This window comes from Terribacillus saccharophilus, from assembly GCF_002272075.1.
In the GTDB taxonomy this organism is placed as follows: Bacteria; Bacillota; Bacilli; order Bacillales; family Amphibacillaceae; genus Terribacillus; species Terribacillus saccharophilus_A.
Map to the genome: position 1 here is coordinate 1 of NZ_NPBJ01000041.1, position 54368 is coordinate 54368.

The following is a 54368-nucleotide window of genomic DNA, read 5'->3' on the forward strand; positions in this document are numbered from 1 at the left end:
AAGAATCAAGTTGTTGCCGCTTGTTTCAGCGACTAGAACATCTTATCATGTCTCGATTGTTTCTGTCAACAACCTTTTTTAAAAAACTTGATAATCTGTTTGGCGTGTTTTTTCGTCTTATCTTAGCGCCGTTTAACAGTATACGATCTATTTCAATATACGTCAACACCTTTTTTCTATTAAAATTCAAAAGCTACCGAGAGGCCCTTCTACGGGGCTCTCAGGCAATGGGTTCGCAGCCTTAGACAACGTACTTATTACCCCATTTTATCATAAAGAAAAGCCCCGTTTAGAACGGAGCTTCCTAGTTATTATCTTCTATTACGTATAGCTTTGATAATCTCCATCAAGATGACCGCTGCTAGAGCAAGCCCTGTTGCGATGGACCAATCTCTCCAACCAAATGCATCGGGAATGGAAAAGATCCTGCGTACTCCCGGCAATACTGTGACCCCGTAAAGCAGAAAGCAAATTGCCACTGCACCGAGCACATACTTGTTAGTAAGAAACCCAACTTTGAAAATGGTCTGCGTATTGGACCTTGCAGAAAACGTTTGGAGTGTCCTGGCCAAAATAAGTGTCGTAAAGGCCATCGCTATTCCCATTTCGGTAGAATGCTGCAATCCAATATAGAAGGAAACAATGACTGCCGCTCCTATCAGCACTCCTCGAACGATTACACTTTGCAGCGTCCCGCCAGAGAATATTCCCTCGTTTATATCACGAGGTTTTCGTTTCATTACGTCCGGCTCTTCCTTCTCCATACCAAGAGCCAACGCCGGCAAGGAGTCATTGATTAAGTTAATGAACAGCAGCTGCAATGCTGTAAATGGATTTGGCATATTCAGAAAGACAGCGAACAGGATAGCAATAATCGCACCCAGGTTCCCAGCAAACAAATAACCTATCGCCTTTTTGATATTATCAAACACCGTGCGTCCTACTCCGACAGCGTTGACAATGGAGACAAAATTATCGTCCGCGAGTACCATGGCAGATGAATCTTTAGCTACATCCGTTCCGCTCCCCATAGCTATTCCTATATCTGCTTGCTTCAGTGCAGGTGCATCATTCACACCGTCTCCGGTCATCGCAGTAATAGATCCTTTGTTCTGCCACGCTCGGATAATTCTGATTTTGTTTTCCGGTGATACGCGGGCATAGACAGAGATTCGACCAAGCTTCTCATCCAATTCTTCTTCAGATAATTTATCCAGTTCCTTACCTGTCAGAGCAAGATCTCCTTCTTCCATCAACCCGATTTCTTTCCCGATTGCCTGAGCTGTAGTATTATGATCTCCGGTGATCATAATACTGCGTATCCCAGCACTTCTTGCTTCCGCAATGGAAGCAGGAACAGCTTCGCGCGGAGGATCAATCATAGCTGTAAGACCCACTAATACAAGATCTTGTTCATCCTGTTCCTCCAACGAACGCTTATCCTCCGGTATCTTTTTGTAACCATAAGCCAGTACACGAAGGGCATTATCGGAGAATGTTTCGTTCTGATCCATTACTTCTTTAAGAAGCATTTCATCCAATGTTTGTTCTTCTCCATCAATTAAGATATGCGTGCATCTTTCGAACATCACATCGGGTCCGCCCTTAGTCAGCATCAGTCTCTCTCCATCCAAGCGATAGACAGTGGACATCATCTTTCGATCCGAGTCGAAGGGTAGCTCCATTTCCCGTTCCTTCTCTTTTCGGAGCCGAGCTGGATCCAGTCCCATCTTGTTTCCGAAATGAATCAGTGCTGTTTCTGTTGGATCTCCGATTTCCGCGCCTTCTTCACTAACACTAGAGTCATTGCAGAGAACAGCGATATTTAGAAGTAACTGCTCCGATTTGCTCCGTGCTGATTCATCTTCCGATATCCCTTCGCTTTTCCCAGGGACGAATGTATCTGTCACAGTCATCTTGTTTTGTGTCAAAGTTCCTGTCTTATCTGTACAAATTACACGAGTAGATCCTAGTGTCTCCACTGCTGGCAGCCTGCGAATGATTGCTTGTTGCTTAGCCATCTTGGTCGTACCTACTGCCATGACGATCGTAACAATAGAAGATAATGCTTCCGGAATTGCGGCCACCGCTACTGCTACAGAGAAAGTGAAGGCATTAAGAAAGCCTTGGGTCATATCTGCCTGACCATCTCCAAACCAAAGTCGCGCGGCTTGAGCAGCGAAGATCAAAATACACAGCACCAAGACACCAATTCCAAGTCTTTTACTGAATTCATCCAGCTTTTTCTGTAAAGGTGTCTGCTTGGATTCTGCTGTCTCAATCATATTGGCAATTTGCCCAATTTCAGTATCCTGGGCAATCGCTGTCACGATAAAGCTTCCCCGACCGTTCACTACTAGCGATCCACTATGTACCATATTGATACGATCCCCAATAGAAGCATCTTCCTCAATCACTTCTGTCTTCTTATCCGCAGCCTCTGACTCTCCTGTCAGCATCCCCTCATTGATTTTCAGTGATTCGCTGCTGATTAGTCTACCGTCAGCCGGTACATAATCCCCAGCATCCAGCTGCACGATATCTCCTTTTGTCAGTTCCTTGGCCGGCACCGTCTTGCTCTCTCCATCACGCATCACTTTAGCTGATGGAGCTGACATCTCCTGCAATGCCTCTAATGAGCTTTCCGCTTTCTTTGTCTGAACAACACTGATAACACTATTGAGCAAAATGACCAGAAAAATGATGATGGATTCTACCACTTCTCCCAATGCAAGCTGCACAGCTGCTGCTACAAGCAGAACAATGACCATAGCATCCTTGAAAGTGGCAAGGAATAGCTTCCATACTGGATCCTTTTCCTTACTCTTTAATTCATTGTATCCATCCGCGTCCAGCCTCCGTTGGGCTTCTTCCTGCGATATACCTGCTCTTTGAGTCCCCAGTTCCTTTAAAACCTCTTCTGCATCCATGCGGTATGCCTTCACTCCATGCGCCCCTTTCCAGATTCTCTCCTAATTGGTTTCCCCCAAATAAGCACAATGGAATCAGCTTTTTTGTAAAAATGTTGTCATCTCTATTAATAGTTAGCAGACAAGCATCATGTTCACGGACAGGCATGCATAGAATGGAACTACATTACGGAGACAGCGAAGGGAATGATAGGCATGCAGCACTTTTATGTATTCCGTTTCAACAAATGGAAAAGGTGGGCATTTGTCGTAGCAGCAGCAATGTTCACGGCGTTGATTATCTGGATGGAAACGAGCAGTTCGCTTTCCGTCTTTTCCTCTAAGGAAAAACCAGCAGCTTTGACACAAGGGAGTAAGGAAGCTCCTAATATTGCACTCACCTTCAATATAAGCTGGGGAGATACACAAGCTATCCCTATACTGGATGAATTGAAGGAACAGAATGTAAAAGCAACCTTCTTCGTCAGTGGCGAATGGGCCGAGCGCCATCCGCAAATCATCGACCGGATTGTCGAGGATAAGCATGAATTGGGAATGATGGGTTACCGATATAAGAGCTATATCGATCAAGAGCCTGCTCAGATAAGGAAAGACCTTTCCTATGCAAAAGAGATATTCCGTAAACTCGGTCATGAAGATATCGAACTGCTCCGGGCACCAACAGGAGATTTCAACACTGAAATCATCCAATTGTCCGAAACACTCGGTTTGAAAGTCATTCAATACAGTGTTAATCCGCAGGACTGGCGTAATCCAGGAACGCAGCTTATCGTGGATGAGGTCATGGAAGAAGCAAGCAATGGCGATATCATCCAGCTGCACGCTTCCGATTCAGTCAAACAGACTGAAAAAGCTCTGGAGACTATCCTGCCGGCACTGAAAAACAAAGGATATCACTATGTAACGGTCAGTGAACTGATTGCTGGAGGAACTCCTGAATTGAAAGAAGTAAATTAATGCATAAACACTGCTCCTTCTGCGCAAATTAAGCGTACTTACTACAGTGGAAGGAGCACACGTTTATGTTTGTACGGTTAGTGCCAATCTTGTTATTATCCCTATTCGTGCTTACTTCATGCACGGGCGGGCAAGCCGCAGAAAGCAGTCAGCCGGATTATGATACGACCAAGCAAATGGTCGCCGATATATTAAAAACAGATGAAGGCAAAAAAGCCATCTCGGAAGTAATGGCTGATGAGACAATGCAGGATTTGGTCTCCTTAGATGCCAGCAAGGTGGAAGATGCTATCAATAAATCATGGACCTCGGAAGAAGGACAGAAATTCTGGAAAGAACGTTTCGAAGATCCGGAATTCGTCGCAGCCTTCGCGAAAAACATTGGACCAGAGCAGAAGAAGCTCGTCAAAGATCTGATGAACGATTCCGATTTCCAAAAGCAGATGCTGCAGCTCTTACAGGATCCAAAAGTACAAGAACAGATGCTCAATGTCATGAAAAGTCAGGATTTCCGCAAAGAGCTGGAGAAAACAATCCAGGAATCTTCGGAAACGCCAATGTTTGAGCAAAAACTAATGCAGACTGTTCAAAAAGCATTGGAAGAAGCGCAGTCCAAACAAAAGGAAAAGTAAACCCATAAGACCTAGGCAGATTACTTCTGTCTGGGTCTTTTTTATCATCTTCTCTCAAAAGCGTTTCTACCTTTTTTACGGTGGGTAAAAGAAGAACGCTTTCATGAAACTAATCGGAGGGACTAAATTATGAAAAGATTCAGTCTGCTAGCACTTGCATTACTCCTCTTTCTGACAGGTTGTGCTGGATTTACCGGCGGATCAGAGGGAACTCAAGCTTCTGAAGGAAAAACCGAAGATGGCAAAGTAAAGATTGATTTCTGGACATTTTGGGGCTCGGAGATCCGCCGTCCTGTAATAGACAAAATCATCGAAGATTTTAATAACTCGCAAGATGAAATTGTAGTAGAACATACATATATACCATTCGGCGATATCTGGACAAAGGAATTAGCTGCTATCGCGGCAAATAATCCCCCAGATGTTGTCATCAATGACATTAATGCCACTGCCCTCCGCGGACAAGAAGGACAAGCTGAGAACCTGGCGCCCTATTTGGAAAAAGACGATATTTCCGGACGATTCTATGAGAATCTTTGGGACGCAACCTTGTATGAAGGCGATTCCTACGGGATTCCATTCAATACAGACACACGATTGTTGTTCTATAACAAAGATGCATTCAAAGAAGCTGGATTAGATCCGAACAAGCCCCCTGAAACTTGGGAAGAGCTTGAAGAGTATGCTGAAAAACTCGACAAGAAGTCCGGCGATACGTATGAACGAATCGGCTTCTATCCACTTTATGGTGTAGGATCTGACGTGTGGCTATTGAATGGATCTGGAATGAATTATTTCAACGAGGATGATGAACCGGTCATCAATAGTGAAACAAACGTTGATACGATGGAATGGATTAAGAGCTGGAAAGATAAATACGGCGAAGACACCATCAATCGTTACCAATCTCAAATCGACAGTCAGCAGAGCAATCCTTTCTTCAACGGATCGCTGGGTATGATGGCGAACGCTGCAACCTTCTACACACAAATTCGTGACTATGCACCTGACCTTGACTTTGGTGTGGCTCCCTTACCGGAGAAAACATCTGGCAGCGGCAACACAAGCTGGGGCGGCGGATTTGTAGCTGAGATTCCGAAAGGCTCTTCTCACCCAGATGAAGCATGGGAATTCATCAAATATCTAACAGACAAAGAAGCACAGGAATACTGGGCAGTAAAGAACTTCGATAATGTAGCCAACATCGAAGCATCAGAAAGTGCAGCAACATCTGATGAACTATCAGAAAAGGATCAAATGGTCTATGAAATGGCAGCTCAAAACCTGAACGATACATTGCTTACTCCAATGCCTGCTTATGCTCCGGATTATGTGAATCTGATCAACCCGCAGCTCGATGCTATTTTGATAGAAAATAAACCAGCACAGGAAGCATTGGATAAAGCACAGCAGGATGTCGAAGAACTTGTAGAAAAAACAGCACAATAGGGTTTCTTTGTGGGGGGATTCGATGAAAAAGAAAAAATGGTGGACGATGGGAAGACGTGAAAGTCTCCAAGGGTATATTTTCATTGCCCCTTGGGTTATCGGTTTCCTCGCATTCACACTAGGTCCGCTGGCGTTCTCTTTGTACGCCAGCTTTACCGATTACAACATTACATCCCGCATGGACTTTGTGGGTTTACAGAATTATGATCAGCTATTTACAGGGGATGACCTATTTTGGACATCCCTTTATAACACGTTATATTTTGTTATTTTCTCTGTTCCGCTCACAACTATAGGGGCTATCTTCATCTCGATGCTGATGAATCAAAGTCTGCCAGGCATGCGGATTTTCAGAACAATCTTCTATCTTCCAGCAGTTTTATCTGGTGTCGGCGTCTACCTGCTTTGGATGCAGCTTCTGGATCCTGGAACTGGTCTTGTTAACACCATTCTTTCCTGGTTCGGTATCAATGGACCGAACTGGCTGTTCGATCCCGATTGGACGAAACCGTCTCTTATCTTTATGAAGCTATGGAGTGTCGGCGGCAGCATGCTGCTTTATCTTGCGAGCATGCAAGGTATAAGCAAAAATCTGTATGAAGCAGCAGATATCGACGGGGCTGGGACTTGGAAGAAGTTTCTGCATATCACGTTACCACTGATCACCCCGGTCATTTTCTTTGATATCATTACAAGTACAATAGGCAGCTTCCAAATCTTCCAAGAAGCATATGTTATGAGTCAGAACGGCTCTGGAGGCCCAGCAAGTTCCATGCTGTTTTATAACCTTTATATGTGGATCAAAGCATTCCAATCGTTTGATATGGGCTATGCCATGGCAATGTCGTGGATCTTGTTCGTAGTTGTCTTGATCATTACGATCATCAACCTGAAGCTTGCACCAAAATGGGTGCATTATGAGGGGGATGATAAGTGATGGATATTACACAACGAAAACAACTTGCCCAAAAACGAGATCGAAGGAAGCCTGTCCTAAGCAATAATCTGCTGCGGTCGCTGAACTGGATCCTGCTCGTAGTCGGAAGCCTATTCCTGTTATCACCAATCTGGTGGATGATCAGCACCTCTCTCAAACCGATGGAGGAAATCATGCAGTTTCCGCCTACCCTGCTGCCGCAGGAATGGCATTGGGAGAACTATGTACATACATGGCAGGCTGCTCCTTTCACGACGTATGCTGTGAACACAATTACCATCACACTCATTTGTGTGGTAGCCAATGTATTTGTAAATGCTTTTATTGCTTACGGGTTCGCTAAGATTCCATTCCCGGGCAAGAATATCCTATTTACAATCGTCCTATCTACTATGATGATTCCTGGCTTTGTAACGCTCATACCACAGTATGTACTGTTTGCTAAGCTAGAATGGCTGAATACATATTATCCGCTCGTAGTGCCTGCCCTGTTTGGCAGTGCGTTCAATATCTTCCTGCTTCGACAGTTCTTCCGGACGATTCCGAACGAAATGATCGAAGCCGCGAAAATGGAAGGCGCAAATCACTTCTATATCTGGAGAAAGATTGCCCTGCCCCTTGTAAAGCCGGCATTGGCAACCGTGGCAATATTCTCGTTCAACGGCGCGTGGAATGACTTCCTTGGTCCCTTGCTATATGTGAACGATGAGAGTCTCTATACATTGCAAATTGGACTGCAAGTATTCAAGGAGCAGGCTAGCACGCAATGGAATTACCTGATGGCAGGTTCGTTGCTTGTCTTGCTGCCTGTGATCATCCTGTTCTTCGTCTTCCAGAAGTACTTTATCAAAGGTGCGAATATCACAGGTTCAAGCAGCTTCGACAAATAGAAAAAGCTGAGAGCAAAAATGCTCTCAGCTTTTTTATTGCATATATTTCTCTAAAATCGCCCTTGCCAAATCATCATACGCATCTCCAAGCGGATGATTTTCTTGATAAACAGCCGGTGCAAAGACGCCTTCTTCCTTGTATGGCTGCGCCAGCGGCAAGCGTCCGATCACTTCTGTTTCAAGTGCATCTGCAAGCTTGTCTCCGCCGCCTTGGCCGAAGACGTATTCTTTCTCACCTGTTGCCTGTACCTCATAGTACGCCATGTTTTCTACAACACCAAGGATTTCATGCTCTGTGCGAAGCGCCATTTGACCAGCACGTGCAGCAACGAAAGCAGCGTTAGGATGCGGCGTTGTGACGATGATTTCCTTGGAGGACGGCAGCATTGTGTGGATGTCTAATGCCACATCTCCTGTTCCTGGTGGAAGGTCGACAAGCAAGTAATCCAAATCTTCGCCCCATTGCACTTCTTTGAAGAAGCTTGTCAGCATTTTACCAAGCATTGGTCCGCGCCAGATGACTGGTCCGTTATCTTCCACGAAGAAGCCCATCGAGATAATCTTCACGCCGAAACGCTCCACTGGTGTAATTTTGTCTTCAACCACTTCCGGCCGTTTCTCGATACCCATCATTTCGGGAACACTGAAGCCGTAAATATCTGCATCAATGATACCGACTTTAAAGCCGATACGCGCAAGTGCTACTGCCAAATTGACAGTAACCGTAGATTTACCGACACCGCCTTTACCGCTGGCGATGTTGATAAACTTCGTCTTTGTATCCTTGTCCAGCAAAGATTTCTGCTTACCGGAAGATTGCGACTGGCTGTAGCGGTCCACTACATCCTGTGGCAGCTGATCGAAGCGCAAACCTACTGTTGCAGCTCCTGCATTCTTCAGGACGTTAACAATTTCCTGCTGCAGCTGCATTTGTTCTGCAGTATTCGCCTTGCCAACCAAAATCTTCACGCTGACATGCCGTTTTTCTTCTTTGATCCGGATATCCGCGATAGCGCCAGTTTCTCCTAGCGTCGTATGTAGAAAAGGATCTTCGATATCATTCAGAAGCTCCCGTACTTTTTCTTCTGTTACCATGTGAACGCCCCCTACCTAGCTTGTTCCGGAAAACGTTTTCCAGATTGCTTTTACCGCTAGTATAACACATTCTCAAGACAGCTAGGCAAGCGGCGCTCGGTCATTCATCTTCCGGCATCTTCTCGGTTGTATAACGGAGGATTCCCTCATAAATACTGAAAGCCATCTGTTCCTGATAAGGGGAATCCTTCAAGAGTTCAAGCTCCCGCGGATTTGACATGAATCCAATTTCGACAAGCGCGCCGGTCGGCTTCGTATGCTTCAGCAGATACATCGTATTCAATGCCAGCGGCACCCGCGTCGTGTTTTCCAAGTTACGTTTGATTTCATCCTGGATAAAAGTTGCTAATGCTTTACTGCCTGCGTTATCTTCATTGAAAAACGTCTGGGCTCCTGACCATTGGGAAGAAAGCAATGCGTTCGTATGAATGCTGATATAAAAGTCTGCTTCCTTTTCTTCGATGAAGGCTACCCGATTCCTTATATCCTCTGATTTCCGGCGAGATAGCCCTTTTGTATCTTCATCCGCCAGATCCACATCATCTTCTCTTGTTAGATAGACCAGCGCACCTGCCTGCTGCAAATAGTCTCGCAGCATTTTTGAGACTGCTAATGTAATTCCCGCTTCCTGTGTTCCATCTGAACCTTCCGCCCCGCCGTCGACACCACCATGCCCCGGATCTATTACAATCGTCTTGCCAGCTAACGGCAAGGACCAGGAATGAGAAGATTCCTCTGTCGTGACAATCTTCGGTACGTAGTAAGCGAGCAGCATGATAAACAGCGCAGCTGCTACGGCTCCTGCAATCCATCTTCTAGTCATTCGTGCTTCCTCCCATACCGCGCATTTGTACACTATATGGGACAACCATACTGGATATACGCTCTTCTTTGGAATTTATGCGGGCACTGGTATAATGAAGCTAGTATTAATAAGAATGACAGAAAAGGACGTACAAAATGAATTTCGATAATCAGACGAAACGCTTATATTTGAATGTTGGTATTTATATCGTGCTGGGCGGATTGAGCTTTTTGCTTTACTTACTTCATGATAACTTGATCATTGTGGGAATCTGTTTGCTCGTCAGCTACTTGATCAGTTATGGTATCTCCAATTCTCTTTTTCCTCGCAGCAAAGATACCTTCTACCCGAAGGATGAAAGGAAGTAATAACGTTGGCCAACTATATCATGGACTTACGTGAAACAGTCGGCAGCCGGCCGCTAGTCATGGCCGGTGCCGGTGTAATCGTCCGGAATGAATTCGGAAATCTGCTCTTACAGCTCAGAGCGGATACAAAGGATTGGGGACTTCCCGGCGGCGCTTTGGAGCTCGGAGAATCACTGGAAGACACAGCTAGACGAGAGCTTTTTGAGGAAACAGGACTGCATGCAGAGCGATTCAGCTTTCTGCGTATGTGTTCAGGGCCTGAGTTCTATGCCAAGTATCCAAACGGTGACGAAGTGTACAACGTCATATCTGTTTATGAGGCTTACGACGTTTCAGGCGAATTCACTATGCTTGATGGAGAAAGCCTTGATTTACGGTATTTCCCTCTAGATGACCTGCCCGAACTCAACCATATCACCCAGAAGATGCTTTCTGGCCTACTCATTCCATAAAGGGGCACGATTATGACAAGAAAAACCTGGATGTACTTATTCATCATGCTAGCCGGCTTATCCATGGGCTTGTATAATAACTTCACCAACATAGGAACGTTGCTGGTCATGATCCTGCTTAGTGCCGCTGCCGTGATCATGATCATCTTTAACATCAGTGTAGGGCTCAAAAACCGGCGACAAAAAAAACAATAGGAGTGTTTGCCGAAATGAACCAGATCAACTTGATTTGCTTAGGTGTTAATGACATGCAAGCTTCACTTGCTTTCTACCGTGATGGCCTGGATTTCAAGACAAGCGTGAAAGAGAACTCACCGAATATCGTCTTCTTCAATAACAGAGGAACGAAGCTGGAATTGTTTCCGCTTGATGCATTACGCAAGGATATCAATCCGGATAATCCTCCTGAAACAGGAACTGGATTTCCTGGGTTCACACTTGCTTATAATGCCAAGACGGCACAGGAAGTCGACTATGTAATTGAAAAAGCGGCACGTGCTGGTGCTACAATCGTCAAACAGCCGCAACGTGTGGATTGGGGTGGCTACAGTGGTTATTTCACTGACCCTAACGGCTATTATTGGGAAGTAGCGTTTAGTGAGCATTGGAAGTTCGACGAAAACAATATGCTGATCATTGATTAAAGCAAAAAGCCAGAAGCATGTTCGCTTCTGGCTTTTTATTGTGGTTCAACATGAACATTTACCCAATAGACGTCATGCTCTCGCTTCAACGTCTTCTCAACTGTTGTTGCTACATCATGGGCTTGCCGGATGTCCAGCGTGGAATTGACCAAGATCTCTGTATCAACGATGGCATTATTGCCGTAGCTTCTTGCTTTCATCGTCTTTATGCCCTTTACACCTTGGATTTTCATTATTGTCTCCGTATACGAAACCATTAGTGTTTCATCGAATCCATCGGTCAGCTGATGAGAAGAAGAAGTGAAGATATCCCAAGCCGTCTTACAGATGATCAAACCAACAATAATTGCTGCCAGAGGGTCGAGCCAAGGCAACCCGAGCTGCGAGCCAACGATACCAACTACAGTACCTACACTTACAAGTGCATCCGATAGATTATCTTTTGCTGCTGCCTTTACAGATTGACTGTTTATTTTCGAACCCAGCCGCATATTATAGCGATAGACAAAAAACATAACGATTGCCCCGAATACGCCTGTCCAGGCTGCCATCATATCTGGTGCCTCGTTCGACCCATCAAATACATTCAGCACAGCTGTATATAGTACTTGCAGACCGACCGTCATCATGATAAAGGAAGCAATAAGACTTGCGACCGTCTCCGCCTTCCAATGACCGTAAGGATGATCTGCATCAGGTGGCTTCCTCGCCAGTTTTAGCCCGATCAATACAGCAACAGAAGCGACAATATCTGTAGCATTATTTAAACCGTCCGCCCGCAAAGCAGCCGATCCACTTAAAAATCCAACAATTAGTTTCAAAGAGGACAAGACAAGATAAGCACCGATACTAATATAAACTCCGCGCTCTCCCATCTTCAGTTCTTTGTATTTTTCATTCTCCAACGCCTCGTCAGCCCTTTCATTCCAGTTCCATCATCATATCAGCCCAACATTGGGTGGGTCTACAGCAACGTTTTTTCTAGATGCCATATGAATAGCCACAAGCTAATAGTTTTTCCCTTAGCAAAAGCGCTGACAATTCACAAAAGGAGAGCTAGTCAAACGATTGATCAAGATAGGCACCAACCGCCCATAGGTGCATAAGCTAGCGTGAGGAAGGAGCGATGATAAGTTGAATAACAATAACAACGATACTGTCATTGTCGAAGAGGAAAGATATGAGTTCATCGCCACGGTGATATCTTATATAGGCCTAATCCTGTCCCTGATCGGAGCAACAATTGCACTTTACATTTCCTATGCCTCTTACAAAAGATCTGTACAGAATAAAGGAAGCGGAAACGGGTATGGCGCCGTCACAACTGCTGTTATTGCATAAGCATGAAATAGCCTCTTGTTTACTAGAATGGTACAGAGGCTCTTTTATTAAGAGTTCTGAAGACAAGCCTAAGGAGGATGAAGGATGAAAGAAGATCTGGAACAGCGCATCCGTCTGCTCGAGCTGGAATTAGATAAAATGAAAGAGGAAAACAAGCACCCCCGACACAGCTGGATATGGGCTTTTGTTCCGATACTAGCATTGCTTATCCCGATAGCGGCCATCCTCCGCGATACATTCAATTAAAAAAGCCGAATTATTTGGGCTGCTGTCCTGCGCCTTCCGCTCTTGCCCGTCATACACTGGCACAGAAAGGAAGGTGTTTTTCATGCAAGAACAAAATCAAGATTTTGTACCTTATCACACTGACGAGCAAGTTCAATATTCTTATCCCGTTTATACGGATGAATACCGACGCCGTCCTGGATATGGCTTCGGTGGCTTCGGTCGTCCTGGATTCGGTTATGGCCGCCCTGGGTTCGGCTACGGAGGCGGACCATTTCTAGGTGGTGTCGTCGGCGGACTTATCGGCAGCAGCTTGCTTTATCCGCCTTATTATAACCGGCCACGGCCTTACCCATACTATCCTTATCCATACCCTTACTATAACTATCCTTACTATGGTTACGGATACGGATATTAATATACGAAGAGGGATAACAGTCCCTCTTTTTGTTATGTTTTCATCACGCATAGGAAAGCTTATGTCGTCAGACAAAGGTGACGGAAGTTGCGTGTTATCATATTACTGATAATATTAATTAGAAATTTAGCGCATTAGGTAGATGGAGGAGAAAAGATGAAGGAGGAGCAAGATGACGAAACAATATAACCAAGTGAAAGAATTCCATAAAGCATTCGATCTTTTACACAATGATAATCCAACTCCTATGAGTAAGGAGATAGCTTTAAAACGTGCCGTATGGTCAGGTGAGGAATTAATTGAATTTCTATATGCTACCGTAGGCGGAAACATCTCTGAGTCCGAAAATCTCTATGAACAATTCATGGCAGGGTTAGACAATGCTAAATCCAAAATACGCGAAGAGCAAAAACCAGTAGAAGACATTCTTGTTGCACAAGCAGACGCACTGATCGACGAAGCCTACTTTAACAATGGTTCCTTTACTATTCTAGGTGTTAAGCCTGAACCACTATTTGATATTGTACATGAAGCTAATATGGGCAAGTTGCACAATGGTGTTGCTAAGTATCGAGAAAGTGATGGCAAAATAATCAAACCGGAAAACTGGGAAAGAGATTTTGCTCCTGAAAAAAGATTGAAAGTTGAAATTGATCGTCAAGCAAGTACATAACAGTACACTAACATTTCCACAAAAAAGCATACCCTTATTGGTATGCTTTTTTCAGTATCGGCTTCCTTTACGGGTCATTTTGACAAATGCGGCGATGAGCATCAGTACACCAGGTAAGAGGAAGTATAATAGCACAGCATAGACACCTACTGCTGCCGCTACAATAAGGAGAACACCACCAAGAACCGATTTCCGATCAAGCAAGAATGCGGCGATGATGCCTAGGACACCAGCTGCAATTCCAAGTAATCCGAAGTTTCCGACTGTATACGTATTTTCAATTAAGGTAAAGAACATAGCTAGAAGTGAGGCAATGATACCAAAAATGCCTCCTACAATTGCGACTGTTTTCATAGTTAATACTCCCTTCATTGCTGCATTAACTTCCTATCTCTATATCACTCCAGCGTGAAGCTAAACATTTGGACGCAAAAAAGGGAGTAAATCACTAGTAGTGATTTACTCCTTTATCTCCATCTTATTTGCCAAAAAGGCCGGATCATCCGAGAAAATTCCATCTACTTCGTATTGAAGCATCTTCTCTGTCCATTCCTTTTCATCTCCTCGGTAATAGGCATGAATCTCGAGCTTATGATTCTGTATTAAATCAACTACTGATTCTTCTAGAATGCCGGCATAGATACCCACACCAATTGCAATATCTTTTATTGCTTGAAGATCTTCCCTATCCAACTGCTCCACATCTTTTTTCTTCAGCAGCTGAACCAACGTAAGCTCAGGATCGAGTTCGTGCAGTGCATTGATGCTGTCTTTGCTGAATGATTGCAGAATGACTTGATCCTGTGGGATAGCATACTGCTTTAGCAATTGCAGTAGTTGCTTCTCCATGACAAGCTTTCCCTTATCATCTTCGCGTGTCTCAATATAATAATGTACTTCGCTGCCATATCGTTTCAGAATCTCTTCCATAGTCGGTACTGTCTGCCCTTCTCCCGCATCAAGTGCCTTTACCTTTTTCAAAGTAAGCTCTTCGACCAATCCCTTTCCGTCAGTTGTCCGATCAACTGTTTCATCATGCATTGCAACCAATTCTCCATCCGCTGTCCTGCGCAAATCGATTTCGATATAATCCGCTTCATCATCTATGGCCTGATCATAAGAAAGAAACGTATGCTCAGGCTCAACGGCAGATGCTCCGCGATGTGCAATGATTAGTGGACTATAGTCAGAACCACCATTGGCAGCTTCTGTATGGATTGAGGAGCAGCCCGACAGCAAAAGCACACATATTAATAAGAATGTAATAGATTGTCTCATACAGCTAACTTAAAGGAGCTTGATATAGATTACCATGCAGCTAGTGTTAAGAATGAAAGCACAGGTCGATTTCTATTTACATTGTCTTTATATTTGGATAATAGGTATCAATCCATGGATAGAATTTCGTACATAGATTCGATAATTGTCGCTCGTCTGTCATTACCAAATCAAACACATCCGCACTGATCTGAAACACCCGGTCTTCTGTATAAAATATAAGAGATGAACACTTCCGGCCCTGGGCAGTTTGTTTGCATAAAGCATACACGTTTTGTGTTGTAATACCCTCAACCGTCATCCAGAAAAATCTTTCTCCCTCACCATCATACACGTAGGTCTCCTTCCAATTGGAAAGCTCGATGATATTCTTAAGGTATTGTTTATCCCATATCCGCTTTGGACCTATATAATATCCGCTAAATCCCATCATGGAAATAAGTGTATGCACGGAGAAGATAGAGTGAACAAAATCTCGGAGAATAGGTAAGTTAGAATGATCTTCAAAATGAGAAGTGGCTATCCGCAGGCGATGGGAAGCTGGTGCTTGAAAATAAATTGTTGAATCTGTTTCGTAAAGGTTGAGCTGTTCCGTCGAAAAGTGCATACATAACTCCTTCTCTTTTATATATGATATTTTTCAAATATAAGGGATGGACAAACATGACATTCAGTATAGAGTGATAGACTACTTTAAGATTTTACTTCATAATGCAGTTCCGCAAACTGATTAAATGTTCTTGTCCCTTTTAAAGTAAATTCAGCTTGATACTGCCCTTCCTTGAAAAGAGGTATACCGCTGCCAATAATCACAGGTGCAATAGTAAGTATCATTTCATCTATCAGTTGCTCCTCCATGAACGAAGACAACAGCTCTCCTCCACCGACTATCCAGATATTCCTGCCTTCTTGTTGTTTTAGCTGATTTGTGAAACTCACAATATCATCCTTAATAAACTGTACGTGCTCTGTATCCTTCACATCTGAACGCGTAAAGACATAACATGCTTTATTTTGGTAAGGAAAATCTTCTATATGGTTTATCACCCAGTCATACGTCTTCTTGCCCATAATAACCGTATCAACTGTATCGTAGAATTCCGAATACCCGTTATCTCCTTCACCTTCCACCGAAAAGAGCCATTCCAGTGATTCCTCTTTGGTTGCGATATAACCATCCAGACTTGCGGCAATAAACAGTACGAGCTTACGTTTCTGCATCTGCATCCTCCTATTAGATTTAAATATGTACTTCTGATCAAATGCCAAACTTATATATACCATACACTATTAGCTAAAATAAAAAAGACTCTAATCAAGTGAGAGTCTTTAGAAGACGAATTAGCCACCTATTCAAATCTTAATTGTTAGGATTTGTTATGAAGTTCTACGTTTATAATGACATTCCCTTTCTTGTGTCCCTTCTCGACATAACGATGTGCTTCCACTATCTCTTCAAAGTCAAAAGACCTATCAATTATCACTTTCAATTTTCCCATCTCTACTAGTTCTCCGAGGAAGTTTAGTGCTTCTGGTGTTTCAGGTGCGTTTCGACTTAATATTAATTTCTTTCCAGTTGTCAATGTCGTCCATAGCATAAGAAAACTCGGCAGCGGCTCTGTGATATTTATATAAGTGCCATCCTTTTTTAGCACTTTTATGCAATCGGTAAAGGAGCTTTTGTTAACTGCTTCAAAAATAACGTCATATAACTCAGCACCCGTAGAAAAGTCTTCGCTGGTATAATCTATTACCTTGTCAGCTCCTAATGATTTCACCCATTCCAAATTTGACGTGCTACAAACTCCTGTTACGTTTGCTCCGAAATGCTTGGCAATCTGAACTGCATAGCTGCCCACACTTCCTGATGCTCCATAGATCAGTACCTTTTGACCACTTTGAATCTTAGCTTTTCGCAAAAAGTACAATGCTGTTCGTGCTCCTATTGGAATGGCAGCCGCTTCTGCATAAGAGATATTCGAAGGTTTGATGGATACAGGACCATCTTCCGATAAACACTTATACTCTGCATAAGCACCGAACTCTTCCAGAGATGCCGCAAAAACTTGGTCACCTTCCTTAAACCGCTTAACATCTTTCCCTACTGACACAATCTCTCCAGCTAACTCAACTCCCAACACCTCTTTTTTGGGTTGTCTAAAACCAAGTGTAATTCGGGCAGGCAGCCAAAAGAACGGTGGAACGGTGAAACTTCGAGCTCGAATATCTGCTGCTGTTACAGTTGTCGCTTTTACTTTTACTAATATTTCATGATCTTTAGGAATCGGTTCTGCTGTCTTTTTCAGTTGAAGAACGTCTGGGGGTCCGTACTTTTTGTATACAATGGTTTTCATGTCCCACCTCTGATTCGTTATATTCGTAATATAATACGAATACTGAGGGCAAATAGACCAATAGGTTCAGTCTTTCAGTACTTTTCTTAAATCTCAGCTCGGCATAGGGTATAAAAGTACAAAAAAAGACCCCCAACCAATAGGTTGAGAGTCTGTTGTAAGTGCCCAAAAATTAACGTTTTGAGAACTGTGGAGCGCGACGTGCACCTTTAAGACCGTATTTTTTACGTTCTTTCATACGTGCGTCACGAGTTAGGAAGCCAGCTTTTTTAAGTGTTCCGCGGTATTCTGGATCCGCTTCAAGAAGCGCACGAGAGATACCGTGACGGATAGCACCTGCTTGTCCTGTGAATCCACCACCCTGTACAGTTACAAGAACGTCGTAGTTGCCAGCAGTTTCTGTTGCAACTAGAGGTTGGTTGATGATTGTACGAAGTGTTTCGTATGGGAAGTAATCTTCCGCACTACGGTTGTTTACTGTTACTTGACCTGTGCCTGGTACTAGACGTACGCGGGCAGTAGAGCTTTTACGGCGACCGGTGCCGTAGTATTGTACTTGTGCCACGATTGTTTACCTCCTTTTTATTAACCGCGAAGTGTATAAGCTTCTGGTTGTTGTGCTTGGTGTTTGTGCTCAGCGCCACGGTATACGTGAAGCTTTTTGATCATTTTACGTGCAAGTGGACCCTTAGGAAGCATGCCTTTGATAGCAAGCTCAAGCATTTGCTCAGGGTATTTTGTACGCATTTCGTCAGCTGTACGCTGTTTCAAACCACCTGGGTGGTTAGAGTGACGGTAGTAGATCTTGTCAGCAAGTTTGTTACCAGTAAGTTCGATTTTCTCAGCGTTGATGATGATTACGTTATCACCAGTGTCGGCATGTGGAGTGTAAGTTGGTTTGTGCTTACCACGTAGGATAGCAGCAACTTCACTTGCAAGACGACCAAGAGTTTGGCCTTCTGCATCCACAACAAGCCATTTGCGTTCGATATTGCTTTCGTTCGCCATGAATGTTGTACGCATGTCATTTCCTCCATTTTTTCGATTGAATCGTTCATTTATTATTCTACACAATTAGTCTTCCGGGGCTAATCGTGGTATAGAAATAAAATGCCATAAACCATAGTATATCATCATAGACCCTCATGTCAAGAGCATGTAACACCCGAATGCGTTGTTTTACAAAAAAGTTTTCAGTAGTCCACTTTCCAGAGGCAAAGTCCGCTCGCAGCAGCGGTTTTACTCGCCAAGTGCCGATCCTTCGATTCTAGTATTCTTGCCATGTCTTCCGGCTCCTTGCGTGCGTTTGCGATGTCGATTAGTGTACCTACTAGGATACGTACCATATTGTATAGGAAGCCGCTTCCTGTGAAGGTAAAGACGAGCATGTCGTCCTGCTTTTCACATACAGCTTCATAGACAGTCCGGACCTTGTCACCTTTGACTCCTGTACTCGCGGAACAAAAAGCACTGAAGTCATGCGTTCCCTCGATAGCTGTGATAGCTTGCTGAATCCTATCTAGCTCGAGCTTATAAGGTACATGATGCACATAATGACGCTTGAACACATCCTGTTCAGGAGCATTGAGGACAAAGTACTTATACTGCTTCTGCTTTACACTGTAGCGTGCATGGAAATCTTCATCAGCTTTTGCTATGTCTATTATCCGCACATCATCCGGCAGCAAGGCATTGAGCGCCTTACGCCAATTATAGTCTCCCATACGAATCTCCGTATCAAAATGAATAACCTGCCCCCTGGCATGCACACCTGCGTCCGTACGACCCGAGGCTTGAATCCTTATTGTCTGTCCTTTATGAATCATCATAAGTGCCTTCTGCAGCTCTCCTTGGACCGTTCGTTGGTTGTCCTGGACCTGGAAGCCGGAAAAGCGTGTACCGTCATAGCTGACAGTCGCCTTTATACGTTGCGTCATCTTTGTAACTCCTAACTATAATCTCTCGTTATCAAGGCTGCAGCAACCACTATAATGAAGATGATGAGTGCCGCAACATCCCGCTTCATCACTTGCAGCTCTCGAAGCTTCGTACGTCCTTCTCCTCCTCGATAGCCTCTTGCTTCCATCGCCATAGCAAGCTCCTCCGCCCGCTTAAAGGCACTGACAAACAAAGGCACCAGCAAAGGAATTACAGCCCGTACCCGCTCCCTGAATGGCCCTGTACGGAAATCTACACCTCTGGAAGCCTGAGCGTTGGAAATCTTCTCGGTTTCCTGAAGCAAAGTTGGAATAAATCGTAATGATATAGACATCATCAGCGCCAGTTCGTGTACAGGGAACTTGAATCGGCGCAGTGGTCCGAGTAGGGATTCAACTCCGTCTGTGATTTCTATCGGCGTAGTCGTTAACGTCAGCAGGGATGTCAAAAGGATAAGCAAAAAGAAACGCAGCGAGATGACAGCTCCTTGTTCCAATGCTCCGCTATAGATCGGCAATCCGAATACATTCACCAATACAGTGCCTTCCTTTGTAACGAATAAGTGCAGGATAAACGTGAAGACAATCAGAAACCATACTGGTGTCAGCCCCTTGGCGATAAACCGCCATGGCACCTTCGTCAGAAGTGTCCCTCCGACCGCAAACACAGTGAACAGCGCATAGCTGACGACGTTATTGGCAAAGAAAATAAAAATTACATAAAAGAAGATGATAAGCATCTTGATTCTCGGATCCATCCGGTGAACGATGCTATTGGTCGGAACATACTGACCAACAATCAGAAGATTGTTCATTTTTTATCACCTGCCAAATCTGCCAGCTGCTCAGCGAGCCTGTCAAAATTCTCTCCCTCATAAGCTAACTGTTTGCCAAAGCGTTCCGATGTCTTCTGAAGAAACTGGAATATCTCCGGCACATCAAGCTGAACCTGCTGAAGAGCTTGCCGATCTTGAAAGACATCTACAGGAGTTCCTTCCATATACTTTTCTCCTTTATCGAGTACAAGCATATGATCGGCGTAAGTCAGCGCGTCCTCCATGCTGTGTGTTACCAGTATCGTTGTCAGCTGCTGTTCTTTATGAAGCCGGTAAAACATATCCATGATTTCTCGCTGACCGCGTGGATCTAATCCTGCTGTCGGTTCATCCAGAACGAGTACTCGAGGTCGCACAGCAAGCACACCTGCAATTGCAACACGCCGCATTTGCCCGCCGCTTAACTCAAAGGGGGAACGACTCAGTAAAGATAGATCCAATCCTACAGCCTCTGCACTTTCTTTAACACGCCTTGAGATCTCATTCTCAGCTACTCCGAAGTTCCGCGGGCCAAAGGCGATATCCTTCTCTACTGTTTCTTCAAATAACTGATGCTCCGGGTATTGGAACACTATACCTACTTGTTTGCGTAGCTCTTTCGCTTGCTTAGGCTTCTTCTTCGGCTCCAGCGTATGCTCACCAATCTGCACGCTTCCGCTGGTAGGTCTGACTAGTCCGTTCAAATGCTGCAATAAAGTAGATTTACCACTGCCAGTATGCCCAACTATAGCCGTGAAGCTCCCCCCTGGCAGATGGAAGGTAAGATCCTTTAGCGCTTTATGCTCAAACGGGGAGTTTGCCTGATACGTATAATCTACTTGTTTGAATGTAATGTCCATAATGCATCTAACAACTCCTCGTGATCAATCGGCTGCTCGGCCAGGTTAATACCTTGTCTTACCAAAGCATGAGCAAGCTGCGTAACAAACGGCACGTCCAAACCGATCTGCTGCAGTTCAGTCTGTCTTTTTACTAGTTCCCTTGGTACAGTAGTCGTCCATATTTCTCCATCGTTCATAACCAAGACCCGATGCGCCTGCATTACTTCATTTAAGTCGTGAGTAATCGTAATTAGACCGAGCTGCTGCGCTGCTTGAACACGATGAACAGTATCAAGGATTTCCTTCCTGCCAAGTGGGTCCAGCATCGCTGTTGCCTCATCCAGGATAATGACACTAGGAGATATAGCAAGTACACCTGCAATAGCCACACGCTGCTTCTGACCGCCAGATAATCGGTATGGTTCATGCAGCAGGTAGTCCTGCATGCGTACCTGCTCCAATGAAGAAGTGATCCGATCCATCATTTCAGCACGAGGCACACCACGGTTCTCCAAGCCAAAAGCTACATCATCACGAACAGTTGTACCAACGAATTGATTATCTGGATTTTGGAATACCATACCTACCTGGCGTCGTATCTCCCATATATTCTCTTCGTTTAATGGTATGCCATTAATAATGATTTCCCCCTCAGTCGGAAACAGCAGTCCATTCATTAGCTTGGCAATCGTTGACTTGCCTGAACCGTTGTGACCGATGATCGCCAGCCATTCCCCAGCTTCTACTTGAAAACTGACATTGCGAAGTACATAGGGCTGCTCTTCCTCGTATCGGAAAGAAACATTCTTAAATTCAATCGCGTGCATGCTATTCGAGCTCCTTCGTCATTACCCGACTATTTCCGGGGAAATACTAAACGTGTTTGTCCGTTCCTGTCATTTCTATAGCTAGTATAAAGAATCCAGACAAAAAAGAAAAGCAAGCGCTAATGTTGGCGCTTGCTTTGTCTGCAAAAGAAAAAGGGCCGGAATACACCTCGTGGTAGAGATTTTCCTGCCCTTGTTATTACATTATACTAGTTCAATGATTGCCATAGCGGCACCGTCACCACGACGCTGTCCAAGTTTCAACACGCGTGTGTAACCTCCTTGACGTTCTTCATAACGTCCGGCGATATCGCTGAATAGTTTTTGTACTGCATCTTGGTTCTCGTCCGCTTTCGTACCGTACAAGAAAGAAGCAGCTTGACGACGAGCGTGAAGATCTCCACGTTTGCCAAGAGTGATCATTTTTTCTACTACAGAACGAAGCTCCTTAGCTTTCGCCTCCGTTGTTTCCAATCTTTCGTGAACGATAAGATCAGTCGCAAGGTTACGCAAAAGCGCCATACGAGCATCCGTAGTACGTCCTAACTTTCTAGCCATAGGTTATCCCTCCCTTTCCTGGTGTCAAATGCTCCGCTAGGCGGGATCAGTCTTCTTTACGAAGACCAAGTCCTAAATCGATTAGTTTCTTTTTAACTTCTTCTAATGATTTACGTCCTAGGTTACGCACTTTCATCATGTCTTCTTCAGATTTATTAGCAAGTTCTTGTACCGTGTTGATACCAGCACGTTTCAGACAGTTGTAAGAACGAACAGACAAGTCCAATTCTTCAATTGTCATCTCAAGAACTTTCTCTTTTTGGTCTTCTTCTTTTTCAACCATGATTTCGGCATTTTGCGCTTCATCAGTAAGACCTACGAAGATATTCAAATGCTCCGTATAGATCTTTGCACCAAGAGAAACTGCCTCTTCAGGTCGGATACTGCCGTCAGTGAATACATCCAACGTCAGCTTGTCGAAGTTAGCCAACTGGCCAACACGCGTATTTTCCACTTGATACGTCACTTTTGAAACTGGCGTAAAGATGGAGTCAATTGGAATGACACCAATCGGCTGATCTTCATGGTTATTCTGATCAGCTGGACGGTAGCCGCGGCCGCGTTCTGCCGTAAGCTTCATGTGCAAGTGAGCATTCTTGCCCAAAGTTGCAATATGAAGATCCGGATTCAGTACTTCTACATCGCTATCGAAAGTGATGTCAGCAGCAGTTACTTTCCCTTCACCTTGTACATCGATCTCTAATGTTTTTTCTTCATCAGAGTAGATTTTAAGAGCCAGTTTTTTCAAGTTCAAAATGATGGTTGTCACGTCTTCTACTACGCCTTCAATCGTAGAGAATTCATGGAGCACGCCATCAATTTGAATGGAAGTTACAGCAGCGCCAGGAAGTGAGGATAATAGGATACGACGCAAGGAGTTTCCTAGTGTAGTACCATATCCACGCTCAAGCGGTTCTACAACGAACTTTCCAAATGTAGCATCATCGCTGATCTCAACCGTTTCAATCTTTGGTTTTTCAATTTCGATCATTATAAAGCCCTCCTTTAAAACGTCGAAACCCCGGTTAGAATTGCTCCTAACCGAAATTCCCCATATTGCGGTTCCCGTTTCTGCATCTTGACGATACGTTCCTTACTGTATGACCTGATCGCTTTTAAGCTATCATAACCCATTATAGACAGGGATACAAATTCTATACAGCAAGTAGGAAAAACTTATACGCGACGACGTTTAGGCGGACGGCAGCCGTTATGTGGAACTGGAGTGACGTCACGGATCGCTGTCACTTCAATACCTGCAGCCTGAAGTGAACGGATCGCAGCTTCACGACCAGCACCAGGGCCTTTAACTGTTACTTCCAAAGTCTTCATGCCGTTTTCTACAGCAACTTTAGCAGCAGCTTCAGCAGCCATCTGTGAAGCGAATGGAGTAGATTTACGGGAACCTCTGAAACCAAGGGAACCTGAGCTGCTCCAGCTGATTACGTTACCTTGTACATCAGTAATCGTAACGATTGTGTTGTTGAAAGTAGAACGGATGTGAGCAATACCAGTCTCGATATTCTTTTTCACACGACGTTTACGAGTTTGTTGTTTACGAGCCATGTTTGTTTACCTCCTTACTTATTTTTTCTTGTTAGCGATTGTACGGCGTGGGCCTTTACGAGTACGAGAGTTGTTCTTCGTTTTCTGACCACGAACCGGCAATCCACGACGGTGGCGAAGACCACGATAAGAACCGATTTCAATTAGACGCTTGATGTTAAGAGATACTTCACGGCGAAGATCCCCTTCAGTAGTGTAGCTGTCAATTGTTTGACGAATTCTGGATAGTTCGTCTTCTGTAAGATCACGAACACGTGTATCTTCAGAAACGCCAGCTTCTTTTAGTACCTTTTGCGCTGTGTTTTTTCCAATTCCATAGATGTATGTTAGGGAAATAACAACGCGTTTGTCACGCGGAATATCAATACCTGCTATACGTGCCATTAGCTACGTGCACCTCCTTGTATTATCCTTGTTTTTGCTTATGCTTAGGATTTTCACAGATTACCATTACTTTGCCTTTACGACGAATGACTTTACATTTTTCGCAAATCGGCTTTACAGATGGTCTTACCTTCATCATCTATTCCTCCTTTAGTATCGGAGCTAGTCAAATTATTTATAACGGTACGTAATACGTCCTTTAGTTAAGTCATAAGGGGAAAGCTCTACCGTTACTTTATCTCCAGGAAGAATTCGAATAAAGTGCATACGAATTTTACCGGAAACATGTGCTAAAACGGTGTGGCCATTCTCTAACTCCACCTTAAATTGCGCATTAGGCAATGTATCGGTGACAGTTCCTTCTACTTCAATTGCATCATCTTTCGCCATCGGTCTATCTCCCTTCTTCAAATCTCTTCACGGTATGATTGACATAAGTAGATATCGCAAATCGCAGTTTACCATTGGTTACGCGACCAGCTTCTAGAAGGCTGCGGCGGACTTCCGGTGATACATACGGCAGTGGATCCACATGACGCAAAGCTTTGCGCTTCGGTGAATCATACTTTCGTTTCTCTCCGTCAGCAAGCAACACAAAACGACTGTCAATTTTTCGAATGACAATCGCAAGCTGACCTGCTTCTCGCCCATGTGCGATACGAACAACCTGACCAATCCGTGGACTTGTATCCGTTTCGCTCAAACATGATCACCTTCATCATAGCTTATTTCGAAGCTGTGCGTAAGTTAGCATTCTATGCTGCAAACAAGGAGCATATTCTACCACTTTTCTGTCTGAAAGTCCAGGTTAGAAAAGCTGCATGTTAGGGAATCTATATTAAGTCCACAAATTGAGTCACAATTTGTTTCATGATTGTTCATATTCAGCCTTGTCAATTAGCGTCAGGATATCAGTAAGGCACGGTTCCGATGATGGAAGCTTGAACGAATTGCGAGTCGCAAATCGTTTCAACTCTACCACGAGGTCTATTATACTCTATCAAGGGATAGAATGCATCCTTACGCTATCTCGAGCCTAAAGAGCAATTCCACCCGTACTAAAAGAGTATAGCTTGCACACCTGTATCAGCGAAGATTATTCAAGCGCTGATCGATGTCGTGGAAGACCTGATCGATTGCTTGGTCACCGTTCACTGTTACAAGATAGCCCTTATCGTTGTAGAAGTCCAATATCGGTTTCTGCTGCTCGATATTGACTTCCAAACGTTTTTTCACCGTTTCCGGCTTATCGTCGTCTCGCTGGATCAGCGCAGTACCATCCTTGTCACATACCCCTTCTTCTTTCGGAGGGTTATAGACGGTATGGTACGTAGTGCCGCATGTCGGACAAACCCATCTGCCAGATAAACGCTCCACCAAATTCTCCTGAGGAACCTCTACATGTAAGACGTAATCTACATTAGCATTCAAATCGTCCAGCAATACGTCAAGCGCTTCTGCCTGAGCAAGCGTACGAGGAAAACCGTCAAGTAAAAATCCGTTGTTGGTGTCATCCTTACCTAAACGATCTCGGACTATACCAATCGTTACTTCATCCGGAACTAGTTTACCCTGGTCCATGTAAGCTTTCGCTTCACGGCCAAGCTCCGTTCCTTCTTTTATTGCAGCTCGGAACATATCTCCTGTTGAGATATGAGGGATGCTATATTTATCTACAATCTTCTCTGCCTGTGTACCTTTACCAGCACCCGGCAGACCCATAAGAATTAAATTCAACGAAATTCCCCTCGCTCTCGTCTGTTTGTAGACTGTTCTCTATTTCATGAAGCCTCGATAATGACGCTTCACTAACTGGCTTTCTAGCTGTTTCATCGTCTGCAACGCTACCCCTACCACGATCAGCAGGCTCGTTCCTCCGATTTGGACAGAAGTCGGCAAGTTGGCAATAGAGCCTAAGATAATAGGCAATACAGCTACAGCAGCCAAGAAGAGAGACCCAACGAAGGTTAAACGATACATCACACTGGTGAGGTACGTTTCCGTGCTTTTCCCTGGGCGAATACCCGGGATGTAGCCACCTTGCTTGTTTAAGTTCTCTGCCATTTGTTCCGGGTTGACCTGAACAAATGTATAGAAATAACTAAATGCAAGAATCAGGACTACATAGATTACCATCCCAATTGGTTGCGTATAATCGAATACGTTCTCGATCGTAGTTGCTACATTTCCTTCAAAGAAACTCGCGATAGTACGCGGAGCATAGATAAAGGAAACTGCGAAAATTACAGGGATTACTCCAGCAGCGTTTACTTTAATCGGCAAGTGGGTGGACTGACCGCCTACTTGTGAGCGACTAGTGGTACGCTTCGAATACTGGATTGGAATTTTACGAAGTGCTTGCGTGATATAAATCACACCAACAATTACGGCAATGATCACGATAGCGATAATTGCAACAATCACGACATTTAGGAATAAATCATCACCAGGATTGCTGAAGTACTGTTCCCAAAGCTGGTTTAAACCATTTGGAATTGCAGCAGCGATACCGGCGAAGATAATAATGGAGATACCATTACCTACACCATGAGCTGTGATCTGTTCTCCTAACCACATCAAGAATGCTGTTCCTGCAGTCAATACGATTGTAATGACAGCGAACTTATAAAAACTTGGATCGGAAATGAGCATACCGCCGGATAACTGATTGAATCCGATGGACATACCTACCGCCTGAATTAACGCTAGCACGATAGTGGCATAACGAGTCACTTGTGCCAACTTACGACGTCCCATCTCTCCTTGCTTTTTCCACTCACTGAATGTCGGGATGACATCCATTTGCAGAAGCTGCATGATGATCGAGGCAGTGATGTAAGGCATGATACCCATCGCAAGGATGGAGAAGTTCTGCAATGCACCGCCGCCAAAAGTATTCAGAAATCCGAATACGTTCTGCTGATTCATAAAGTCGATCGCGGAACGATCGGTAAATGGAACAGGAATGAACGTACCGAGTCTGAAAATGATCAGCATTAGCAATGTAAAGATGATTTTATTTCGTATATCTTTTACACGCATAAAATTGGAGATTGTACGAAACATTAGATCACCTCTGTTTGACCGCCCGCTGCCTCAATGGCTTCTTTAGCAGAAGCTGAGAACTTGTGAGCTTTAACAGTAAGTTTCTTTTCGATGTTTCCGTTTCCTAGAACTTTAATACCGGCTCTCAATTTGCTAACAACTCCGCTTTCAAGTAGAAGCTCTGGAGTTACCTCTGTACCCTCTTCAAAACGGTTAAGGGTTTCAAGGTTAACAATTGAGTACTCAGTACGGTGGATGTTTGTAAATCCACGTTTAGGAAGACGTTGGAATAGTGGCATTTGGCCACCTTCGAAACCTAGACGTACACCGCCGCCAGAGCGTGCATTTTGTCCTTTATGTCCACGGCCGGATGTTTTACCGTTACCTGAAGACATACCACGACCTACACGATTGCGAGTTTTACGTGTTCCTTCTGCTGACTTCAATTCATGAAGTTTCATAATGGCACCTCCTCTTTTACATTTAAATCATTATACTTCTTTAACTGATACTAGATGAGAAACTCTGTTGATCATGCCGCGAACAGTTGGATTGTCTTCCAAAACAACTGACTGACGGATCTTTCTAAGGCCTAGAGCAGCAACAGTTTTGCGCTGTTTTTCTAGTCTTCCGATCGTACTGCGCGTGAGGGTGATTTCTAATTTGTTAGCCATGTGCTTTCCCTCCTTATCCTAACAGTTCTTCTACAGACTTTCCACGAAGTTTCGCAACTTCTTCTGCACGTTTCAATCTGCTAAGTCCGTTAAGTGTTGCACGAACCATGTTGATTGGAGTGTTAGAACCAAGTGATTTAGAAAGGATGTCTCCGATACCACCAAGCTCAAGTACCGCACGTACAGGTCCACCGGCGATAACTCCAGTACCTTCTGCTGCTGGCTTCATCAAGATGTTGCCGGCGCCGAATTCACCGATGATTTCATGTGGAATAGTTGTACCAACGATAGGTATAGTAATTAGATTTTTCTTCGCGTCTTCAATAGCTTTACGGATCGCTTCTGGTACTTCTTGTGCTTTACCAGTACCGAAACCTACATGGCCGTTTTTGTCGCCTACTACTACAAGAGCAGCGAAACGGAAACGACGACCACCTTTTACTACTTTAGCAACACGGTTAACCGTTACTACGCGTTCTTCAAGATCAAGTTTGTTCGGGTCAATTGTTGTACGCAAGTTGTGTCCCTCCTTTTTAGATTAGAATTTAAGACCAGCTTCACGAGCTGCTTCAGCCAATGCTTTAACACGTCCGTGGTAAAGGTAGCCTCCACGGTCAAATACGATTGTTGTTACGCCAGCTTCTTTCGCACGGTTAGCAACTGCTTCTCCGACCTTTTGAGCTGCTTCAACATTGCTTGTAGATTCTAGGCTAAGGCTAGCATCCTTAGTAGAAGCACTTGCAAGTGTTTTACCAGTTGTATCATCGATCAACTGTGCGTAAATGTGCTTGTTAGAACGGAAAACGTTCAAACGAGGACGCTCAGATGTTCCTGAAATGCTTTTACGAACACGATTATGTCTTCTCTTACGCGATTCGTTTTTTGCAACTTTTGTAATCATTCAGGTCACTCCTTTCTGGTTTAACGAAAACCTTATTTCGCTGTTTTACCTTCTTTACGACGTACGAATTCGCCTTCGTAACGGATTCCTTTACCTTTATAAGGCTCTGGAGGACGGATTGCACGGATGTTAGCAGCTACTGCGCCAACAGCTTCCTTATCGATACCTTTAACAACTACACGAGTGTTAGAAGGAACTTCGATTTCAATACCATCACGGTGTTCAACTTCAACTGGATGTGAATAACCAGCGTTGACCACGACTTTGTTGCCTTGTTTAGTAGCACGATAACCTACACCGATGATTTCAAGAGCTTTCTCATAACCAGCGTGTACGCCTTGTACCATGTTTCCAAGGATAGAACGAGTAGTTCCGTGAAGAGCACGGTGTTCCTTGCTGTCAGTTGGGCGTTCAACAGTAAGAACGTTCTCTTCAACTTTGATCACCATATCTTGGTGGAATGTACGAGTCAATTCACCTTTAGGACCTTTTACAGTCACAGTGTTGTTTTCATTTTTGAATTCAACGCCTGCAGGGATTTCAAGAATCTTTTTACCTACGCGGGACATATGTGCACCTCCTTACTAATTGTTGGGAATTACCAAACGTATGCTAGCACTTCGCCGCCGACAGCTTGCTCACGTGCTTCTTTATCAGACAATACGCCTTTAGAAGTAGAAACAACTGCGATACCAAGTCCGTTAAGGACACGTGGAATTTCAGTAGATTTCGCGTAAACACGAAGACCAGGTTTACTGATACGTTTAATACCAGTGATAACACGCTCGTCGTTTTTACCATATTTCAAAAAGATGCGTAGAACACCTTGTTTGTCATCTTCTACGAATTCGTAATCACGAATAAAGCCTTCACGTTTAAGGATATCAGCAACATCCTTTTTCAACTTAGAAGCAGGAAGCTCCAGTTTTTCATGACGAACAGTGTTTGCATTACGAATACGAGTTAGCATATCTGCGATAGGATCTGTCATAACCATTAATCATTACCTCCTTCCCTGATTTAGGGGATTACCAGCTTGCTTTTTTAACGCCAGGAATTTGACCTTTATAGGCTAGTTCGCGGAAACAAATACGGCATAGCTTGAATTTACGTAGTACAGAGTGTGGACGTCCGCAACGTTCGCAGCGTGTGTACTCTTGTACTTTAAATTTCTGTGGGCGTTGTTGTTTCACGATCATAGATTTTTTAGCCACAATATTCCCTCCTTTTTACCTTTATTTTTGGAAAGGCATGCCTAGCTGAGTAAGTAGCTCACGAGCTTCTTCGTCAGTGTTGGCTGTAGTTACGATAACGATGTCCATTCCACGTACTTTGCTTACTTTATCGTAATTGATTTCTGGGAAGATTAGCTGTTCTTTAACACCTAGTGTATAGTTACCACGACCATCAAACGCTTTGTTTGAGATACCACGGAAGTCACGTACACGTGGAAGGGAAACTGCGACTAGTTTTTGAAGGAATTCGTACATACGCTCTCCGCGCAATGTAACTTTCGCTCCGATTGGCATACCTTCACGAAGACGGAAACCTGCGATAGATTTCTTAGCTTTCGTGATGATTGGCTGCTGACCAGCAAGCAAAGACAATTCCTCTACTGCAGAATCAAGTGCTTTAGAGTTTTGAACGGCGTCACCGACACCCATATTAATAACGATCTTTTCGATCTTTGGTACTTGCATTACAGATTTATAGCTGAATTTTTCCATTAGAGATGGAGAAATCTCGCCTTGATATCTTTGTTTCAATTCATTCATCGAGTAGCCCTCCTTTCAGAAGAAATTATTTATCGATAGCTTGACCGGATTTCTTAGCGATACGGACTTTTTTGCCGTCTTTCACTTCGTAGCCTACGCGAGTTGGCTCTCCAGTTTTAGGATCGATCAGCATTACGTTAGAAACGTGAATCGCTGCTTCGATTTCAAGGATTCCGCCCTGCGGGTTATCCTGAGAAGGTTTCGCGTGTTTTTTGACGATGTTTATTCCTTCGACAAGAACACGGTCTTTCTTCGGATAAGCTTCAAGGATGGTACCTTCTTTACCACGATCTTTACCAGTGATTACTTTAACTTTGTCACCTTTTTTAACATGCATGTGTACTGCACCTCCTTAACAAGGCATTAAGAGTTTTTACAATACTTCAGGAGCAAGGGAAACGATCTTCATGAACTTAGCATCACGCAATTCACGTGCAACTGGTCCGAAGATACGAGTTCCTCTTGGGCTCTTGTCATCTCTTACGATAACAGCTGCGTTTTCGTCGAATTTGATGTAAGAACCATCTTTACGACGAACACCGCTTTTCGTACGTACGATTACAGCTTTAACAACTTCACCTTTTTTGACAACGCCACCAGGTGTTGCTTGTTTCACCGTACAAACGATTACGTCACCAATGTTAGCTGTTTTACGACCAGATCCGCCTAGCACTTTAATTGTTAGGACTTCACGAGCACCAGAGTTATCAGCGACTTTCAAACGAGTCTCTTGTTGAATCATACGAGTGTTACCTCCCTTCGGAATCCTTCCGAGCGATCTTAAATTAGATAATTACTGCTTCTTCTACTACTTCAACCAAACGGAAACGTTTCGTTGCAGATAAAGGACGAGTTTCCATTATACGAACCAAGTCACCAGTTTTTGCTGTACCGTTTTCATCATGCGCTTTTAGTTTTTTAGAATACTTAACGCGCTTGCCGTACAGCGTGTGAGTTTTGTAGGTTTCAACAAGAACAGTGATTGTTTTATCCATTTTATCGGATACAACACGTCCAACGTAGACTTTACGATTGTTACGTTCACTCATGTCGCGAACCTCCTCTCGGAATTTAGTTATTTACGCTTAATTCTCTTTCACGAACAACTGTCTTCATGCGAGCAATTGTCTTACGGACTGTGCGAATACGTGCTGTATTCTCAAGCTGTCCAGTAGCTAATTGGAAGCGCAGGTTGAAAAGTTCTTCTTTTAGAGACTTAACTTTTTGTTCAATTTCGGCAGTGGTCAGTTCTTTGATTTCATTAGCCTTCATTGATTTCACCACCAATTTCTTCACGTTTTACAATCTTAGTTCTAATTGGCAGTTTGTGAGAAGCAAGACGCAATGCTTCGCGAGCCACCTCTTCAGATACTCCAGCAATTTCGAACATGATCTTACCAGGTTTCGTTACAGCAACCCAGCCTTCAGGAGAACCTTTACCGGAACCCATTCGGACTTCTAGAGGTTTTTTAGTGTATGGCTTATCTGGGAAGATTTTGATCCATACTTTACCGCCACGTTTCATGTAACGAGTCATAGCGATACGAGCAGATTCGATTTGACGGCTAGTGATCCAAGCTGGATCAACAGCTTGTAGACCCCATTCACCAAATGCAACTTCTGTACCGCCTTTAGCACGGCCATTCAATTTACCACGGTGTTGTCTACGATATTTTACGCGTTTAGGCATTAACATAATGCTTTTCCCCCTTCCTTATCGGTTGTTTTTAGTTGGAAGGACTTCGCCACGATAGATCCATACTTTAACGCCAAGCTTACCATAAGTTGTATCAGCTTCAGCTGTGCCATAGTCGATGTCAGCACGTAGAGTATGAAGTGGAACTGTTCCTTCGCTGTAAGATTCTGCACGAGCGATATCTGCTCCGCCTAGACGACCGGAAACTTGTGTACGGATACCTTTAGCACCAGCACGCATTGCACGTTGCAATGTTTGTTTCTGTGCACGACGGAATGAGATACGGTTTTCAAGTTGACGAGCGATGTTGTCTGCTACCAATTTAGCATCAAGATCTACACGTTTCACTTCAACGATGTTGATGTGAACACGTTTGCCAGTCAGGCTGTTCAATGCTTTACGAAGTGCTTCCACTTCAGAACCGCCTTTACCGATTACCATACCAGGTTTACCAGTGTGAATAGAAATATTTACACGGTTAGCAGCACGTTCGATCTCCACTTTAGAAAGTGCAGCATCTTTCAAACGTTGTTCTAGATAATCACGAATTCTGATATCTTCATGTAGTAAATCAGCGTAATCTTTGCCACCGTACCACTTGGATTCCCAGTCACGGATGACGCCGACGCGAAGACCTATCGGATGTACTTTTTGACCCACTGCTTAACCCTCCTTCTTTTCTGTAACAACCACTGTAATGTGGCTAGTACGTTTGTTGATTTGGCTTGCGCGGCCTTGAGCGCGTGGACGGAAACGTTTCAATGTAGCACCTTCGTTAACGAATGCTTCAGAGATAACAAGGTTATCCGTATCCATTTCATAGTTGTGCTCTGCGTTAGCAACTGCAGAACGAAGTACTTTTTCTACTGCCAATGATGCACCACGCTGAGTGTGACGCAAAATCGCAACAGCTTCTCCGACATTTTTTCCTCGAATTAAATCAACAACTAAGCGGACCTTACGAGGAGCAATGCGAACTGATTTTGCCATAGCTTTTGCTTGCATTTAGGATTGCCTCCCCTCTTAGCGTTTTGTTTTCTTGTCGTCCGCTGCGTGACCTCTGTACGTGCGAGTTGGCGCGAATTCACCAAGTTTATGACCTACCATATCTTCAGTAACATAAACAGGTACGTGTTTACGGCCATCGTACACAGCGATTGTGTGTCCAACGAATGTTGGGAAAATAGTAGAACGACGGGACCAAGTTCTGATAACTTGTTTCTTGTCATCTTCGTTCAATTTGTCGACTTTCTTCAGCAAATGATCATCTGCGAAAGGTCCTTTTTTCAAACTGCGACCCATACATAAACCTCCCTTTGCGATATCGAGACGGGTGAAAATCCCCGCCTTGCTACCACATTATTTTTTACGCTTACGTACGATAAATTTATCGGACTGCTTATTACGTTTACGTGTTTTGTAACCAAGTGTTGGTTTACCCCAAGGAGACATTGGTGATTTACGTCCGATTGGAGCGCGTCCTTCACCACCACCGTGTGGGTGATCATTAGGGTTCATTACAGATCCGCGGACTGTTGGGCGTTTGCCTAACCAGCGAGAGCGTCCTGCTTTACCAATTACGATTAGTTCATGTTCCAAGTTACCAACCTGACCTACTGTAGCACGGCAAGTACCTAGTACTAGACGTACTTCACCAGAAGTTAGTCTTACAAGAACATATTTACCTTCACGGCCAAGGATTTGAGCTTGTGCACCAGCAGAACGAGCTAGCTGAGCACCGCGGCCAGGTTTCAATTCGATGTTGTGGATGATCGTACCAACTGGGATTGTAGCAAGCTCCATAGCGTTACCCACTTTGAAGTCAGCACCTTCACCAGAAATGATCTCAGTTCCTACTTCCAAGCCTTTCGGAGCAAGGATGTAGCGTTTTTCACCATCAACATAGTGAATTAGAGCGATGTTCGCAGTACGGTTTGGATCGTACTCGATTGTAGCAACGCGTCCTGGTATTCCATCTTTGTCGCGTTTGAAGTCGATAATACGGTATTGACGTTTGTGTCCACCACCTTGGTGACGTACAGTCAATTTACCTTGGTTGTTACGTCCGCCACGTTTATGAAGCGGTGCAAGCAATGATTTCTCAGGCTTGTCAGTTGTAATTTCGGCAAAATCCGATACAGACATGTTACGACGTCCGTTAGTAATCGGTTTATACTTTTTAATCGCCATCGTTGTTTCCCTCCTTCTCTATTATTTCTTAAACACCTTCGAAGAAGTCAATTTCTTTGCTGTCTTCTGATAGTGTTACTACTGCTTTTTTACGATCTGGGCGGTATCCGCCGTAACGACCTTGACGTTTGAATTTACCTTTAAGGTTTTGAGTGTTCACTTGTTCCACTTTTACACCAAAGATTACTTCAACCGCTTGTTTGATTTCGATCTTGTTAGCACGTTTGTCAACTTCAAACGTGTACTTCTTATCAACCATAAGATCAGAAGAATGTTCCGTAATTACAGGGCGCTTAATAATATCACGTGGTTCTCTCATTATGCAAGCACCTCCCCTGCTTTTTCAGCTGCCTCTTTCGTTAAGATCAGCTTATCATGCGTAAGCAAGTCAAGAACGTTAACTTCGCTTTGTTTCAATACTTTTACGTTTTTAAGGTTGTTTGCAGAACGTACAACAGTTTCGTCTTTATCTGCAGTAACGATCAATACCTTTTTATCAACGTTAAGTGCATTAAGCATAGCAACGACATCTTTTGTTTTAGGAGCATCGAATGCAAGGCTCTCTAGAACTACGATGTTTTCTTCTTGTACTTTAGAAGATAGTGCTGATTTAAGCGCTAGACGACGAACTTTTTTAGGTAGTTTGTAGCTGTAGCTGCGTGGAGTCGGTCCGAAAACTGTTCCACCGCCAACCCATTGTGGTGAACGAATGGATCCTTGACGTGCGCGGCCAGTACCTTTTTGACGCCATGGCTTTCTTCCGCCGCCTCGTACTTCAGAACGTCCTTTTACTTTATGCGTACCTTGACGCATAGAAGCACGTTGCATTAGTACAGCTTCGTGTAATACATGTGTGTGTGGCTCGATACCGAAAACGGAATCGTTCAATTCGATTTCTCCGACTTGAGATCCGCTCTGGTTGAATAATGCTACTTTAGGCATGATATATCCTCCCTTCGTATTGTGAATTAGTTACCTTTTACGGCACCTGATACTTTCACGTAAGATTTTTTCGCACCAGGTACGTTACCTTTAACAAGGATAAGGTTGCGCTCAGCGTCAACTTTAACGATCTCAAGGTTCTGAACAGTGATTTGCTCTCCGCCCATTTGTCCTGGTAGTGCTTTACCTTTGAAAACGCGCATAGGGTCAATTACACCCATAGAACCTGGTCTTCTGTGGTAACGTGAACCGTGTGACATAGGTCCGCGGGATTGGTTGTGGCGCTTGATTGCACCCTGGAATCCTTTACCTTTAGAAGTACCTGTTACATCTACTGTTTCTCCAGCTGCGAAAATCTCTACGCTAACCTCTTGTCCAACTTCGTGTTCGTCAAGAGCAGCGTCACGGATTTCACGAATGTAGCGCTTAGGTGTTGTGTTTGCTTTCTCAGCATGGCCTTTAGCAGGTTTGTTTGCGTTGTTTGCTTTCTGATCAGCAAATCCTAGTTGCAATGCGTTGTAACCGTCAGTTTCAACAGTTTTCTTTTGAAGAATTACGTTTGGTTCAGCTTGGATAACTGTTACAGCTTGAAGTTCACCACTTTCAGTGAATAGCTGTGTCATGCCGATCTTGCGTCCCAAGATTCCTTTCGTCATCCGTTACACCTCCTATTTTGTGTAAAATTATAGTTTAATTTCGATGTCCACACCGGACGGTAAGTCAAGTCTCATCAATGAATCAACTGTTTGCGGTGTAGGACTAACGATATCGATAAGACGTTTGTGAGTGCGCATTTCGAACTGCTCACGAGAGTCTTTATATTTGTGCACCGCACGTAGAATTGTGTATACAGATTTCTCTGTAGGAAGCGGAATCGGACCTGATACGTTAGCACCAGAACGTTTCGCTGTATCTACGATTTTTTCTGCAGACTGATCAAGGATTCTGTGATCGTATGCTTTTAGACGGATTCTGATTTTCTCTTTTGCCATTATTTTCCCTCCTTTATCGCCCTTATTCTTTAGGACATTCTCAGCGGAAATTAACTTGACCACCCTGCCATGGCAAAGGGGCCTGGTGTGCCAACAACCTCCCGCATCATCGCCTTTAAATGACCAACATTATAATTATATAGAAAAAACGTGGTCAATGCAAGTCTTATCTAGTTTTACAGCTTAAAAGTCTGTATTCCTTCATAAGATGACACTTTATGTATTATACATAGGCTTTATGCTGTTTTCAAGTCATTTCGGCTTTTTTTACAATTTACTGGCGCTGCCAATCTTTGGGTCTAAGTATATAAAAAAACAGACAGCACGTCTGCTGTCTGTTTCTTCTATATTGTTATATCAGCTTACGCTTCGATAACAGATACAACGCCTGATCCAACAGTACGTCCACCCTCACGGATAGAGAAGCGAGTACCATCTTCGATAGCGATTGGAGAGATAAGCTCAACAGACATCTCTGTGTTATCGCCAGGCATGATCATTTCAGTACCTTCTGGAAGGTGAACTACGCCAGTTACGTCAGTTGTACGGAAGTAGAACTGTGGGCGGTAGTTAGTGAAGAATGGAGTGTGACGTCCACCTTCTTCTTTAGAAAGAACATAAACTTCAGCTTTGAACTTTGTGTGTGGAGTGATTGTACCTGGTTTAGCAAGTACTTGTCCACGGCTGATATCATCACGGGATACACCACGAAGTAGAGCACCGATGTTATCGCCAGCTTCAGCGTAATCAAGAAGTTTACGGAACATTTCTACACCAGTAACGATTGTTTTCTTAGGAGCTTCGTTAAGACCGATGATATCAACTTCGTCACCGACTTTAACTTCTCCACGCTCAACGCGGCCTGTAGCTACAGTACCACGACCAGTGATAGAGAATACATCCTCAACTGGCATCATGAATGGTTTTTCTTTGTCGCGTTCTGGAGTTGGGATGTACTCATCAACAGCGTCCATAAGTTCGAAGATTTTAGCTTCGTAATCAGCGTCACCTTCAAGAGCTTTAAGAGCAGAACCTTTGATAACTGGTACATCGTCACCAGGGAAGTCATATTCGCTTAGAAGATCGCGAACTTCCATTTCAACAAGTTCAAGAAGTTCTTCATCGTCAACCATGTCGCATTTGTTTAAGAATACAACGATCGCAGGAACACCTACGTTACGAGAAAGAAGGATGTGCTCACGAGTTTGTGGCATTGGACCATCAGCAGCAGATACTACTAGGATAGCTCCATCCATTTGTGCAGCACCAGTGATCATGTTTTTAACATAGTCAGCGTGTCCTGGGCAGTCAACGTGTGCATAGTGACGAGTATCAGTTTCGTACTCTACGTGTGCAGTTGAGATAGTGATTCCACGTTCTCTTTCTTCTGGAGCACCATCGATTTGGTCGTAAGCCATTGCTTGACCAGAACCTGATTTCTTGTGAAGTACAGTTGTGATAGCTGCAGTTAGTGTTGTTTTACCATGGTCAACGTGTCCGATTGTACCAACGTTAACGTGGGATTTGGAGCGGTCGAATTTTTCTTTACCCATTAGTAATTCCTCCTTAAATATGGAAATATCTCATGTATTAGATAGTATGTTTCTTGTATTGCAGAAGCATGCGTGCACGCACGCTTCCAATACAAGTTATACTCGATTACTGTCCAAAAATCAATTATTGTCCAGCGTTTTTCTTGATAATTTCTTCTCCAACGCTTTTCGGCACTTCTTCATAGTGGTCGAATGTCATTGTGTAAGTTCCACGGCCTTGTGTGTTGGAACGCAACGCTGTTGCGTAACCGAACATTTCAGCAAGTGGCACGAATGCATTAACTACCTGAGCAGGTCCGCGTGTATCCATACCTTCAACACGTCCGCGACGGGAAGTGATATCGCCCATGATGTCTCCCATGTATTCCTCTGGGATAACAACTTCCACTTTTACAAGTGGTTCCAAGATGACAGGGTTACATTTGCTCTTAGCGTTTTTAAGCGCCATTGAAGCAGCAACTTTAAATGCCATCTCGTTGGAATCGACATCGTGGTAGCTTCCATCAAATAATGATGCTTTAACGTCGATTAGCGGATAACCAGCCAATACACCGTTTTGCATGGATTCTTTGATACCAGCTTCAACAGATGGGATGTATTCACGAGGAACTACACCACCAACGATTTTATTTTCGAACTCGAAACCAGCGCCTTCTTCGTTTGGCTCGAATTTGATCCAAACGTGTCCGAACTGACCGCGACCACCGGACTGACGTACGAATTTACCTTCGACTTCAGCAGATGCACGGAATGTTTCGCGGTATGCTACCTGTGGAGCACCTACGTTAGCTTCTACTTTGAATTCGCGACGCATACGGTCAACGATGATATCCAAGTGAAGCTCACCCATACCGGAGATGATAGTCTGACCAGTTTCTGGGTTAGTTTCAGTTCTGAATGTAGGATCTTCCTCAGCTAGTTTACCAAGTGCAACGGACATTTTATCTTGGTCCGCTTTTGTTTTTGGTTCGATCGCAACAGAGATAACTGGCTCTGGGAATACCATAGACTCAAGGATAACTAGTGATTTTTCATCACATAGCGTATCACCAGTCGAAGTATCTTTCAAACCAACTGCTCCTGCGATATCACCAGCGTAAACTTTGGAAATCTCTTCACGAGTGTTTGCGTGCATTTGTAGGATACGGCCTACGCGCTCACGCTTGTCCTTCGTAGAGTTTTTCACGTAAGAACCTGCTTCCAATGTACCAGAGTACACACGGAAGAAAGTAAGTTTACCTACGAATGGGTCAGTTGCAACTTTGAAAGCAAGTGCACTGAATGGTTCGCTGTCGCTGGATTTACGTACAATCTTATCTTCAGTACCAGGAACGATACCTTCGATAGCTGGTACGTCAGTTGGTGCAGGCAAGTAATCAACAACACCGTCGATTAAAAGCTGAACACCTTTGTTTTTGAATGCTGAACCACAGAATACTGGGTAGAATTCAACACTTAGAGTCGCTTTACGAACAGCTTGTTTAAGCTCTTCGTTAGAGATCTCTTCCCCTTCAAGGTAGCGTTCCATAAGATCTTCATCTTGTTCCGCTACTGCTTCGATAAGGTTTGTACGGTACTCATCCACAAGATCTTGCATATCTGCAGGGATCTCACGAGTCTCGTACTTTTGTCCAAGATCATCAAGGTAGAAATGAGCTTCCCCAGTGATTAGGTCGATGATTCCTTCGAAATCATCTTCCGCACCGATTGGAATTTGTACTGGGTGCGCGTTAGCGCCCAGACGTTCATGCATCGTCTTAACTGAATAAAGGAAGTCTGCACCTGTTTTATCCATTTTGTTAACGAACACGATACGTGGTACACCGTAAGTTGTAGCCTGACGCCAAACAGTTTCTGTTTGCGGCTCAACACCGGACTGTGCATCAAGCACAGCTACCGCTCCATCAAGTACGCGCAGGGAACGTTCAACTTCAACAGTGAAGTCTACGTGTCCTGGTGTATCGATGATGTTGATACGGTGGTTTTTCCATTGAGCAGTTGTTGCAGCAGATGTGATAGTAATACCACGCTCTTGCTCCTGCTCCATCCAGTCCATTTGAGAAGCACCTTCATGAGTTTCTCCAATTTTGTGGATACGTCCTGTATAGAATAAAATACGCTCTGTTGCAGTTGTTTTACCAGCATCGATGTGAGCCATGATACCGATATTACGCGTATTTTCTAAGGAGAACTCTCTAGCCATACGGTCTTTCTCCTTCCTAGAGTGAATTTAAGATATATCTTACCAGCGGTAGTGAGCAAACGCTTTGTTTGCTTCAGCCATTTTATGCATATCTTCACGTTTCTTAACAGCAGCACCTGTGTTGTTAGACGCATCAAGAATTTCGTTAGCAAGACGCTCTTCCATTGTTTTTTCACCGCGTAGACGGGAATAGTTAACAATGTAACGAAGACCTAGTGCTTGACGACGCTCTGGGCGTACTTCAACTGGTACTTGGTAGTTGGAACCACCAACACGGCGTGCGCGTACTTCAAGTACAGGCATAACGTTCTTCATGGATGTTTCGAAAACCTCCATTGGATCGTTTCCACTACGTTCTTTAACTAGTTCGAATGCTGCATAAAGAATCTTTTGAGCTTTACCGCGTTGTCCGTCAACCATGATTTGGTTGATCAAACGAGTTACCAATTTAGAGTTGTACAACGGATCTGGCAACACGTCACGTTTCGCTACAGGACCTTTTCTTGGCATATATTCTCCTCCTTTCTGATGATGGTTATATTATGTTAGTCTTATTTTTTAGGGCGTTTAGTACCATATTTAGAGCGACCTTGTGCGCGACCGTCAACACCTGAAGTATCAAGCGCACCACGTACGATATGGTAACGTACACCCGGTAAATCTTTTACACGTCCGCCGCGGATCAAAACAACACTGTGCTCTTGTAAGTTGTGTCCGATACCAGGAATGTAGGCAGTAACCTCGATTCCGTTTGTCAAACGTACACGTGCATATTTACGCAATGCGGAGTTTGGTTTCTTCGGAGTCATTGTACCAACACGAGTACAAACACCACGTTTTTGTGGTGAAGACTGGTTAGTCAATGATTTCTTGAAACTGTTGTACCCTCTGTTCAATGCTGGAGAGTCAGATTTCTTTGTTTTGCTTACGCGACCTTTGCGTACTAATTGATTAATAGTAGGCATGTTTTTTCCTCCTTTCAAAGCTTTTTTGTAATACCACACATCCAGGTGGTTCATTTTCGGGCAAAAAACAAAGCTTTCACGAGCTGAGCTAGCATCAGCTTCGCCAAAACTATCTTTTGATTGCCACAGTAGCTGTCCCTACATCTATGCCACAAGCTTCACCTAAGCGCTTCATAGAATCCACTTGGATCGCTGGTATGCCTAATTCTTCTGCCAACTTTCTTACCTGGCCGGTAATATGCTCGGCAGCGTCATTTGCAATGACAACTGAGTTCACTTGGCCTTGCTTCATGGCCTTGAGTGTTTGTTTGGTTCCGATAACGATTCCCGTATTAGCTTGCGCTACTTTTTCATAAGACATATGCATATCCTCCAAAGTAAACAAGGAGAATCGGAAGCACCTTGATTATAGTATCACTCTAGTAAGCTGATGTCAATCACCTTAACGAGAGATTTACAGTGCTTCCGACAATTATTTTGTTTCCTTGTGTATTAGGGTCGCCGTTACGGTGTTACAGTTTCAACTTCCTGACCTTCTGTTACTTCTTCAGGTGTATCAAGTTTCGCTTTGATCTTACGGTACTGCGGCATACCAGTACCAGCAGGAACAAGCTTACCAATGATAACATTCTCTTTCAAGCCAAGAAGCTCATCGCGCTTACCTTTGATAGCTGCATCGGTAAGGACACGAGTTGTTTCCTGGAAGGAAGCGGCAGACAAGAAGGAATCCGTTTCTAGAGAAGCTTTCGTAATACCAAGCAATACTGGTTTACCACTTGCTGGCTGGAAGCCTTCTCTTAGGACTTCACGGTTTGCTTCCCGGAATTGATGGATCTCAAGAAGTGAACCTGGCAATACATCTGTTTGACCAGAATCGATAACACGTACTTTACGAAGCATCTGACGAACCATTACTTCAACGTGTTTATCACCGATTTCTACCCCTTGCATCCGGTATACTTTCTGTACTTCTTTTAATAGATACTGCTGAACGCCAGCTACACCGCGAACTCGAAGAAGTTCTTTCGGATCTACAGAACCCTCTGTCAGTTCTTGACCAGCTTCGATTGCGTCACCTTCAGCAACACGCAGGCGTGCACCATAAGGAGCTGTGTAAGTCTTCGTTTCAACTGTACCTTGAATTGTAACCTCTTGTTTCTCTTTTACATCATTGACCTCGATAACTGTTCCTTTGATCTCGGAGATGACAGCTTGACCTTTAGGGTTACGCGCCTCGAACAACTCCTGGATACGCGGCAAACCTTGTGTGATATCGTCACCGGCTACCCCACCTGTGTGGAACGTACGCATTGTAAGCTGTGTTCCTGGTTCACCGATGGATTGTGCAGCGATGATACCGACTGCTTCGCCGACTTCGACGTCGCTGCCAGTTGCAAGGTTGCGGCCGTAACATTTCTTACATGCACCATGCTTCGTGTTACATGTGAAGACAGTACGGATTGCCACTTCTTCGATACCTGCATCTACGATTAGTCTTGCTGTATCTTCGCCGATCAATTCGTTCTTAGCAACGATTACATCACCTGATTCAGGATGTTTGACATTCTCGAACGCTGTACGTCCTACAAGGCGGTCATACAAAGGCTCGATCATTTCAGTTCCTTCAGTCAGTGCACGGACTCTCAGGCTGCGGTCAGTACCACAATCTTCTTCACGGATGATAACATCCTGTGCTACGTCAACAAGACGACGAGTCAAGTAACCGGAATCGGCAGTTTTCAGTGCTGTATCGGCAAGACCTTTACGCGCACCGTGTGTAGAGATGAAGTACTCGAGTACTGTCAGACCCTCACGGAAACTGGACTTGATCGGCAACTCGATGATTCGTCCTGCCGGGTTGGCCATTAGACCACGCATACCAGCAAGCTGCGTGAAGTTAGATGCGTTACCACGGGCACCGGAATCACTCATCATGAAGATAGGGTTACGGTTGCTCAAGGATTTCATCAGGCGCTCCTGAATGTCATCCTTCGCTTTAGACCAGATAGAGATAACACGGTCATATCGCTCTTCTTCCGTAATCAAACCACGACGGAACTGTTTCAACACTTTATCCACGCGGGATTGTGCTTCATCAAGGATCTTTGTTTTCTCTTTCAATACGACGATATCAGAGATACCAACCGTAATACCTGCTTTAGTGGAATAACTGAATCCAAGGTCCTTCATGCGGTCAAGCATTTTGGACGTTTCACTGATTTTGAAGCGTTTGAACACTTCCGCGATGATGTCGCCCAGGAAACCTTTCTTGAACGGGGAGATAATGTCGCGTTTCGCGATCTCCTCTTTGATATTCGCACCCTTTTCAACAAAGTAGTGAGCAGGTGTTTTTTCTTCTAAGTTCTCACGAGTCGGTTCGTTCATGTAAGGGAACGAGCTCGGCAAGATTGTATTGAAGATGAGTTTACCTACTGTTGTAAGCAGGATTTGGTTTTTTTGCTCTTCTGTGAACGTTTCATTGTTCAATGAACCGGCATCTACTGCTACACGAGTGTGCAAATGTACATAACCGTTCTGATAAGCAAGCATTGCTTCGTTTACATCTTTGAAGACTTTACCTTCGCCGATAGCATCTTCACGCTCAAGTGTTAGGTAGTAGTTACCTAGTACCATATCCTGAGATGGAGTTACGACTGGTTTACCGTCTTTCGGGTTCAAGATGTTCTGTGCAGCAAGCATAAGGATACGAGCCTCTGCCTGTGCTTCAGCTGATAAAGGAACGTGGACAGCCATCTGGTCACCATCGAAGTCAGCGTTATAAGCTGTACATACTAGCGGGTGAAGACGGATTGCGCGACCTTCTACCAATGTCGGTTCGAATGCCTGGATACCTAGGCGGTGAAGCGTAGGTGCACGGTTAAGCAATACTGGATGCTCACGGATTACTTCTTCGAGCACATCCCAGATTTCCGGATGCAGACGTTCGATTTTCCGTTTCGCAGATTTAATATTATGCGCAAGGCCTTTTTCCACCAATTCTTTCATGATGAATGGTTTGAATAGTTCAAGCGCCATTTCTTTCGGAAGACCACACTGATACATCTTCAGATGCGGACCTACGACGATTACGGAACGTCCGGAATAGTCTACACGTTTACCAAGCAAGTTCTGACGGAAACGTCCTTGTTTACCTTTCAGCATGTGAGAAAGAGATTTCAATGGACGGTTACCAGGACCTGTAACAGGACGACCGCGACGACCGTTATCGATTAACGCATCAACAGCTTCCTGAAGCATACGTTTTTCGTTTTGTACGATGATGCTAGGTGCACCAAGGTCCAACAAGCGTTTCAGACGATTGTTCCGGTTTATCACTCGACGATAAAGATCATTCAAGTCAGATGTAGCGAAACGACCACCATCAAGCTGTACCATTGGACGAAGCTCAGGAGGAATGATCGGAAGTACATCCAATACCATCCAAGAAGGTTCGTTTCCAGAGTGACGGAATGCTTCCATTACTTCCAAGCGCTTAATCGCACGCGTTCTGCGCTGACCTTGTGCTGTTTTCAATTCTTCGCGAAGTGCTTCCACTTCTTTCTCCAATTCGATATCTTGAAGAAGCTTACGGATTGCTTCGGCACCCATTTGAGCTTGGAACGTGTTACCGTATTTTTCACGATAGAGGCGATATTCTTTCTCAGAAAGAAGCTGCTTCTTCTCAAGTGCTGTATCACCAGCATCTGTCACGATGTACGCTGCGAAGTAGATAACTTCTTCCAACGCACGAGGAGACATATCCAGTACAAGACCCATACGGCTCGGAATACCTTTGAAGTACCAAATGTGAGACACAGGAGCTGCTAGCTCGATGTGTCCCATACGCTCACGGCGTACTTTGGCTTTGGTAACTTCTACGCCACAACGATCACATACAACGCCTTTATAGCGAACGCGTTTGTATTTACCGCAATGACATTCCCAGTCTTTTTGAGGACCGAAGATGCGCTCACAGAACAAACCGTCTTTTTCAGGCTTTAACGTACGATAGTTGATCGTTTCCGGCTTTTTAACTTCTCCATAAGACCATGAACGAATCTTATCAGGTGAAGCCAAACCTATTTTCATAAACTCAAAATTATTTACATCTATCAAGGGGCCTACCTCCCTTTTAGTATCCCGTTACTGCTATGCAGTCGATGTTGTGCCGCCTTACCCTTCCTGTACATCAAGATTGATGCGGTCAGGTGCTTGCGTCTCGTCTTCATCTTCGAGTTCTCTTAATTCTACTTCTTCTTCTTCACCGTTGAGGATTTTAACATCCATACCAAGACTCTGAAGCTCTTTAATTAATACTTTAAATGATTCTGGTACACCTGGTTCTGGTACATTATCGCCTTTAACAATAGCTTCATATGTCTTCACACGACCGACAACGTCATCGGATTTAACTGTAAGAATCTCTTGCAAGGTATATGCTGCACCATAAGCTTCAAGTGCCCAAACCTCCATCTCACCAAAACGCTGTCCACCGAACTGTGCTTTACCACCAAGCGGCTGCTGCGTTACTAGTGAATATGGACCTGTAGAACGTGCATGCAGCTTGTCATCAACCATGTGCGCAAGCTTGATCATGTACGATACGCCGACAGAGACACGGTTATCGAATGGTTCACCGGATCTTCCATCATAAAGGACTGTCTTCGCGTCACGCGGCATACCAGCTTCTTCTAGCGTTTCCCAAACATCTTCCTCACGCGCACCATCAAATACTGGTGTTGCAACGTGGATGCCCAGTGCACGAGCTGCCATACCCAAGTGAAGCTCAAACACCTGTCCGATATTCATACGAGATGGTACCCCTAGTGGGTTAAGCATGATATCAACTGGTGTGCCATCTGGCATGAATGGCATATCCTCTTCTGGAAGTATCTTAGAGATAACACCTTTGTTACCGTGACGTCCAGCCATCTTATCTCCTTCAGAAATCTTACGTTTCTGAACAATATAAGCACGTACAAGCTGGTTTACACCTGGTGGTAATTCATCGCCATCTTCACGGTTGAAGATCTTAACATCCAATACGATACCGCCGGCACCATGAGGTACACGAAGAGAAGTATCACGAACTTCACGTGCCTTCTCACCGAAGATCGCATGCAATAGGCGTTCTTCTGCAGATAGCTCAGTTACACCTTTAGGCGTTACTTTACCAACAAGCAAATCACCATCAGAAACTTCAGCACCAACACGGATGATTCCGCGCTCGTCGAGGTTCTTCAGTGCGTCTTCCCCTACGTTAGGAATATCGCGTGTGATTTCTTCTGGTCCTAGCTTTGTATCACGTGCTTCAGACTCATATTCCTCGATATGGATAGATGTGTAAACATCATCTTTCACAAGGCGTTCGCTCATGATGATAGCATCCTCGTAGTTGTAACCTTCCCATGTCATGAAGGCAACAAGAACGTTACGTCCAAGTGCAAGCTCTCCATCCTGCATGGAAGGTCCATCGGCAAGGATTTCACCTTTTGTCACACGGTCGCCTACGCTGACGATCGGACGTTGGTTATAGCAAGTTCCTTGGTTGGAACGATTGAATTTCTGCAGACGATAACGATCTGTATCGCCTTTCACTTCACTGCCGCCTACTTCTGTTACACGGCGCACAATGATTTCTTTCGCTTCAACGCGCTCTACAATACCTTCTGCGCGGCAGATAACAGCTGCACCGGAGTCTTTTCCGGATACATATTCCATACCAGTACCTACGATCGGTGCTTCTGGCTGCATCAACGGTACTGCTTGTCGCTGCATGTTCGCACCCATCAATGCGCGGTTGGAGTCATCATTTTCCAAGAACGGGATACATGCTGTCGCAGCAGATACAACCTGTTTCGGTGATACGTCCATGTAATCGATACGTTCACGAGCTACGATTGTATTCTCCTCACGGAAACGAGCAACGACTTCTTCGTTTGCGAAGCCGCCATCTTCTGTTAGCGGAGAGTTTGCCTGTGCGATAACGTAGTTATCCTGCTCATCGGCAGTAAGGTAATCAATATGTTCCGTTACAAGGTTTGTCTCCGGATCAACACGACGGTAAGGTGTCTCGATGAAACCGAATTTGTTCACTTTCGCATAAGTGGAAAGGGAGTTGATCAAACCAATGTTCGGACCCTCTGGCGTTTCGATCGGACACATTCTTCCATAGTGGGAGTAGTGTACGTCACGAACTTCAAAGCCAGCACGTTCCCGAGTCAAACCACCAGGCCCCAAAGCAGAAAGACGACGTTTATGCGTCAATTCACCTAGCGGATTCGTCTGGTCCATGAACTGGGAAAGCTGGGAGCTTCCGAAGAATTCTTTAATAGATGCAATCACCGGGCGGATATTGATCAGCTGCTGCGGTGTGATTGCTGACGTATCCTGAATGGACATACGCTCGCGTACCACACGTTCCATACGGGATAGACCAATACGGAATTGGTTTTGCAGCAATTCACCTACTGAACGCAATCTTCTGTTACCAAGGTGATCGATGTCATCTGTGTCGCCAACTTCATACAATAGGTTAAAGAAGTAGCTGACTGCTGCTACGATGTCAGCAGGGTCCAGATTCTTCACACTGTCATCAACTGTAGCATTACCAGTGACACTTAGTGTACGTTCGCCTTCTGGATCAGTTGGGTCGACGATTTTAATTGTTTGCACGACAATCTGATCTTGTACTACACCGTCATGCGGCTCCAAGATATTCTCGCCGAACTTGCCGTTTGAACCGTCAAGATAAGGAAGAATCTTATCAAGCAGACGACGATCTAACTTATCGCCTTTTTGTGCAAGTACTTCACCAGTCTCTTCATCGACGATTGGCTGTGCCAATGTCTGGTTGAACAAACGGTTTTTAATATGAAGCTTTTTGTTCATTTTGTAGCGGCCTACATGTGCTAGGTCATAGCGTTTTGGATCGAAGAAACGAGAAACAAGCAAGCTTTTCGCGTTCTCTACAGTAGGCGGCTCTCCTGGACGAAGACGCTCGTAGATTTCAAGCAATGCTTTTTCAGTAGTTTCTGTGTTATCTTTCTCCAATGTGTTACGCAAGTACTCATTCTCACCAATCAAATCGATGATTTCCTGATCACTTCCGAATCCAAGCGCACGAAGCAAGACAGTGATAGGAAGTTTACGTGTACGGTCGATACGGACATGGACTACATCCTTCGCATCCGTCTCGAACTCAAGCCATGCACCACGGTTCGGAATAACAGTTGCCGTATGGCCACGTTTTCCGTTCTTGTCGAATTTCTCACTGAAATAAACACTAGGGGAGCGAACAAGCTGTGATACGATAACGCGTTCAGCACCGTTGATGATGAACGTTCCTGTATCTGTCATCAATGGGAAGTCACCCATGAATACTTCCTGTTCTTTTACTTCGCCTGTCTCGTTATTCAACAAACGGACTTTCACACGAAGTGGAGCGTTATAGGTAACGTCTCTTTCTTTTGCTTCATCTACTGGATATTTCGGTTCGCCAAGGCTATAGTCGACAAATTCCAGCGATAAATTACCCGCGAAATCCTCGATCGGGGAAATATCCTGGAACATCTCTCGTAATCCTTCTTCTAAGAACCATTCATAAGAAGCGGTTTGAATCTCGATAAGATTCGGTAACTCTAGCACTTCACTAATACGTGCATAGCTTCTGCGCTGGCGGTGTCGTCCATACTGAACTACTTGACCTGTCAACAGCTTCACCCCTCAAATCAAACATTAGTAATGTATTCAAGCTGCAATCCGTAGACTGCAGTAAATCAACATCCTGCAGCAGAAATCTCCTGCTGTGAGTCTCTCACTTGACCGACCTTTTTCGGATGAAGGTCTGCCTGAATTGCCGGAATGCCGATTGACTTTCCAAGCAATAAATTATATATTGTAGCTAACATAAATGAATCGCCACAATATTTGCATTGTTCACATCTTCTGTTTACATAGAAAAGCATTCGCATAAATACGAATGTGATGTGAATGTTGTAATGAAACGGGCTTCCCTTCCTGTTTAACAGAAATCAGAAAGTGGTATAGTTCCAACAGCGTAACACTCCTACTGTCCTTCCTGCGCCGCCTTCAAGCTAAAAACGAAAAAGGTTTTTACATAAAAACCGTTAAAAATTCAGCTTGCTAGCTCCTCCGAATGGCGACATAACCCTGATCATACATATTTAGATAAAATCGACGAAGGCAAAAACATAATAATGATAGCAGTCTTGCCAAGCGGCCGACAGTTTAAACACGATTCTCTAAGAAAATTATAATCCTCTCCGAGTATCGTTATCTATTGGCATTTTACAATACTACCACAAGCATTTATGCGAGTCAATCTTTTTTAGCTAATAGAATGTAATAGCCCTTTTCCTTCTTGACGATTTCACACGAGCCGAAAAGCTGATTCAATTTTTCCTGAGCAGATGGGGCACCTTGTTTCTTTTGAATGACAACCCAGAGCTCTCCTTGAGGAAGCAGCGCTTGGTAGCTCTCTTCAAATAACTGATGTACAACCTTCTTGCCTGCTCGGATTGGAGGGTTAGTAGCAATTGCCGCGAACTTCCGGTCCGAATAAGCGGTTAAGCGATCACTCACATAAAAATGCGTATTATTCGCTCCATTCGCCTCAGCATTCTGTTTCGCAAGTGATACCGCGCGCTCATTAACGTCACTCATCACAATCGCGCGATTTGCGAATGCTTTCGCAAATGAAATGCCGATCGGTCCATATCCACAGCCAAGATCCAGTATATCCCCTTCTATTTCAGGCTCCCTGAAGACATCAATCAAAATCCTGGAACCAAAATCCACTTCTTTCTTGGAGAATACCCCGGTATCCGAAGTGAAAATAAGTTCATTGCCTTTTAAAGTGAATCGCCATGTAGCAGGAGCACTTTTAGATTGCGGCTGATTGGTATAATAATGATCCGACATAATTGGTCACCTTCTTTATTCAGGATCCATTCACGATTGCCATGGAGAGATAGATAAAAGGAAAGCTCGCCCGAAGGCGAGCTTTCTTGTTATTACTTAACTTCTACAGAAGCTCCAGCTTCTTCAAGTTTAGCTTTAAGTTCTTCAGCATCAGCTTTAGAAACGCCTTCTTTGATGTTTCCAGGAGCGTTATCTACAAGATCTTTAGCATCTTTAAGACCTAGACCAGTTGCTTCGCGTACAGCTTTAACAACTTTGATTTTAGAAGCGCCAGCGCTTGTAAGAACAACGTTAAATTCAGTTTGCTCTTCAGCAGCTTCAGCAGCTCCGCCACCAGCTACAGCTACAGGAGCTGCAGCAGTTACGCCGAATTCTTCTTCGATAGCTTTAACAAGATCGTTCAATTCTAGAACGGACATACCTTTAATCTCTTCAATGATTGTCTCTTTAGACATGATATTTCCTCCTTGGGGAATGTTTTATTTTGTTTTGAAGTCTCAGGCAGCCTTAAGCGCCTTGCTCTTCTTTTTGTTCTGCGATTGCTTTCGCAGCGTATGCGAAGTTGCGAACTGGTGCTTGTAGCACGCTAAGCAACATAGAAAGCAAACCTTCGTAGTTCGGTAGATCTGCAAGTTCTTTAACTTGCTCTACAGAAGCCACGTTGCCTTGGATGACACCAGCTTTGATTTCTAGTGCTTCGTTCTTTTTCGCGAAGTCGTTCAAGATCTTAGCAGGAGCAATTACATCTTCATTACTGAAGGCAATAGCAGTTGGGCCTGTCAAGTTCTCGTCTAGTTCTGTCAAACCAGCAACTTCCGTAGCACGGCGAGTCAATGTGTTTTTGTAGACTTTGAAATCCACACCAGCTTCACGAAGCTGTTTGCGTAGTTCAGTCACCTCAGAAACAGTAAGACCACGGTAGTCTACTACGATTGTAGATTGGCTCGCTTGGAATTTCTCAGCGATTTCAGTTACAACCTGTTGCTTTTGTTCGATGATCTTGGACATATGTTCCACCTCCTGTTAGCTTGTTCACCATTATACCTGGAGTTAACATGAAAAATGCCTCCATTCGACATGGAGGCATGATCACAAGGAACAGTCGGAACAGACTGCCTTTATATCTCACACACCTCGGCAGGAGATTAAGCCCTAGGGCACCTGCTGTCTTAGGTATAACGTTTATTAGGTTTTAACCACAGTTGATTATATAGTGTTTCCAATTAGATGTCAACAGACAATTAACGGAATGGTGCTACGTCAACTTTGATTCCAGGACCCATAGTAGAAGCGATTGCTACGTTCTTCATGTAAAGGCCTTTGGAAGCTTGTGGTTTAACTTTAATAAGTTGTTCGATCAATGCAACAAGGTTTTCTTCCAATTTCTCTTCAGAGAAGGAAGCTTTACCGATTGGTACATGGATGTTGGACTGTTTGTCAACGCGGTACTCAACTTTACCAGCTTTGATTTCCTGGATAGCTTTTTCTACGTCAAATGTAACAGTTCCAGTTTTAGGGTTAGGCATAAGACCTTTTGGTCCTAGTACACGGCCCAATTTACCAACTTCAGCCATCATGTCCGGAGTTGCAACGATAACGTCGAAATCGAACCAGCCTCCGTTGATTTTCGCGATTAGATCTTGTTCGCCTACGAAGTCAGCACCAGCAGCTTCCGCTTCTTTTGCTTTATCGCCTTTAGCGAATACCAATACGCGTTGAGATTTACCAGTACCGTGCGGCAATACCATTGCGCCACGAATTTGCTGGTCAGCTTTCTTAGGGTCTACTCCCAAACGGAAAGCAGCTTCGATTGTTTCGTCAAATTTAGCAGTAGCTGTCTTTTTGACAAGCTCAACAGCTTCTTTTACTTCGTACAATGCTGTACGGTCAACAAGCTTAAGTGCTTCTTGTTTCTTTTTGCTTTTTACAGCCATTTCCTTTTCCTCCTCGGATTGTGGTTTTAACGGTAGGACCTCCCACTTGTTAAAGCGGAGCGGACAAGTGTCCGCTGTCAGCCGGGAAATGCCGGCTTTTAAAAAGGCTGCGAAATGGTATACTCCATTCACGCAACCTCGTCAGTTTCTATGATTGAATCAGAATTAGTCTTCGATGACAATTCCCATACTGCGAGCAGTACCTTCAACCATACGCATTGCTGATTCAACGTTTGCAGCATTCAAGTCAGGCATTTTTGATTCCGCAATCTCTTTTACTACATCGCGTTTAACTGTAGCAACTTTGTTACGGTTCGGTTCGCCTGAACCTGATTCGATACCAGCTGCTTTCTTAAGCAAGACTGCAGCAGGCGGAGTTTTAGTGATGAATGTAAATGAACGGTCTTCGAATACCGTGATTTCAACTGGAATGATCAAGCCAGCTTGCTCTTGCGTGCGGGCGTTAAATTCCTTACAGAATCCCATGATGTTCACACCTGCTTGACCTAGTGCCGGTCCAACTGGTGGAGCTGGATTCGCTTTAGCTGCAGGGATCTGCAATTTCACAACTTTGATTACTTTTTTAGCCACGAGACACACCTCCTTAAGTCCGTGATGTGGTAATAGGGTTTTTCACCCTCCCACTCAACATGTCTGTATAGCTATATATTATAGACTATAGTCATTAACATTAAGATTCTAGCATTTATCTATAAACAATGCAAGGGGCTTCCAAATAAATTCCGATTGCAGGATTATAATTTCTCGATTTGTGAGAAATCAAGCTCCACTGGCGTTTCCCGTCCGAACATATTTACATGAACTTTCACTTTCTGTTTATCCATGTCGATATTTTCGATTGTTCCAGTAAAGTCGTTGAACGGTCCATCAGTAACACGAACACTTTCCTTCTCTTCGAAGTCGAATTCTGTAAGTGTCTCTTCCATGCCCATCCGTTTGAGGATTACTTCGACTTCTTCCTCCAAAAGCGGTGTCGGCTTGGAACCTGAACCCGTGGATCCGACGAAACCAGTTACGCCCGGTGTATTACGAACTACATACCAGGAATCATCCGTCATGACCATTTCAGTCAATACGTAACCAGGGAAGACTTTCTTCATCGCTGTCTTACGTTTACCGTTCTTGATTTCTGTCTCTTCATCCTCAGGAACAACGACGCGGAAGATTTTATCTTCCATTCCCATGGAATCGAGTCTTTTCTCAAGGTTGGCCTTTACTTTATTTTCATATCCAGAATAAGTGTGTACGACATACCATCTTTTTTCCATGCTGTCAGGACAAGCGCTTGTCCTTCCCTCCCTTTGGTTTAGTTATTGTCGATGCTGGGCAAAAAGACCAATTTAAAAAACCCGTACAGAACGGGTTTTTTTCTACGAGCAATATTTAATACCATTATAGCATATATCAGCGGGCATTATTCAAAAGAATAAATTTAAAATCTCAGAGATCCCTAAATCAACTAAACCGAAGAATATAGCAGCGAACACGACTGTTAAAACTGTCACGATCGTATAGCGATATAGTTCTTTACCGGTTGGCCAGCTTACCTTCTTCATCTCTTTAGATACATTTTTCAAAAACGTAACAGGATTCATGGTACTACCCCCAAACTCTCGCCGACAGGCATTGTTGTCTATTTTGTCTCCCGATGGACAGTATGCTTGTCGCATCGTTTGCAGAATTTCCTAGTCTCTAAGCGTTCTGATTGATTCCCACTCTTTGCTGTGGAATAATTGCGGCTCAAACATTCCGAGCACGCTAATGTAACTGATTTACGCAAAACTCTTCACCCTCTCGGGTATTTTGACACAATTTTACTGTAGCACGCATGAAAAGGCTTGTCAACGAGGCTTATAGCGTTACTTCGCTGATTTCAAGATAACGCTCAAGCTTTCGCTTCACACGCTGCAGGGCATTATCAATCGATTTGACATGCCGCTTCAATTCCTCAGAAATCTCTTGATAAGATCTGCCGTCCAGATAGAGAGCCAATACCTGTCTCTCTAGTTCACTGAGCAGCTGCGCCATCTTCTGCTCCATATCAAGGAACCGTTCCTGATTGATCAAGACGTCTTGCGGATCACCCGCTTTAGAGCTGACTATGATATCAAGCAGAGTCCTGTCGGATTCCTCATCATAGATTGGCTTGTCCAGCGA

General features: G+C 44.1%; 74 protein-coding genes, 1 pseudogene and 1 other annotated feature (1 of these 76 running past the window's edge). Of the genes and pseudogenes, 13 read left to right on the forward strand and 62 right to left on the reverse strand.

Going from position 1 to position 54368, the window contains the following annotated elements; translation table 11 throughout:
• Positions 1-311: 311 nt before the first annotated feature.
• The gene (locus CHH48_RS17790) at positions 312-2945 is read right to left on the reverse strand and encodes a cation-translocating P-type ATPase (RefSeq protein WP_095220679.1); all 2634 of its coding nucleotides are present in this window, start codon (positions 2943-2945) and stop codon (positions 312-314) included.
• A gap of 180 nt (positions 2946-3125) precedes the next feature.
• Here CHH48_RS17790 and pdaB point away from each other — a divergent pair, with 180 nt between their 5' ends.
• From pdaB to CHH48_RS17815, 5 genes are all read left to right on the forward strand, one after another.
• Positions 3126-3887: a polysaccharide deacetylase family sporulation protein PdaB gene (pdaB, locus tag CHH48_RS17795; protein ID WP_095220682.1), complete on the forward strand. Its 762-nt coding sequence runs from the start codon at positions 3126-3128 to the stop codon at positions 3885-3887.
• A gap of 65 nt (positions 3888-3952) precedes the next feature.
• Positions 3953-4519 carry a spore germination lipoprotein GerD gene (gene gerD, locus CHH48_RS17800; RefSeq protein ID WP_095220678.1) on the forward strand — a complete coding sequence of 189 codons (567 nt, stop codon included), beginning with the start codon at positions 3953-3955 and terminating at the stop codon, positions 4517-4519.
• Between the two features lie 129 nt (positions 4520-4648).
• The gene (locus tag CHH48_RS17805) at positions 4649-5968 is read left to right on the forward strand and encodes an ABC transporter substrate-binding protein (protein WP_095220677.1); all 1320 of its coding nucleotides are present in this window, start codon (positions 4649-4651) and stop codon (positions 5966-5968) included.
• A 22-nt stretch (positions 5969-5990) separates the two neighbouring features.
• On the forward strand, positions 5991-6905 hold the full coding sequence (locus CHH48_RS17810) for a carbohydrate ABC transporter permease (protein WP_095220676.1): 915 nt from the start codon (positions 5991-5993) through the stop codon (positions 6903-6905).
• The gene (locus CHH48_RS17815) at positions 6905-7795 is read left to right on the forward strand and encodes a carbohydrate ABC transporter permease (protein ID WP_095220675.1); all 891 of its coding nucleotides are present in this window, start codon (positions 6905-6907) and stop codon (positions 7793-7795) included. The genes CHH48_RS17810 and CHH48_RS17815 overlap by 1 nt, the downstream gene beginning before the upstream one ends.
• Positions 7796-7828: 33 nt before the next feature.
• Here the strand turns inward: CHH48_RS17815 and CHH48_RS17820 are convergent, their stop codons facing one another.
• Both CHH48_RS17820 and cwlD read right to left on the reverse strand, forming a co-directional pair.
• Entirely contained in the window at positions 7829-8890 is a 1062-nt protein-coding gene (locus CHH48_RS17820; protein ID WP_095220674.1) for an Mrp/NBP35 family ATP-binding protein, read from the reverse strand.
• A 100-nt stretch (positions 8891-8990) separates the two neighbouring features.
• Positions 8991-9713, reverse strand: a complete 723-nt coding sequence (gene cwlD / locus CHH48_RS17825) for an N-acetylmuramoyl-L-alanine amidase CwlD (RefSeq protein WP_095220673.1) — start codon at positions 9711-9713, stop codon at positions 8991-8993.
• 137 nt (positions 9714-9850) lie between these two features.
• Between cwlD and CHH48_RS17830 the strand changes: the two genes are divergently transcribed.
• From CHH48_RS17830 to CHH48_RS17845, 4 genes are read left to right on the forward strand one after another with little or no spacing between them, the layout of a single operon-like run.
• The gene (locus CHH48_RS17830) at positions 9851-10063 is read left to right on the forward strand and encodes a hypothetical protein (RefSeq protein WP_095220672.1); all 213 of its coding nucleotides are present in this window, start codon (positions 9851-9853) and stop codon (positions 10061-10063) included.
• Positions 10064-10083: 20 nt separating this feature from the next.
• On the forward strand, positions 10084-10515 hold the full coding sequence (locus CHH48_RS17835; protein ID WP_095220681.1) for an NUDIX hydrolase: 432 nt from the start codon (positions 10084-10086) through the stop codon (positions 10513-10515).
• A gap of 12 nt (positions 10516-10527) precedes the next feature.
• On the forward strand, positions 10528-10710 hold the full coding sequence (locus tag CHH48_RS17840) for a hypothetical protein (RefSeq protein WP_095220671.1): 183 nt from the start codon (positions 10528-10530) through the stop codon (positions 10708-10710).
• Positions 10711-10724: 14 nt separating this feature from the next.
• The gene (locus CHH48_RS17845; protein ID WP_095220670.1) at positions 10725-11159 is read left to right on the forward strand and encodes a VOC family protein; all 435 of its coding nucleotides are present in this window, start codon (positions 10725-10727) and stop codon (positions 11157-11159) included.
• 35 nt (positions 11160-11194) lie between these two features.
• On the opposite strand, the gene CHH48_RS17850 is transcribed toward CHH48_RS17845, so the two are convergent.
• Positions 11195-12064, reverse strand: coding sequence for a cation diffusion facilitator family transporter (locus CHH48_RS17850; RefSeq protein WP_095220669.1), 870 nt, complete (start codon positions 12062-12064; stop codon positions 11195-11197).
• Between the two features lie 229 nt (positions 12065-12293).
• Here CHH48_RS17850 and CHH48_RS17855 point away from each other — a divergent pair, with 229 nt between their 5' ends.
• From CHH48_RS17855 to CHH48_RS17865, 4 genes are all read left to right on the forward strand, one after another.
• Positions 12294-12500, forward strand: coding sequence for a hypothetical protein (locus CHH48_RS17855; RefSeq protein WP_095220668.1), 207 nt, complete (start codon positions 12294-12296; stop codon positions 12498-12500).
• A gap of 84 nt (positions 12501-12584) precedes the next feature.
• Positions 12585-12746 (forward strand): hypothetical protein, encoded by a 162-nt coding sequence (locus CHH48_RS19645; protein ID WP_175074951.1) that lies wholly within the window; start codon positions 12585-12587, stop codon positions 12744-12746.
• Positions 12747-12828: 82 nt separating this feature from the next.
• Positions 12829-13143 (forward strand): hypothetical protein, encoded by a 315-nt coding sequence (locus CHH48_RS17860; protein WP_176466508.1) that lies wholly within the window; start codon positions 12829-12831, stop codon positions 13141-13143.
• A gap of 172 nt (positions 13144-13315) precedes the next feature.
• Positions 13316-13816 (forward strand): HAD family hydrolase, encoded by a 501-nt coding sequence (locus tag CHH48_RS17865; RefSeq protein WP_095220667.1) that lies wholly within the window; start codon positions 13316-13318, stop codon positions 13814-13816.
• A 51-nt stretch (positions 13817-13867) separates the two neighbouring features.
• Here the strand turns inward: CHH48_RS17865 and CHH48_RS17870 are convergent, their stop codons facing one another.
• From CHH48_RS17870 to sigH, 58 genes and pseudogenes are all read right to left on the reverse strand, one after another.
• Complete coding sequence (locus CHH48_RS17870) at positions 13868-14170, reverse strand: hypothetical protein (RefSeq protein WP_095220666.1); 303 nt, start codon at positions 14168-14170, stop codon at positions 13868-13870.
• 105 nt (positions 14171-14275) lie between these two features.
• Positions 14276-15094 (reverse strand): glycerophosphodiester phosphodiesterase family protein, encoded by an 819-nt coding sequence (locus tag CHH48_RS17875; protein ID WP_095220665.1) that lies wholly within the window; start codon positions 15092-15094, stop codon positions 14276-14278.
• 76 nt (positions 15095-15170) lie between these two features.
• On the reverse strand, positions 15171-15701 hold the full coding sequence (locus CHH48_RS17880) for a hypothetical protein (protein WP_095220664.1): 531 nt from the start codon (positions 15699-15701) through the stop codon (positions 15171-15173).
• 86 nt (positions 15702-15787) lie between these two features.
• Positions 15788-16321, reverse strand: coding sequence for a dihydrofolate reductase family protein (locus CHH48_RS17885; RefSeq protein ID WP_095220663.1), 534 nt, complete (start codon positions 16319-16321; stop codon positions 15788-15790).
• A gap of 140 nt (positions 16322-16461) precedes the next feature.
• Positions 16462-17448 carry an NAD(P)-dependent alcohol dehydrogenase gene (locus CHH48_RS17890; protein ID WP_095220662.1) on the reverse strand — a complete coding sequence of 329 codons (987 nt, stop codon included), beginning with the start codon at positions 17446-17448 and terminating at the stop codon, positions 16462-16464.
• A 172-nt stretch (positions 17449-17620) separates the two neighbouring features.
• On the reverse strand, positions 17621-18013 hold the full coding sequence (rpsI, locus tag CHH48_RS17895; protein ID WP_038565267.1) for a 30S ribosomal protein S9: 393 nt from the start codon (positions 18011-18013) through the stop codon (positions 17621-17623).
• Positions 18014-18033: 20 nt separating this feature from the next.
• Complete coding sequence (gene rplM, locus CHH48_RS17900; RefSeq protein ID WP_095220661.1) at positions 18034-18471, reverse strand: 50S ribosomal protein L13; 438 nt, start codon at positions 18469-18471, stop codon at positions 18034-18036.
• Between the two features lie 170 nt (positions 18472-18641).
• The gene (gene truA / locus CHH48_RS17905; protein WP_095220660.1) at positions 18642-19385 is read right to left on the reverse strand and encodes a tRNA pseudouridine(38-40) synthase TruA; all 744 of its coding nucleotides are present in this window, start codon (positions 19383-19385) and stop codon (positions 18642-18644) included.
• 11 nt (positions 19386-19396) lie between these two features.
• Complete coding sequence (locus CHH48_RS17910; protein WP_095220659.1) at positions 19397-20200, reverse strand: energy-coupling factor transporter transmembrane component T family protein; 804 nt, start codon at positions 20198-20200, stop codon at positions 19397-19399.
• Positions 20197-21060, reverse strand: coding sequence for an energy-coupling factor ABC transporter ATP-binding protein (locus tag CHH48_RS17915; RefSeq protein WP_095220658.1), 864 nt, complete (start codon positions 21058-21060; stop codon positions 20197-20199). Before CHH48_RS17915 ends, CHH48_RS17910 begins: the two co-directional genes overlap by 4 nt.
• Positions 21036-21869 carry an energy-coupling factor ABC transporter ATP-binding protein gene (locus tag CHH48_RS17920; RefSeq protein ID WP_095220657.1) on the reverse strand — a complete coding sequence of 278 codons (834 nt, stop codon included), beginning with the start codon at positions 21867-21869 and terminating at the stop codon, positions 21036-21038. The genes CHH48_RS17915 and CHH48_RS17920 overlap by 25 nt, the downstream gene beginning before the upstream one ends.
• Before the next feature lie 204 nt (positions 21870-22073).
• Positions 22074-22427 (reverse strand): 50S ribosomal protein L17, encoded by a 354-nt coding sequence (gene rplQ, locus CHH48_RS17925; protein WP_077304172.1) that lies wholly within the window; start codon positions 22425-22427, stop codon positions 22074-22076.
• 46 nt (positions 22428-22473) lie between these two features.
• The gene (locus tag CHH48_RS17930) at positions 22474-23418 is read right to left on the reverse strand and encodes a DNA-directed RNA polymerase subunit alpha (protein ID WP_038565251.1); all 945 of its coding nucleotides are present in this window, start codon (positions 23416-23418) and stop codon (positions 22474-22476) included.
• A 185-nt stretch (positions 23419-23603) separates the two neighbouring features.
• Positions 23604-23993 (reverse strand): 30S ribosomal protein S11, encoded by a 390-nt coding sequence (gene rpsK / locus CHH48_RS17935; protein ID WP_038565248.1) that lies wholly within the window; start codon positions 23991-23993, stop codon positions 23604-23606.
• An 18-nt stretch (positions 23994-24011) separates the two neighbouring features.
• Positions 24012-24377, reverse strand: a complete 366-nt coding sequence (rpsM, locus tag CHH48_RS17940; protein ID WP_038565245.1) for a 30S ribosomal protein S13 — start codon at positions 24375-24377, stop codon at positions 24012-24014.
• A gap of 22 nt (positions 24378-24399) precedes the next feature.
• Positions 24400-24513: a 50S ribosomal protein L36 gene (gene rpmJ, locus CHH48_RS17945; protein WP_003156543.1), complete on the reverse strand. Its 114-nt coding sequence runs from the start codon at positions 24511-24513 to the stop codon at positions 24400-24402.
• Between the two features lie 35 nt (positions 24514-24548).
• The gene (gene infA, locus CHH48_RS17950) at positions 24549-24767 is read right to left on the reverse strand and encodes a translation initiation factor IF-1 (protein WP_038565240.1); all 219 of its coding nucleotides are present in this window, start codon (positions 24765-24767) and stop codon (positions 24549-24551) included.
• A gap of 4 nt (positions 24768-24771) precedes the next feature.
• The gene (locus tag CHH48_RS17955) at positions 24772-25080 is read right to left on the reverse strand and encodes a KOW domain-containing RNA-binding protein (RefSeq protein WP_095220656.1); all 309 of its coding nucleotides are present in this window, start codon (positions 25078-25080) and stop codon (positions 24772-24774) included.
• A gap of 383 nt (positions 25081-25463) precedes the next feature.
• On the reverse strand, positions 25464-26114 hold the full coding sequence (locus CHH48_RS17960; protein WP_095220655.1) for an adenylate kinase: 651 nt from the start codon (positions 26112-26114) through the stop codon (positions 25464-25466).
• Positions 26115-26153: 39 nt separating this feature from the next.
• Positions 26154-27443: a preprotein translocase subunit SecY gene (gene secY, locus CHH48_RS17965; protein ID WP_038565234.1), complete on the reverse strand. Its 1290-nt coding sequence runs from the start codon at positions 27441-27443 to the stop codon at positions 26154-26156.
• Positions 27443-27883: a 50S ribosomal protein L15 gene (gene rplO, locus CHH48_RS17970; protein ID WP_038565232.1), complete on the reverse strand. Its 441-nt coding sequence runs from the start codon at positions 27881-27883 to the stop codon at positions 27443-27445. The genes secY and rplO overlap by 1 nt, the downstream gene beginning before the upstream one ends.
• A gap of 30 nt (positions 27884-27913) precedes the next feature.
• Entirely contained in the window at positions 27914-28096 is a 183-nt protein-coding gene (gene rpmD, locus CHH48_RS17975) for a 50S ribosomal protein L30 (RefSeq protein WP_095220654.1), read from the reverse strand.
• Between the two features lie 13 nt (positions 28097-28109).
• Entirely contained in the window at positions 28110-28613 is a 504-nt protein-coding gene (rpsE, locus tag CHH48_RS17980) for a 30S ribosomal protein S5 (protein ID WP_038565226.1), read from the reverse strand.
• A 21-nt stretch (positions 28614-28634) separates the two neighbouring features.
• Positions 28635-28997 (reverse strand): 50S ribosomal protein L18, encoded by a 363-nt coding sequence (rplR, locus tag CHH48_RS17985; RefSeq protein ID WP_038565223.1) that lies wholly within the window; start codon positions 28995-28997, stop codon positions 28635-28637.
• A 32-nt stretch (positions 28998-29029) separates the two neighbouring features.
• Positions 29030-29566 (reverse strand): 50S ribosomal protein L6, encoded by a 537-nt coding sequence (gene rplF, locus CHH48_RS17990; protein ID WP_095220653.1) that lies wholly within the window; start codon positions 29564-29566, stop codon positions 29030-29032.
• Between the two features lie 29 nt (positions 29567-29595).
• Positions 29596-29994, reverse strand: a complete 399-nt coding sequence (gene rpsH / locus CHH48_RS17995) for a 30S ribosomal protein S8 (protein WP_038565217.1) — start codon at positions 29992-29994, stop codon at positions 29596-29598.
• Between the two features lie 31 nt (positions 29995-30025).
• Positions 30026-30211 carry a type Z 30S ribosomal protein S14 gene (locus CHH48_RS18000; protein WP_038565213.1) on the reverse strand — a complete coding sequence of 62 codons (186 nt, stop codon included), beginning with the start codon at positions 30209-30211 and terminating at the stop codon, positions 30026-30028.
• Between the two features lie 21 nt (positions 30212-30232).
• The gene (gene rplE / locus CHH48_RS18005; protein WP_038565210.1) at positions 30233-30772 is read right to left on the reverse strand and encodes a 50S ribosomal protein L5; all 540 of its coding nucleotides are present in this window, start codon (positions 30770-30772) and stop codon (positions 30233-30235) included.
• Positions 30773-30797: 25 nt separating this feature from the next.
• Positions 30798-31109, reverse strand: a complete 312-nt coding sequence (gene rplX, locus CHH48_RS18010; protein ID WP_038565207.1) for a 50S ribosomal protein L24 — start codon at positions 31107-31109, stop codon at positions 30798-30800.
• A 36-nt stretch (positions 31110-31145) separates the two neighbouring features.
• A complete protein-coding gene (gene rplN / locus CHH48_RS18015) occupies positions 31146-31514 on the reverse strand; it encodes a 50S ribosomal protein L14 (RefSeq protein WP_038565204.1) in 369 nt (122 codons plus the stop codon).
• A gap of 43 nt (positions 31515-31557) precedes the next feature.
• Positions 31558-31821: a 30S ribosomal protein S17 gene (rpsQ, locus tag CHH48_RS18020; RefSeq protein WP_095220652.1), complete on the reverse strand. Its 264-nt coding sequence runs from the start codon at positions 31819-31821 to the stop codon at positions 31558-31560.
• Positions 31822-31843: 22 nt separating this feature from the next.
• Positions 31844-32044, reverse strand: coding sequence for a 50S ribosomal protein L29 (rpmC, locus tag CHH48_RS18025; protein WP_038565198.1), 201 nt, complete (start codon positions 32042-32044; stop codon positions 31844-31846).
• Positions 32034-32468, reverse strand: coding sequence for a 50S ribosomal protein L16 (gene rplP / locus CHH48_RS18030; protein ID WP_095220651.1), 435 nt, complete (start codon positions 32466-32468; stop codon positions 32034-32036). Before rplP ends, rpmC begins: the two co-directional genes overlap by 11 nt.
• A pseudogene (rpsC, locus tag CHH48_RS18035) lies at positions 32462-33128 on the reverse strand (30S ribosomal protein S3). The gene rplP and the pseudogene rpsC overlap by 7 nt, the downstream one beginning before the upstream one ends.
• Before the next feature lie 3 nt (positions 33129-33131).
• Positions 33132-33473: a 50S ribosomal protein L22 gene (gene rplV / locus CHH48_RS18040; protein WP_038565189.1), complete on the reverse strand. Its 342-nt coding sequence runs from the start codon at positions 33471-33473 to the stop codon at positions 33132-33134.
• 18 nt (positions 33474-33491) lie between these two features.
• Positions 33492-33770 (reverse strand): 30S ribosomal protein S19, encoded by a 279-nt coding sequence (gene rpsS, locus CHH48_RS18045; RefSeq protein WP_038565186.1) that lies wholly within the window; start codon positions 33768-33770, stop codon positions 33492-33494.
• 57 nt (positions 33771-33827) lie between these two features.
• Positions 33828-34658, reverse strand: a complete 831-nt coding sequence (gene rplB / locus CHH48_RS18050; RefSeq protein WP_038565183.1) for a 50S ribosomal protein L2 — start codon at positions 34656-34658, stop codon at positions 33828-33830.
• 28 nt (positions 34659-34686) lie between these two features.
• A complete protein-coding gene (gene rplW, locus CHH48_RS18055) occupies positions 34687-34977 on the reverse strand; it encodes a 50S ribosomal protein L23 (RefSeq protein WP_038565180.1) in 291 nt (96 codons plus the stop codon).
• Positions 34977-35600 (reverse strand): 50S ribosomal protein L4, encoded by a 624-nt coding sequence (rplD, locus tag CHH48_RS18060; RefSeq protein WP_038565177.1) that lies wholly within the window; start codon positions 35598-35600, stop codon positions 34977-34979. Before rplD ends, rplW begins: the two co-directional genes overlap by 1 nt.
• 26 nt (positions 35601-35626) lie before the next feature.
• Positions 35627-36256 (reverse strand): 50S ribosomal protein L3, encoded by a 630-nt coding sequence (gene rplC / locus CHH48_RS18065; RefSeq protein WP_095220650.1) that lies wholly within the window; start codon positions 36254-36256, stop codon positions 35627-35629.
• A gap of 27 nt (positions 36257-36283) precedes the next feature.
• The gene (gene rpsJ, locus CHH48_RS18070) at positions 36284-36592 is read right to left on the reverse strand and encodes a 30S ribosomal protein S10 (RefSeq protein ID WP_038565171.1); all 309 of its coding nucleotides are present in this window, start codon (positions 36590-36592) and stop codon (positions 36284-36286) included.
• A gap of 362 nt (positions 36593-36954) precedes the next feature.
• Positions 36955-38145 carry an elongation factor Tu gene (gene tuf / locus CHH48_RS18075; RefSeq protein ID WP_038565169.1) on the reverse strand — a complete coding sequence of 397 codons (1191 nt, stop codon included), beginning with the start codon at positions 38143-38145 and terminating at the stop codon, positions 36955-36957.
• A 124-nt stretch (positions 38146-38269) separates the two neighbouring features.
• Complete coding sequence (gene fusA / locus CHH48_RS18080; protein ID WP_095220649.1) at positions 38270-40348, reverse strand: elongation factor G; 2079 nt, start codon at positions 40346-40348, stop codon at positions 38270-38272.
• 39 nt (positions 40349-40387) lie between these two features.
• The gene (gene rpsG, locus CHH48_RS18085; RefSeq protein ID WP_038565166.1) at positions 40388-40858 is read right to left on the reverse strand and encodes a 30S ribosomal protein S7; all 471 of its coding nucleotides are present in this window, start codon (positions 40856-40858) and stop codon (positions 40388-40390) included.
• A gap of 41 nt (positions 40859-40899) precedes the next feature.
• Complete coding sequence (gene rpsL / locus CHH48_RS18090) at positions 40900-41313, reverse strand: 30S ribosomal protein S12 (protein WP_038565163.1); 414 nt, start codon at positions 41311-41313, stop codon at positions 40900-40902.
• A gap of 109 nt (positions 41314-41422) precedes the next feature.
• Positions 41423-41674: a 50S ribosomal protein L7ae-like protein gene (locus CHH48_RS18095; RefSeq protein WP_095220648.1), complete on the reverse strand. Its 252-nt coding sequence runs from the start codon at positions 41672-41674 to the stop codon at positions 41423-41425.
• Between the two features lie 143 nt (positions 41675-41817).
• Positions 41818-45429, reverse strand: coding sequence for a DNA-directed RNA polymerase subunit beta' (gene rpoC / locus CHH48_RS18100; RefSeq protein ID WP_095220647.1), 3612 nt, complete (start codon positions 45427-45429; stop codon positions 41818-41820).
• Between the two features lie 57 nt (positions 45430-45486).
• Positions 45487-49026 (reverse strand): DNA-directed RNA polymerase subunit beta, encoded by a 3540-nt coding sequence (gene rpoB / locus CHH48_RS18105; protein WP_038565154.1) that lies wholly within the window; start codon positions 49024-49026, stop codon positions 45487-45489.
• A 65-nt stretch (positions 49027-49091) separates the two neighbouring features.
• Entirely contained in the window at positions 49092-49223 is a 132-nt protein-coding gene (locus CHH48_RS19865; protein ID WP_255212186.1) for a hypothetical protein, read from the reverse strand.
• Between the two features lie 430 nt (positions 49224-49653).
• A complete protein-coding gene (locus CHH48_RS18110; protein ID WP_095220646.1) occupies positions 49654-50256 on the reverse strand; it encodes a class I SAM-dependent methyltransferase in 603 nt (200 codons plus the stop codon).
• A gap of 92 nt (positions 50257-50348) precedes the next feature.
• On the reverse strand, positions 50349-50711 hold the full coding sequence (rplL, locus tag CHH48_RS18115; protein WP_095220645.1) for a 50S ribosomal protein L7/L12: 363 nt from the start codon (positions 50709-50711) through the stop codon (positions 50349-50351).
• A 52-nt stretch (positions 50712-50763) separates the two neighbouring features.
• On the reverse strand, positions 50764-51264 hold the full coding sequence (gene rplJ, locus CHH48_RS18120; RefSeq protein WP_038565146.1) for a 50S ribosomal protein L10: 501 nt from the start codon (positions 51262-51264) through the stop codon (positions 50764-50766).
• A 39-nt stretch (positions 51265-51303) separates the two neighbouring features.
• Positions 51304-51448: a sequence feature (ribosomal protein L10 leader region), on the reverse strand.
• 49 nt (positions 51449-51497) lie between these two features.
• The gene (rplA, locus tag CHH48_RS18125) at positions 51498-52190 is read right to left on the reverse strand and encodes a 50S ribosomal protein L1 (RefSeq protein ID WP_095220644.1); all 693 of its coding nucleotides are present in this window, start codon (positions 52188-52190) and stop codon (positions 51498-51500) included.
• Between the two features lie 165 nt (positions 52191-52355).
• Entirely contained in the window at positions 52356-52781 is a 426-nt protein-coding gene (gene rplK / locus CHH48_RS18130; RefSeq protein ID WP_038565141.1) for a 50S ribosomal protein L11, read from the reverse strand.
• A 164-nt stretch (positions 52782-52945) separates the two neighbouring features.
• Positions 52946-53479, reverse strand: coding sequence for a transcription termination/antitermination protein NusG (nusG, locus tag CHH48_RS18135; protein ID WP_038565138.1), 534 nt, complete (start codon positions 53477-53479; stop codon positions 52946-52948).
• 150 nt (positions 53480-53629) lie between these two features.
• Positions 53630-53806, reverse strand: a complete 177-nt coding sequence (gene secE, locus CHH48_RS18140) for a preprotein translocase subunit SecE (RefSeq protein ID WP_038565135.1) — start codon at positions 53804-53806, stop codon at positions 53630-53632.
• A 38-nt stretch (positions 53807-53844) separates the two neighbouring features.
• Positions 53845-53991: a 50S ribosomal protein L33 gene (gene rpmG, locus CHH48_RS18145; protein ID WP_084160788.1), complete on the reverse strand. Its 147-nt coding sequence runs from the start codon at positions 53989-53991 to the stop codon at positions 53845-53847.
• A gap of 71 nt (positions 53992-54062) precedes the next feature.
• A protein-coding gene (sigH, locus tag CHH48_RS18150; protein WP_095220643.1) for an RNA polymerase sporulation sigma factor SigH crosses the window boundary here: on the reverse strand, positions 54063-54368 show its final stretch. 345 nt of this gene lie beyond the right edge of the window; only the last 306 of its 651 coding nucleotides appear in the window; its start codon lies beyond the right edge, outside the window; the stop codon is at positions 54063-54065.

What these genes read in the sequence shown, in the direction of transcription:
- pdaB (WP_095220682.1), top strand. Translation starts at nt 3,126, where the DNA reads ATGCAGCACTTTTATGTATTCCGTTTCAACAAATGGAAAAGGTGGGCA.
- gerD (WP_095220678.1), top strand. Translation starts at nt 3,953, where the DNA reads ATGTTTGTACGGTTAGTGCCAATCTTGTTATTATCCCTATTCGTGCTT.
- CHH48_RS17805 (WP_095220677.1), top strand. Translation starts at nt 4,649, where the DNA reads ATGAAAAGATTCAGTCTGCTAGCACTTGCATTACTCCTCTTTCTGACA.
- CHH48_RS17810 (WP_095220676.1), top strand. Translation starts at nt 5,991, where the DNA reads ATGAAAAAGAAAAAATGGTGGACGATGGGAAGACGTGAAAGTCTCCAA.
- CHH48_RS17815 (WP_095220675.1), top strand. Translation starts at nt 6,905, where the DNA reads ATGGATATTACACAACGAAAACAACTTGCCCAAAAACGAGATCGAAGG.
- CHH48_RS17820 (WP_095220674.1), bottom strand. Translation starts at nt 8,890, where the DNA reads ATGGTAACAGAAGAAAAAGTACGGGAGCTTCTGAATGATATCGAAGAT.
- cwlD (WP_095220673.1), bottom strand. Translation starts at nt 9,713, where the DNA reads ATGACTAGAAGATGGATTGCAGGAGCCGTAGCAGCTGCGCTGTTTATC.
- CHH48_RS17830 (WP_095220672.1), top strand. Translation starts at nt 9,851, where the DNA reads ATGAATTTCGATAATCAGACGAAACGCTTATATTTGAATGTTGGTATT.
- CHH48_RS17835 (WP_095220681.1), top strand. Translation starts at nt 10,084, where the DNA reads ATGGACTTACGTGAAACAGTCGGCAGCCGGCCGCTAGTCATGGCCGGT.
- CHH48_RS17840 (WP_095220671.1), top strand. Translation starts at nt 10,528, where the DNA reads ATGACAAGAAAAACCTGGATGTACTTATTCATCATGCTAGCCGGCTTA.
- CHH48_RS17845 (WP_095220670.1), top strand. Translation starts at nt 10,725, where the DNA reads ATGAACCAGATCAACTTGATTTGCTTAGGTGTTAATGACATGCAAGCT.
- CHH48_RS19645 (WP_175074951.1), top strand. Translation starts at nt 12,585, where the DNA reads ATGAAAGAAGATCTGGAACAGCGCATCCGTCTGCTCGAGCTGGAATTA.
- CHH48_RS17860 (WP_176466508.1), top strand. Translation starts at nt 12,829, where the DNA reads ATGCAAGAACAAAATCAAGATTTTGTACCTTATCACACTGACGAGCAA.
- CHH48_RS17865 (WP_095220667.1), top strand. Translation starts at nt 13,316, where the DNA reads ATGACGAAACAATATAACCAAGTGAAAGAATTCCATAAAGCATTCGAT.
- CHH48_RS17870 (WP_095220666.1), bottom strand. Translation starts at nt 14,170, where the DNA reads ATGAAAACAGTCGCAATTGTAGGAGGCATTTTTGGTATCATTGCCTCA.
- CHH48_RS17875 (WP_095220665.1), bottom strand. Translation starts at nt 15,094, where the DNA reads ATGAGACAATCTATTACATTCTTATTAATATGTGTGCTTTTGCTGTCG.
- CHH48_RS17880 (WP_095220664.1), bottom strand. Translation starts at nt 15,701, where the DNA reads ATGCACTTTTCGACGGAACAGCTCAACCTTTACGAAACAGATTCAACA.
- CHH48_RS17885 (WP_095220663.1), bottom strand. Translation starts at nt 16,321, where the DNA reads ATGCAGATGCAGAAACGTAAGCTCGTACTGTTTATTGCCGCAAGTCTG.
- CHH48_RS17890 (WP_095220662.1), bottom strand. Translation starts at nt 17,448, where the DNA reads ATGAAAACCATTGTATACAAAAAGTACGGACCCCCAGACGTTCTTCAA.
- rplM (WP_095220661.1), bottom strand. Translation starts at nt 18,471, where the DNA reads ATGCGTACAACATTCATGGCGAACGAAAGCAATATCGAACGCAAATGG.
- truA (WP_095220660.1), bottom strand. Translation starts at nt 19,385, where the DNA reads ATGACGCAACGTATAAAGGCGACTGTCAGCTATGACGGTACACGCTTT.
- CHH48_RS17910 (WP_095220659.1), bottom strand. Translation starts at nt 20,200, where the DNA reads ATGAACAATCTTCTGATTGTTGGTCAGTATGTTCCGACCAATAGCATC.
- CHH48_RS17915 (WP_095220658.1), bottom strand. Translation starts at nt 21,060, where the DNA reads ATGGACATTACATTCAAACAAGTAGATTATACGTATCAGGCAAACTCC.
- CHH48_RS17920 (WP_095220657.1), bottom strand. Translation starts at nt 21,869, where the DNA reads ATGCACGCGATTGAATTTAAGAATGTTTCTTTCCGATACGAGGAAGAG.
- rplQ (WP_077304172.1), bottom strand. Translation starts at nt 22,427, where the DNA reads ATGGCTAGAAAGTTAGGACGTACTACGGATGCTCGTATGGCGCTTTTG.
- CHH48_RS17930 (WP_038565251.1), bottom strand. Translation starts at nt 23,418, where the DNA reads ATGATCGAAATTGAAAAACCAAAGATTGAAACGGTTGAGATCAGCGAT.
- rpsK (WP_038565248.1), bottom strand. Translation starts at nt 23,993, where the DNA reads ATGGCTCGTAAACAACAAACTCGTAAACGTCGTGTGAAAAAGAATATC.
- rpsM (WP_038565245.1), bottom strand. Translation starts at nt 24,377, where the DNA reads ATGGCACGTATAGCAGGTATTGATATTCCGCGTGACAAACGCGTTGTT.
- rpmJ (WP_003156543.1), bottom strand. Translation starts at nt 24,513, where the DNA reads ATGAAGGTAAGACCATCTGTAAAGCCGATTTGCGAAAAATGTAAAGTC.
- infA (WP_038565240.1), bottom strand. Translation starts at nt 24,767, where the DNA reads ATGGCGAAAGATGATGCAATTGAAGTAGAAGGAACTGTCACCGATACA.
- secY (WP_038565234.1), bottom strand. Translation starts at nt 27,443, where the DNA reads ATGTTTCGTACAATCTCCAATTTTATGCGTGTAAAAGATATACGAAAT.
- rplO (WP_038565232.1), bottom strand. Translation starts at nt 27,883, where the DNA reads ATGAAACTTCATGAATTGAAGTCAGCAGAAGGAACACGTAAAACTCGC.
- rpmD (WP_095220654.1), bottom strand. Translation starts at nt 28,096, where the DNA reads ATGGCTAACAAATTAGAAATCACCCTCACGCGCAGTACGATCGGAAGA.
- rplR (WP_038565223.1), bottom strand. Translation starts at nt 28,997, where the DNA reads ATGATTACAAAAGTTGCAAAAAACGAATCGCGTAAGAGAAGACATAAT.
- rplF (WP_095220653.1), bottom strand. Translation starts at nt 29,566, where the DNA reads ATGTCCCGCGTAGGTAAAAAGATTCTTGAAATCCCTGCAGGCGTTGAA.
- rpsH (WP_038565217.1), bottom strand. Translation starts at nt 29,994, where the DNA reads ATGGTTATGACAGATCCTATCGCAGATATGCTAACTCGTATTCGTAAT.
- rplE (WP_038565210.1), bottom strand. Translation starts at nt 30,772, where the DNA reads ATGAATGAATTGAAACAAAGATATCAAGGCGAGATTTCTCCATCTCTA.
- rplX (WP_038565207.1), bottom strand. Translation starts at nt 31,109, where the DNA reads ATGCATGTTAAAAAAGGTGACAAAGTTAAAGTAATCACTGGTAAAGAT.
- rplN (WP_038565204.1), bottom strand. Translation starts at nt 31,514, where the DNA reads ATGATTCAACAAGAGACTCGTTTGAAAGTCGCTGATAACTCTGGTGCT.
- rpsQ (WP_095220652.1), bottom strand. Translation starts at nt 31,821, where the DNA reads ATGAGTGAACGTAACAATCGTAAAGTCTACGTTGGACGTGTTGTATCC.
- rpmC (WP_038565198.1), bottom strand. Translation starts at nt 32,044, where the DNA reads ATGAAGGCTAATGAAATCAAAGAACTGACCACTGCCGAAATTGAACAA.
- rplP (WP_095220651.1), bottom strand. Translation starts at nt 32,468, where the DNA reads ATGTTAATGCCTAAACGCGTAAAATATCGTAGACAACACCGTGGTAAA.
- rplV (WP_038565189.1), bottom strand. Translation starts at nt 33,473, where the DNA reads ATGCAAGCAAAAGCTATGGCAAAATCAGTTCGCATTGCTCCTCGTAAG.
- rpsS (WP_038565186.1), bottom strand. Translation starts at nt 33,770, where the DNA reads ATGGGTCGCAGTTTGAAAAAAGGACCTTTCGCAGATGATCATTTGCTG.
- rplB (WP_038565183.1), bottom strand. Translation starts at nt 34,658, where the DNA reads ATGGCGATTAAAAAGTATAAACCGATTACTAACGGACGTCGTAACATG.
- rplW (WP_038565180.1), bottom strand. Translation starts at nt 34,977, where the DNA reads ATGAGAGAACCACGTGATATTATTAAGCGCCCTGTAATTACGGAACAT.
- rplD (WP_038565177.1), bottom strand. Translation starts at nt 35,600, where the DNA reads ATGCCTAAAGTAGCATTATTCAACCAGAGCGGATCTCAAGTCGGAGAA.
- rplC (WP_095220650.1), bottom strand. Translation starts at nt 36,256, where the DNA reads ATGACGAAAGGAATCTTGGGACGCAAGATCGGCATGACACAGCTATTC.
- rpsJ (WP_038565171.1), bottom strand. Translation starts at nt 36,592, where the DNA reads ATGGCAAAAGAGAAAATCAGAATCCGTCTAAAAGCATACGATCACAGA.
- tuf (WP_038565169.1), bottom strand. Translation starts at nt 38,145, where the DNA reads ATGGGTAAAGAAAAATTCGACCGCTCCAAATCCCACGTTAACGTTGGT.
- fusA (WP_095220649.1), bottom strand. Translation starts at nt 40,348, where the DNA reads ATGGCTAGAGAGTTCTCCTTAGAAAATACGCGTAATATCGGTATCATG.
- rpsG (WP_038565166.1), bottom strand. Translation starts at nt 40,858, where the DNA reads ATGCCAAGAAAAGGTCCTGTAGCGAAACGTGACGTGTTGCCAGATCCG.
- rpsL (WP_038565163.1), bottom strand. Translation starts at nt 41,313, where the DNA reads ATGCCTACTATTAATCAATTAGTACGCAAAGGTCGCGTAAGCAAAACA.
- CHH48_RS18095 (WP_095220648.1), bottom strand. Translation starts at nt 41,674, where the DNA reads ATGTCTTATGAAAAAGTAGCGCAAGCTAATACGGGAATCGTTATCGGA.
- CHH48_RS19865 (WP_255212186.1), bottom strand. Translation starts at nt 49,223, where the DNA reads ATGTTAGCTACAATATATAATTTATTGCTTGGAAAGTCAATCGGCATT.
- CHH48_RS18110 (WP_095220646.1), bottom strand. Translation starts at nt 50,256, where the DNA reads ATGTCGGATCATTATTATACCAATCAGCCGCAATCTAAAAGTGCTCCT.
- rplL (WP_095220645.1), bottom strand. Translation starts at nt 50,711, where the DNA reads ATGTCTAAAGAGACAATCATTGAAGAGATTAAAGGTATGTCCGTTCTA.
- rplJ (WP_038565146.1), bottom strand. Translation starts at nt 51,264, where the DNA reads ATGTCCAAGATCATCGAACAAAAGCAACAGGTTGTAACTGAAATCGCT.
- rplA (WP_095220644.1), bottom strand. Translation starts at nt 52,190, where the DNA reads ATGGCTGTAAAAAGCAAAAAGAAACAAGAAGCACTTAAGCTTGTTGAC.
- nusG (WP_038565138.1), bottom strand. Translation starts at nt 53,479, where the DNA reads ATGGAAAAAAGATGGTATGTCGTACACACTTATTCTGGATATGAAAAT.
- secE (WP_038565135.1), bottom strand. Translation starts at nt 53,806, where the DNA reads ATGAATCCTGTTACGTTTTTGAAAAATGTATCTAAAGAGATGAAGAAG.